This is a genomic window from Marinomonas polaris DSM 16579 (assembly GCF_900129155.1).
In the GTDB taxonomy this organism is placed as follows: domain Bacteria; phylum Pseudomonadota; class Gammaproteobacteria; order Pseudomonadales; family Marinomonadaceae; genus Marinomonas; species Marinomonas polaris.
In genome coordinates, this window is record NZ_FQVF01000011.1 from 115,343 (window position 1) to 173,013 (window position 57,671).

Annotated in this window: 55 protein-coding genes (2 of these 55 running past the window's edge); 25 read left to right on the top strand and 30 right to left on the bottom strand. The window is 43.1% G+C overall.

Going from position 1 to position 57,671, the window contains the following annotated elements; translation table 11 throughout:
• On the bottom strand, positions 1 to 210 hold the 5' portion of the coding sequence (locus tag BUA59_RS13075) for a Gfo/Idh/MocA family protein (RefSeq protein ID WP_072840145.1). It extends 846 nt beyond the left edge of the window; 210 of the gene's 1,056 nt are visible here — the first part of the coding sequence; the start codon lies at positions 208 to 210; its stop codon lies beyond the left edge, outside the window.
• Between the two features lie 128 nt (positions 211 to 338).
• Between BUA59_RS13075 and BUA59_RS13080 the strand changes: the two genes are divergently transcribed.
• Positions 339 to 1,265, top strand: a complete 927-nt coding sequence (locus BUA59_RS13080; protein ID WP_072840146.1) for a LysR substrate-binding domain-containing protein — start codon at positions 339 to 341, stop codon at positions 1,263 to 1,265.
• A 64-nt stretch (positions 1,266 to 1,329) separates the two neighbouring features.
• Here the strand turns inward: BUA59_RS13080 and BUA59_RS13085 are convergent, their stop codons facing one another.
• The 4 genes from BUA59_RS13085 to BUA59_RS13100 are packed head-to-tail and all read right to left on the bottom strand — an operon-like array spanning position 1,330 to position 5,350.
• Entirely contained in the window at positions 1,330 to 2,142 is an 813-nt protein-coding gene (locus tag BUA59_RS13085; RefSeq protein WP_072840147.1) for a sugar phosphate isomerase/epimerase family protein, read from the bottom strand.
• A gap of 10 nt (positions 2,143 to 2,152) precedes the next feature.
• Positions 2,153 to 2,770: an NIPSNAP family protein gene (locus BUA59_RS13090; RefSeq protein ID WP_072840148.1), complete on the bottom strand. Its 618-nt coding sequence runs from the start codon at positions 2,768 to 2,770 to the stop codon at positions 2,153 to 2,155.
• Positions 2,771 to 2,825: 55 nt separating this feature from the next.
• The gene (locus tag BUA59_RS13095) at positions 2,826 to 4,532 is read right to left on the bottom strand and encodes an FAD-dependent oxidoreductase (RefSeq protein ID WP_072840149.1); all 1,707 of its coding nucleotides are present in this window, start codon (positions 4,530 to 4,532) and stop codon (positions 2,826 to 2,828) included.
• Between the two features lie 26 nt (positions 4,533 to 4,558).
• Positions 4,559 to 5,350 (bottom strand): IclR family transcriptional regulator, encoded by a 792-nt coding sequence (locus BUA59_RS13100; RefSeq protein ID WP_072840150.1) that lies wholly within the window; start codon positions 5,348 to 5,350, stop codon positions 4,559 to 4,561.
• A gap of 190 nt (positions 5,351 to 5,540) precedes the next feature.
• Between BUA59_RS13100 and BUA59_RS13105 the strand changes: the two genes are divergently transcribed.
• The 5 genes from BUA59_RS13105 to BUA59_RS13125 all read left to right on the top strand — a co-directional run bounded on the left by BUA59_RS13105 (position 5,541) and on the right by BUA59_RS13125 (position 11,361).
• Positions 5,541 to 7,316 (top strand): FAD-dependent oxidoreductase, encoded by a 1,776-nt coding sequence (locus BUA59_RS13105; RefSeq protein ID WP_072840151.1) that lies wholly within the window; start codon positions 5,541 to 5,543, stop codon positions 7,314 to 7,316.
• A gap of 17 nt (positions 7,317 to 7,333) precedes the next feature.
• Complete coding sequence (locus BUA59_RS13110; RefSeq protein WP_072840152.1) at positions 7,334 to 8,140, top strand: shikimate dehydrogenase family protein; 807 nt, start codon at positions 7,334 to 7,336, stop codon at positions 8,138 to 8,140.
• A gap of 75 nt (positions 8,141 to 8,215) precedes the next feature.
• Positions 8,216 to 9,205 (top strand): Bug family tripartite tricarboxylate transporter substrate binding protein, encoded by a 990-nt coding sequence (locus BUA59_RS13115; RefSeq protein WP_072840153.1) that lies wholly within the window; start codon positions 8,216 to 8,218, stop codon positions 9,203 to 9,205.
• A 131-nt stretch (positions 9,206 to 9,336) separates the two neighbouring features.
• The gene (locus BUA59_RS13120; RefSeq protein ID WP_072840154.1) at positions 9,337 to 9,849 is read left to right on the top strand and encodes a tripartite tricarboxylate transporter TctB family protein; all 513 of its coding nucleotides are present in this window, start codon (positions 9,337 to 9,339) and stop codon (positions 9,847 to 9,849) included.
• A gap of 9 nt (positions 9,850 to 9,858) precedes the next feature.
• Entirely contained in the window at positions 9,859 to 11,361 is a 1,503-nt protein-coding gene (locus tag BUA59_RS13125; protein ID WP_072840155.1) for a tripartite tricarboxylate transporter permease, read from the top strand.
• Between the two features lie 103 nt (positions 11,362 to 11,464).
• Here the strand turns inward: BUA59_RS13125 and aroQ are convergent, their stop codons facing one another.
• The 6 genes from aroQ to BUA59_RS13155 all read right to left on the bottom strand — a co-directional run bounded on the left by aroQ (position 11,465) and on the right by BUA59_RS13155 (position 16,185).
• Complete coding sequence (aroQ, locus tag BUA59_RS13130) at positions 11,465 to 11,917, bottom strand: type II 3-dehydroquinate dehydratase (RefSeq protein ID WP_072840156.1); 453 nt, start codon at positions 11,915 to 11,917, stop codon at positions 11,465 to 11,467.
• Positions 11,918 to 11,972: 55 nt separating this feature from the next.
• A complete protein-coding gene (locus BUA59_RS13135; protein WP_072840157.1) occupies positions 11,973 to 12,905 on the bottom strand; it encodes an AEC family transporter in 933 nt (310 codons plus the stop codon).
• 89 nt (positions 12,906 to 12,994) lie between these two features.
• The gene (locus BUA59_RS13140) at positions 12,995 to 13,702 is read right to left on the bottom strand and encodes a GntR family transcriptional regulator (protein WP_072840158.1); all 708 of its coding nucleotides are present in this window, start codon (positions 13,700 to 13,702) and stop codon (positions 12,995 to 12,997) included.
• Between the two features lie 164 nt (positions 13,703 to 13,866).
• The gene (locus BUA59_RS13145; RefSeq protein WP_072840159.1) at positions 13,867 to 14,721 is read right to left on the bottom strand and encodes a shikimate dehydrogenase family protein; all 855 of its coding nucleotides are present in this window, start codon (positions 14,719 to 14,721) and stop codon (positions 13,867 to 13,869) included.
• Positions 14,722 to 14,980: 259 nt separating this feature from the next.
• Entirely contained in the window at positions 14,981 to 15,838 is an 858-nt protein-coding gene (locus tag BUA59_RS13150) for a class III extradiol dioxygenase family protein (RefSeq protein ID WP_072840160.1), read from the bottom strand.
• Positions 15,838 to 16,185, bottom strand: coding sequence for a protocatechuate 4,5-dioxygenase subunit alpha (locus tag BUA59_RS13155; RefSeq protein WP_072840161.1), 348 nt, complete (start codon positions 16,183 to 16,185; stop codon positions 15,838 to 15,840). The genes BUA59_RS13150 and BUA59_RS13155 overlap by 1 nt, the downstream gene beginning before the upstream one ends.
• Before the next feature lie 256 nt (positions 16,186 to 16,441).
• Here BUA59_RS13155 and BUA59_RS13160 point away from each other — a divergent pair, with 256 nt between their 5' ends.
• The 5 genes from BUA59_RS13160 (at position 16,442) to BUA59_RS13180 (ending at position 21,636) form a co-directional block, all read left to right on the top strand.
• Positions 16,442 to 17,656, top strand: coding sequence for a LysR family transcriptional regulator (locus BUA59_RS13160; protein WP_072840162.1), 1,215 nt, complete (start codon positions 16,442 to 16,444; stop codon positions 17,654 to 17,656).
• Positions 17,657 to 17,807: 151 nt separating this feature from the next.
• The gene (locus BUA59_RS13165) at positions 17,808 to 18,755 is read left to right on the top strand and encodes a Gfo/Idh/MocA family oxidoreductase (protein ID WP_072840163.1); all 948 of its coding nucleotides are present in this window, start codon (positions 17,808 to 17,810) and stop codon (positions 18,753 to 18,755) included.
• 127 nt (positions 18,756 to 18,882) lie between these two features.
• A complete protein-coding gene (locus BUA59_RS13170) occupies positions 18,883 to 19,866 on the top strand; it encodes an aldo/keto reductase (RefSeq protein ID WP_072840164.1) in 984 nt (327 codons plus the stop codon).
• A 194-nt stretch (positions 19,867 to 20,060) separates the two neighbouring features.
• Positions 20,061 to 20,813 (top strand): hypothetical protein, encoded by a 753-nt coding sequence (locus BUA59_RS13175; protein ID WP_072840165.1) that lies wholly within the window; start codon positions 20,061 to 20,063, stop codon positions 20,811 to 20,813.
• Between the two features lies 1 nt (position 20,814).
• The gene (locus BUA59_RS13180; protein WP_072840166.1) at positions 20,815 to 21,636 is read left to right on the top strand and encodes a sugar phosphate isomerase/epimerase family protein; all 822 of its coding nucleotides are present in this window, start codon (positions 20,815 to 20,817) and stop codon (positions 21,634 to 21,636) included.
• Between the two features lie 105 nt (positions 21,637 to 21,741).
• On the opposite strand, the gene oadA is transcribed toward BUA59_RS13180, so the two are convergent.
• Together oadA and BUA59_RS13190 are read right to left on the bottom strand one after the other, a co-directional pair.
• Entirely contained in the window at positions 21,742 to 23,550 is a 1,809-nt protein-coding gene (gene oadA / locus BUA59_RS13185) for a sodium-extruding oxaloacetate decarboxylase subunit alpha (RefSeq protein ID WP_072840167.1), read from the bottom strand.
• 17 nt (positions 23,551 to 23,567) lie between these two features.
• Positions 23,568 to 24,983, bottom strand: coding sequence for an acetyl-CoA carboxylase biotin carboxylase subunit (locus BUA59_RS13190; RefSeq protein WP_072840168.1), 1,416 nt, complete (start codon positions 24,981 to 24,983; stop codon positions 23,568 to 23,570).
• A gap of 148 nt (positions 24,984 to 25,131) precedes the next feature.
• Between BUA59_RS13190 and BUA59_RS13195 the strand changes: the two genes are divergently transcribed.
• The 3 genes from BUA59_RS13195 (at position 25,132) to BUA59_RS13205 (ending at position 29,107) form a co-directional block, all read left to right on the top strand.
• Positions 25,132 to 26,082, top strand: a complete 951-nt coding sequence (locus BUA59_RS13195; protein ID WP_072840169.1) for a LysR family transcriptional regulator — start codon at positions 25,132 to 25,134, stop codon at positions 26,080 to 26,082.
• A 277-nt stretch (positions 26,083 to 26,359) separates the two neighbouring features.
• The gene (locus tag BUA59_RS24275; protein ID WP_072840170.1) at positions 26,360 to 27,664 is read left to right on the top strand and encodes a methyl-accepting chemotaxis protein; all 1,305 of its coding nucleotides are present in this window, start codon (positions 26,360 to 26,362) and stop codon (positions 27,662 to 27,664) included.
• Between the two features lie 144 nt (positions 27,665 to 27,808).
• Positions 27,809 to 29,107: a methyl-accepting chemotaxis protein gene (locus BUA59_RS13205; protein ID WP_072840171.1), complete on the top strand. Its 1,299-nt coding sequence runs from the start codon at positions 27,809 to 27,811 to the stop codon at positions 29,105 to 29,107.
• A gap of 74 nt (positions 29,108 to 29,181) precedes the next feature.
• On the opposite strand, the gene BUA59_RS13210 is transcribed toward BUA59_RS13205, so the two are convergent.
• The 6 genes from BUA59_RS13210 to BUA59_RS13235 are packed head-to-tail and all read right to left on the bottom strand — an operon-like array spanning position 29,182 to position 34,146.
• Complete coding sequence (locus BUA59_RS13210; RefSeq protein WP_072840172.1) at positions 29,182 to 30,030, bottom strand: class III extradiol dioxygenase family protein; 849 nt, start codon at positions 30,028 to 30,030, stop codon at positions 29,182 to 29,184.
• Positions 30,030 to 30,392, bottom strand: coding sequence for a protocatechuate 4,5-dioxygenase subunit alpha (locus BUA59_RS13215; RefSeq protein ID WP_072840173.1), 363 nt, complete (start codon positions 30,390 to 30,392; stop codon positions 30,030 to 30,032). Before BUA59_RS13215 ends, BUA59_RS13210 begins: the two co-directional genes overlap by 1 nt.
• 41 nt (positions 30,393 to 30,433) lie before the next feature.
• Positions 30,434 to 31,306 (bottom strand): amidohydrolase family protein, encoded by an 873-nt coding sequence (locus tag BUA59_RS13220; RefSeq protein WP_084122436.1) that lies wholly within the window; start codon positions 31,304 to 31,306, stop codon positions 30,434 to 30,436.
• Between the two features lie 44 nt (positions 31,307 to 31,350).
• A complete protein-coding gene (locus BUA59_RS13225) occupies positions 31,351 to 32,439 on the bottom strand; it encodes a 4-oxalomesaconate tautomerase (RefSeq protein ID WP_072840174.1) in 1,089 nt (362 codons plus the stop codon).
• On the bottom strand, positions 32,432 to 33,109 hold the full coding sequence (locus tag BUA59_RS13230) for a 4-carboxy-4-hydroxy-2-oxoadipate aldolase/oxaloacetate decarboxylase (protein ID WP_072840175.1): 678 nt from the start codon (positions 33,107 to 33,109) through the stop codon (positions 32,432 to 32,434). The genes BUA59_RS13225 and BUA59_RS13230 overlap by 8 nt, the downstream gene beginning before the upstream one ends.
• Positions 33,110 to 33,138: 29 nt before the next feature.
• Positions 33,139 to 34,146, bottom strand: coding sequence for an amidohydrolase family protein (locus BUA59_RS13235; RefSeq protein WP_072840176.1), 1,008 nt, complete (start codon positions 34,144 to 34,146; stop codon positions 33,139 to 33,141).
• A gap of 680 nt (positions 34,147 to 34,826) precedes the next feature.
• Here BUA59_RS13235 and BUA59_RS13240 point away from each other — a divergent pair.
• From BUA59_RS13240 to BUA59_RS13250, 3 genes are all read left to right on the top strand, one after another.
• Entirely contained in the window at positions 34,827 to 35,840 is a 1,014-nt protein-coding gene (locus BUA59_RS13240; RefSeq protein ID WP_072840177.1) for a DctP family TRAP transporter solute-binding subunit, read from the top strand.
• Positions 35,841 to 35,925: 85 nt separating this feature from the next.
• A complete protein-coding gene (locus tag BUA59_RS13245; RefSeq protein ID WP_072840178.1) occupies positions 35,926 to 36,399 on the top strand; it encodes a TRAP transporter small permease in 474 nt (157 codons plus the stop codon).
• A gap of 2 nt (positions 36,400 to 36,401) precedes the next feature.
• On the top strand, positions 36,402 to 37,670 hold the full coding sequence (locus BUA59_RS13250) for a TRAP transporter large permease (protein WP_072840179.1): 1,269 nt from the start codon (positions 36,402 to 36,404) through the stop codon (positions 37,668 to 37,670).
• Positions 37,671 to 37,761: 91 nt separating this feature from the next.
• Here the strand turns inward: BUA59_RS13250 and BUA59_RS13255 are convergent, their stop codons facing one another.
• A complete protein-coding gene (locus BUA59_RS13255; RefSeq protein WP_072840180.1) occupies positions 37,762 to 38,241 on the bottom strand; it encodes a peroxiredoxin in 480 nt (159 codons plus the stop codon).
• Between the two features lie 62 nt (positions 38,242 to 38,303).
• Positions 38,304 to 40,280: a methyl-accepting chemotaxis protein gene (locus tag BUA59_RS13260; protein WP_072840181.1), complete on the bottom strand. Its 1,977-nt coding sequence runs from the start codon at positions 40,278 to 40,280 to the stop codon at positions 38,304 to 38,306.
• A 254-nt stretch (positions 40,281 to 40,534) separates the two neighbouring features.
• Here BUA59_RS13260 and BUA59_RS13265 point away from each other — a divergent pair, with 254 nt between their 5' ends.
• The 3 genes from BUA59_RS13265 to BUA59_RS13275 all read left to right on the top strand — a co-directional run bounded on the left by BUA59_RS13265 (position 40,535) and on the right by BUA59_RS13275 (position 43,123).
• A complete protein-coding gene (locus BUA59_RS13265; RefSeq protein WP_072840182.1) occupies positions 40,535 to 41,947 on the top strand; it encodes an aminotransferase-like domain-containing protein in 1,413 nt (470 codons plus the stop codon).
• A 212-nt stretch (positions 41,948 to 42,159) separates the two neighbouring features.
• On the top strand, positions 42,160 to 42,570 hold the full coding sequence (locus tag BUA59_RS13270) for an energy transducer TonB (RefSeq protein ID WP_072840183.1): 411 nt from the start codon (positions 42,160 to 42,162) through the stop codon (positions 42,568 to 42,570).
• A gap of 37 nt (positions 42,571 to 42,607) precedes the next feature.
• Positions 42,608 to 43,123, top strand: a complete 516-nt coding sequence (locus BUA59_RS13275) for a DUF501 domain-containing protein (RefSeq protein ID WP_072840184.1) — start codon at positions 42,608 to 42,610, stop codon at positions 43,121 to 43,123.
• A 90-nt stretch (positions 43,124 to 43,213) separates the two neighbouring features.
• Here BUA59_RS13275 and BUA59_RS13280 read toward each other — a convergent pair whose 3' ends face one another.
• Together BUA59_RS13280 and glpK are read right to left on the bottom strand one after the other, a co-directional pair.
• On the bottom strand, positions 43,214 to 43,504 hold the full coding sequence (locus tag BUA59_RS13280) for a hypothetical protein (RefSeq protein ID WP_072840185.1): 291 nt from the start codon (positions 43,502 to 43,504) through the stop codon (positions 43,214 to 43,216).
• Positions 43,505 to 43,595: 91 nt separating this feature from the next.
• A complete protein-coding gene (glpK, locus tag BUA59_RS13285) occupies positions 43,596 to 45,080 on the bottom strand; it encodes a glycerol kinase GlpK (RefSeq protein WP_072840186.1) in 1,485 nt (494 codons plus the stop codon).
• A 171-nt stretch (positions 45,081 to 45,251) separates the two neighbouring features.
• Here glpK and BUA59_RS13290 point away from each other — a divergent pair, with 171 nt between their 5' ends.
• The 3 genes from BUA59_RS13290 (at position 45,252) to BUA59_RS13300 (ending at position 48,598) form a co-directional block, all read left to right on the top strand.
• A complete protein-coding gene (locus BUA59_RS13290; protein WP_072840187.1) occupies positions 45,252 to 46,022 on the top strand; it encodes a DeoR/GlpR family transcriptional regulator in 771 nt (256 codons plus the stop codon).
• Between the two features lie 195 nt (positions 46,023 to 46,217).
• Positions 46,218 to 47,705 carry a glycerol-3-phosphate dehydrogenase gene (gene glpD, locus BUA59_RS13295; RefSeq protein ID WP_072840188.1) on the top strand — a complete coding sequence of 496 codons (1,488 nt, stop codon included), beginning with the start codon at positions 46,218 to 46,220 and terminating at the stop codon, positions 47,703 to 47,705.
• 122 nt (positions 47,706 to 47,827) lie between these two features.
• Entirely contained in the window at positions 47,828 to 48,598 is a 771-nt protein-coding gene (locus BUA59_RS13300; RefSeq protein ID WP_012071618.1) for a TSUP family transporter, read from the top strand.
• On the opposite strand, the gene gcvA is transcribed toward BUA59_RS13300, so the two are convergent.
• The 4 genes from gcvA to BUA59_RS13320 all read right to left on the bottom strand — a co-directional run bounded on the left by gcvA (position 48,599) and on the right by BUA59_RS13320 (position 52,650).
• Positions 48,599 to 49,543, bottom strand: a complete 945-nt coding sequence (gcvA, locus tag BUA59_RS13305; RefSeq protein ID WP_072840189.1) for a transcriptional regulator GcvA — start codon at positions 49,541 to 49,543, stop codon at positions 48,599 to 48,601.
• A gap of 540 nt (positions 49,544 to 50,083) precedes the next feature.
• Positions 50,084 to 51,463, bottom strand: coding sequence for a glyceraldehyde-3-phosphate dehydrogenase (locus BUA59_RS13310; protein WP_072840190.1), 1,380 nt, complete (start codon positions 51,461 to 51,463; stop codon positions 50,084 to 50,086).
• 262 nt (positions 51,464 to 51,725) lie between these two features.
• A complete protein-coding gene (locus BUA59_RS13315) occupies positions 51,726 to 52,055 on the bottom strand; it encodes a DUF3392 family protein (protein WP_072840191.1) in 330 nt (109 codons plus the stop codon).
• A 34-nt stretch (positions 52,056 to 52,089) separates the two neighbouring features.
• Positions 52,090 to 52,650 (bottom strand): uridine kinase, encoded by a 561-nt coding sequence (locus BUA59_RS13320; protein WP_072840192.1) that lies wholly within the window; start codon positions 52,648 to 52,650, stop codon positions 52,090 to 52,092.
• Positions 52,651 to 52,776: 126 nt separating this feature from the next.
• On the opposite strand from BUA59_RS13320, the gene BUA59_RS13325 reads away from it, so the two are divergent.
• Entirely contained in the window at positions 52,777 to 53,388 is a 612-nt protein-coding gene (locus BUA59_RS13325; RefSeq protein WP_072840193.1) for a uridine kinase family protein, read from the top strand.
• Between the two features lie 37 nt (positions 53,389 to 53,425).
• Here BUA59_RS13325 and dnaJ read toward each other — a convergent pair whose 3' ends face one another.
• The 3 genes from dnaJ to grpE form a co-directional block, all read right to left on the bottom strand.
• Entirely contained in the window at positions 53,426 to 54,553 is a 1,128-nt protein-coding gene (gene dnaJ, locus BUA59_RS13330) for a molecular chaperone DnaJ (protein ID WP_072840194.1), read from the bottom strand.
• A gap of 164 nt (positions 54,554 to 54,717) precedes the next feature.
• Positions 54,718 to 56,631, bottom strand: coding sequence for a molecular chaperone DnaK (gene dnaK, locus BUA59_RS13335; RefSeq protein WP_072840195.1), 1,914 nt, complete (start codon positions 56,629 to 56,631; stop codon positions 54,718 to 54,720).
• A 102-nt stretch (positions 56,632 to 56,733) separates the two neighbouring features.
• Positions 56,734 to 57,312, bottom strand: a complete 579-nt coding sequence (gene grpE, locus BUA59_RS13340; RefSeq protein ID WP_072840196.1) for a nucleotide exchange factor GrpE — start codon at positions 57,310 to 57,312, stop codon at positions 56,734 to 56,736.
• Between the two features lie 184 nt (positions 57,313 to 57,496).
• Between grpE and recN the strand changes: the two genes are divergently transcribed.
• A protein-coding gene (recN, locus tag BUA59_RS13345) for a DNA repair protein RecN (protein WP_072840197.1) crosses the window boundary here: on the top strand, positions 57,497 to 57,671 show its 5' portion. The gene runs 1,496 nt beyond the window's last position; 175 of the gene's 1,671 nt are visible here — the first part of the coding sequence; its start codon is at positions 57,497 to 57,499; the stop codon falls past the right edge of the window.

Here is a 57,671-nt window from a genome sequence, read left to right on the forward strand (position 1 = left end):
CGCCAAAATAATGCCATCAGGCTGAGCATTTTCAAACAGTTGCGCTAACGTAGTGAATAGAGGGACCTTGTATTGCTCTGCTATTGCCTTTGCATTCTCTGAAGGGTCTACAATGGCGCCGATTCGGCATTCTGGATGTTGGTAAATGCGTTCTAGGTGTGACAAACCAATCAATCCAGCGCCAACTACAGTAATATTTAACTGCTCCATTTTTTATCCTCTTATTATCTTTATTATTAATCAGGGCAGAAATCTTGCCTTTTCTATTTGTCCTTCTATGATAGTAATAAATCGGTTTTCACAAATAATTAACCAAAAAACTAATTCACTATTAAGATATGACGAATAATAAATGGAACTTAACGGACCTAAATGTCCTCTGTGCGGTCGTAAAAACTGGTAGCTTTGTTGGAGCGTCGGAGGAGCTTGGCATGGCACAAGCCTCTGTTAGTAAGCGCATCGCTGATCTAGAGAAGTCACTTGGCGTGCTGCTGTTTCGCCGCACCACTCGTTCTGTGCAAATCACCAGTGAAGGTATCTTGGCACACACACGCGCATTACAAGTATTAGATGCCGCCACTCGCCTACAGCAAGACGTATCAAGCGCACGCATTCGCCCTTCAGGAAAACTTCGCATCAGCACCAGTTTACGCTTAGGAAGAAACTACATTGCACCAATCTTATCGAAGCTAGCGAAAGAATATCCAGAGCTCGATATTTGGTTAGAGTTGGTCGACCGTCGTGTCGATATGCTCAATGAAGGCTATGACATCGACATTCGTGCAGGAGATGTAACCGAACCACACTTAATCAGTCATAAAGTAGTAAAAAGCCAACGAATGCTCTGTGCTTCTAAAGCTTATTTAGAACGTAAAGGAACACCTAAGACATTAGATGACTTGGCTTTGCACGATTGCTTATTATTCCGACAAAGAGATCAAATGCTAGGTGTATGGCGTTTGCAGAACAATAAAGAGGAATCTGCCGTTCGTATTACTGGCGGCATGGGATCAAACCACGCTGACGTGATCCACGAGTGGGCTGAACAAGGTTTAGGCATTGCGATGCTATCTGACTGGGATATTCACGATAAATTAGCCAAAGGAAAACTGGTACGCATCTTACCGGATTACACTCAACAAACCGATATTTGGGCAGTGACACCATCACGTCTCACCTATTCAGCAACACTAAAGTTATGTGTCGAGTATTTAATTGAGTCCTTACAAAGTGGCCCTCATGCGCTACCCGTTTCTTCAGACTGAACAGAGCCCCAAAAAACTCACAGTGAGACTGTTCGTTTTTTGGGGCTGTTACATATAAAAAATATTATGATTGTGCTTTTTCAATAATACTTTTCATTCCATCCAACGCTCGACTCGCGCGTTCGGTAGGTGATTGCTTTTTAGCGTAATCGAAGTTTGGCACTTCGATACTCAACACCATTTCGTCTGGTATTGCTTGTAGAAGCGATACCAAATCAATTTCACCTTCACCCGGGTTAAGGCGTGCTTGACGAGCGATATGAATCAAACCTTCTGTAGATGGATCAAACTCAGCCATCGCATCACAAAACTGAACGTAATGAAGCCACTTAGGATCAATCGTTTTTACATCCTGCGGCTTCATGCCCGCTCGATGATAATGCAATGCATCAATGAGTACGCCACCATTTGATTGATTCGCACCGTCAACGACCCGTAATGCCGATGCAATATTAGGCACTTTGGTCCATGGCATAAACTCCAAGTCTGCCGTCATACCATAATGATGAGCAGCTTCACAGAATTCACCATAGTTCTCAATCAAACGTGCCTCATCAGCATCATCGCCCGCTACCAGTACATTTTTCGCCCCTAAAACTGCCCCTCGCTCCAAGAAACGAAAAGTATCTTCCACGCGAAAAGCCTCTCCAAGACGTACAATTTCAATATCAGCTAATTTGATCCCTGTGTCTTGCATGGCTGCTCGCGTTTCTTTAAACACTTTATCATCCGTCATCAGAGGATAAAGTCCCTCCGATGCGGAGGGCAGAAGACGGAAACCGACATGGGAAAAACCCGTTTTAGCAGCGATCTCGACCGCTTCACTTGGCGAAACATCAAACAAGGTTAGGAAAGCAAGAGAAAACGAATAAGCCATGGCAAGTACCTTATTTAAGAGGAGAGAATGCCATCGGCATTGCCAAAGTTGATGTCATGTCTGGCGTTAACCAATCAGGGCCACCTTTTGGCGGCCAAACACCTTCAGCAACGGTTTTTGCACGTATTTCAGCACGTTCGTTAGCTGATTTATAAGGCCAAATTTGAGTAAAGCGAGGACCGCCATCTAGTGAATACATAGCTATTGTTAACGCAGAATACTCTGTACGAGGTGGCACAGCTTCACGCCATTTTTCAATCGTCGGAGCCAAGCCGTTCAATTTAGTATGATAGGTGCGAATTTCATAAACAGGACCAAACTCACCTGGCTCAACTGGAGGCATAAAGTCCAAAGGAATATAGCTATCCATATGTAAATCAACCAATAAGTCGCCGCAATTGAACGGATCATTTGAAAGACGAATACGCTTACGCTCTTCAATTAAATCTTGCTCGGTTTCATAGCCACGAAGAATATAAACTTCATTTAAGTGACCAACATCAGCAAACCAAGCACCTAATAATTTACCCTTAGCTTCCGGCGCTTCCAAAAATGCCTGAATGCCTGCCGCAGCTTTACCAGCACCAAAAATAACGGTTTTCAGTGTCGCAATATCATAATACTTCATGATTTTTTTCCTTTTTAAGAGTTGTTTTAAAAGATTTTTCAAAAGTGCAGAGACATCACTCTGCTAAATGGTTGGCGGCTCGATAACCAAATGTCATGGCTGGACCTAAAGTAATGCCGCCACTTGGATAGTGGCCACCAAAGATGCTCGACATATCATTACCAACAGCATATAAGCCTGAAATTACAGACTGATCGGGACGTAACACTTGCCCATGCTCATTAGTCTTCACACCAGAGAATGTGCCCAAACTCCCCGGTACAATCTTCACCGCATAAAAAGGCCCCTGCTCTAATGCTGCTAAAGAAGGATTAGGCGTTTGTTCTGGATCACCTTGAATATGGTTATAAGGCGATTCTCCACGCTGAAATTCACTGTCAAAACCGATCTTAGCGTCGCAATTAAAACGCGCTACAGTTTCGGTTAAAGCATCTACGGGAACGCCTAATTTAAGAGCAAGATCTGCAAGACTTTTACCTTTTATTAGATAGCCTGTACGCTCAAAGTAAGATGTTGGAAATGGAAAAGGTTTTGACCAACCCAGCCCCCAACGTCGTTGAGCTTTATGATCTGCTAACAACCAGCAATAAGGCTGGCTATCTGCTGGACTTGCATCAAACAAAGCGCGCATAAAATCATGATAAGAATTCGCTTCACTAGTGAAACGCTTTCCATTTGGTAGCACGGCAATAATGCCGGGTTTGGCACGTTCGATTAGATGTGGGAAATGAATTTGCTCTTTGCCATTTGGAACTAAAGAAACAGGACTCCAAGCGCCAGCGTTTGCTAGATCATCACATATTTTGGCGCCGATGGACTCCGCCATATTAATCCCATCACCTGTATTGCTTTTAGGGGCGGCAGAATAGTGACCAAACCCAGTATTACCTTTAAATTGTTCAGCCTGGCGTTTTGTGTCATGAGGGAAACCACCCGTAGCCATCACCACACCCTTGCTTGCAGAAATACTGTGTAGCTGGTCGTTGATGATCACTTCGACACCGGTAACACGACCTTGATCATCTTTAATAAGCGTGGAAACAGACGCATTGGTTTGCACCCTAACGTTTAAATCCAACGCACTTTTCAATAATGCACCTACCAAAGCGTTACCATTTACTAATTGGGTGCTGCGACCAAATCTCACCAAGTCCAAGGCGTGGCGAGTTAATCGTTTGGTAACGTACATCATGGAAGATAAACGGCGAGTAGCGTTAAAAAAGTGGCGCATATCCGCACCACTAGCAATCCCCATTCCCCAGAGTGAAATTACCGACAAAGGTGGACGAACATGATGTTTCCATTTACCTAGCTGACGACCGTCAAAAGGTGCTGCGGCAACAGAACGACTACCAAGAGCATGACCGTCTAATTCATGGAAATCAGGGATAGCATTGCCATCAACAAAATTAAGGGCTGTTTGAGTTTCAAAGAAATCGACCATTTCTGGTCCGCTTTCTAAAAATGCGTCCAAACGAGGATCGAGGCTATCGGTTTGCATTTCACTGCAAATATAACGTCGAGGTTCTTCTGCGTCTTCATGAATACCTGCTCTTATGGCAAGTGGATTACGTGGAATCCACAACCAGCCACCAGACCAAGCGCTTGTCCCACCCAGAGCATCAGTTTTTTCTAATAATAAAACCGAAAGCCCTAAGTGAGCTGCACGTACAGCGGTACTTAACCCGCCGCCTCCAGAGCCAACTACAATGACATCATATTGATTTGAAAGAGGTGTTGTTATTGGGAACTTTCTTGCCATTCTAGGGCCCTGTCTATCGTTGTTATTTACTCCCGCTTGGAGAAATACAACGAGGCTCTACTCGCGTCTCCTAGCGCTATTGCTGCCCGCCGCAATGGCTCTACATAAGTATCCATTACTTCAGGCGTAACTCTTACCGATGGCCCGGCAACACTGACTGCTCCGATGGGTTCTCCGCTATCCGGATTACGCACCACCATGGCAATAGCAGCCATGCCATCTAAATAGCTGTCATGATTCACGGCATAACCGCGCTCACGTACCGTTTTTAATACCGACAATAAATCCGCCACCGTAACTGGCGCGGAAACACCCGGCGCATTATCTTTGACTAAGCCTTGGCGCATGACCAAAGAGATAGCCTCTTCATCGCTCATGCCCGCTAACCAAGCTTGTCCACCAGCCGAAGAAGCGAGATGAACCACCTTGCCTTGGTCTTGCCCTGGTTGATAGCGCAATGCAGATGTTGAACCTTGCGATACGCCAACCCAAACCAAATCACCATTGTCAGCTAGGGACAAACGCACCAGTTCACGAGTCTGCTGAGCTAGTTCATCTAAAATAGGCTGGCTAATATTGCCAATGCCTGTCTGCCCAAGAAACGCTAAACCAAGCGAAGCCAACTTGATGGTTAACTCATAGTCCCCCATGCCTCGGACTTGCCGCACATAACCCAAACCTTCTAATTCTTTTAGCAATCGATGCACGCCACTGATTGGCATATCTAACGATTTGGCAATATCGCTCACGGCACTACCGATAGGCTGGTAAGCCAAAAACTCCATTACAGAGAGCGCTTTTGCTAACGCACTGCTCATATCACTGTCTCCCAAGTTTGTTTATGTGTCTTTTTAGACACTGCTTGGAAGTGATTCTATTCACACTAGCAAAAAAAAACCACATTGGAAACTATTTTAATTATTGAAACAGTTTCAGCTTTATGAAATAGTATAAAACATAAAGACAAAAACAAGCTCTTTTTAAGAGTAAATAGACAGGTAATAAGTGATGAGCCAACTAGACCCATATAAAGGTTTAAAACAATGCTTAGACCAGACTCAATACGACATCATCGTATTAGGTGCTGGCGCGGGAGGCATGGCAGCAGCGCTCTTTGGCGCAATTGAAGGTCAAAAAGTGTTACTGATTGAGCGTACCCATTATGTGGGAGGAACTACTGCATTATCTGGTGGTACCACTTGGGTTCCAATGACGCGATATCTCAAAGACACGCCAATGAATGACACCAAAGAGAAGGTGATGAACTTTCTTGATCATGCTGTGGGTGATCGAAGTGAACGTTCGCTGCGGGAAGCTTTTTTAGAGTCTGGTGCTGAAGCCATTCACACCTTAGTTGATAACACAGAAGTAAAATTTAGAGCTTGCGCTTATCATCCTGACTATTTGGCAGATCTTCCAGATGCCTCTTTAAATGGGCGAGCTTTAGAACCGCTCCCTTATGTAGCCAAACATTTAGGGTCTGCCTTAAATTTGCTGCGTCATCCCATTCCAGAATTTACGGTATTGGGTGGCATGATGGTAAATCGTGAAGATATTGGACACTTATTGGCTCGCTTTAAATCTTCTACGTCATTTTTGTATACCGCTAGAGTCGTCACCCAATATGCTATCGATAGGGCCTTGTATGGTCGTACTCGTCGTAGCGTGATGGGGCATGCCTTAGTAGCTCGAATGCTGCAATCCATGCTCGACCGCAACATAGACTTACTCGTAGACACTGAAACCCTTGCTATTAATAAAAACACAGCAGGAAAAGTAAGTAGATTAACGCTTAGCCAAAATGGTGAAGTTCGCCATTTGATTGCGAACAAAGCCATTATTTTGGCTTCTGGCGGTTTCGCTCGAAATCCTGAAAAACGCGCTAAGTTGTTACCAAAACAACTACCGGCAGATTCCCCATCGGCTGAAGGACACAGCAGCAATTTACACCACCAAGTCGAATTATTAGGCGCTCATTATGGACAAGGGCATGACCAAGCAGCATTTTGGGCGCCCGTTTCTACCCGACAACGCAAAAACGGTACGAAAGCCGTCTTTCCACATTTTGTTTTCGACCGTTCAAAACCAGGCACTTTATGTGTCGATAGCAATGGCCAACGCTTTGTAAATGAAACGGTCTCTTACCATGAATTTGGGAAAGCCATGTTAGAAGGCGGAAAAAATACAAAACACGCGTGGATCATCACCGATGCAAAAGGGCTCGCCAAATATGGATTAGGTATGGTGCGCTTGGGTGGCGACAATCCAGCACCTTATTTACAAGATGGCTACTTAAAAACAGGCAAAAGTATTAGCGAACTGGCTCAGCAATTACAAATTGATGAGACCCTACTATCAAGCAGTATTGCCAGTATTAATAGCGCAGCTAAGACGGGTGAAGACACCTTATTTGGACGTGGCAGTACGGCTTACCAAAAAGCCAATGGTGATCCAAACCAAAAGCCAAATCCAACCATAGGTGCACTTGATCAGCCGCCCTACTACGCAGTGAAACTTCAACCTGCCGACATCGGCGCCGCACAAGGCTTGGTCGGTAATAAGCACGCACAATTAATAACCATCAATAACGAACCGATTGACGGACTTTATGCCTGCGGTAATGACTTGCATTCGATTATGGGCGGAACCTATCCAGGTCCAGGCATCACTATTGGACCCGCTATTGTGTTTGCATACAAAGCAATACAGCACGCGATTAACCCTTTAAATACCAATCAAAAAAACACGATGTCGCAAACAAAAGCGACATGTGAAACACACTAATTCAGGAGTGTAGATCGATGACTATTATTACCGGTGAAACTCGTATTTTCCCTATCCTAGGCGACCCTATTGCCCAAGTACGTTCACCTCAATTTCTAACGCAAATCCTGCAACGTCGAGAAGAGAACGGCATAGTTCCGCCTATGCATGTAGCACCGGAACACTTTATAGACGTTATGCAGTCCTTACGCAAAACACAAAACGTTCATGGCATTGTTATTACGATTCCACACAAAATCCCAGCCCTAGACGCATGTGACCTAGTCTCTGAACGCGCCAAATTTGTTGGTTCTGTCAACATCATCCGTAAACAAAGTAATGGCCAATTATATGGCGACAATGTTGATGGTATTGGCTATGTAGATGGCGTCAAAAAGGAAGGTTTTGATGTTAAAGGTAAGCGAGCCCTACTAATCGGCGCAGGAGGAGCTGGGTCCGCGGTAGCATTTGAGATTCTACAACGAGAGGCAGAATACCTAGCCATTTATGACCTCGACCAAGATAGATTGAATTCACTTATCAAACGCTTAAATGAACGTTTTCCAAACCGTGCAGGAGTGGGAGATCAAGATCCAACAGGCTTTGATTTTATTGCCAATGTTACACCAGTCGGTATGCGCGCAGGCGACCCATATCCTGTCGATGTTAGCAAACTTAATAGCAAGCAATTTGTTGCAGACGCTATCACCAAACCGGAAGTGTCTCCTATGGTCGAGCATGCAAGAAGCCTCGGCTGTAACACGATGGTTGGAGCAGGCATGTTCAATGCGGAAGCTGAAATTTTAGTGGACTTCATGCTGCGAGATCACCCAATCAATAACTAAAAACACACTAATAGCGCAAAAGGCTTTCCCTTTTGCGCATTACGCCCAACTGGGCATAATTCTCTGGAGGTTATGATGAAAAAAACAATAATTGGCGCATTAACCGCACTAACATTATCCACAACAGCATTAGCTGCTTTTCCTGAAAAGGATATCCAAGGCATTATCCAATGGGGAGCTGGCGGCTCAACTGATACCGTAATGCGTTCTATCTCACCTCATGCTGAAAAGGCTCTCGGTGTCGACATTGTCTTGACCAATAAAACAGGTGGAGTTGGTGCCATCGCAATGAAATACGTCAACAGTAAAGATGATGATGGCTATACCTTATTGATGGGAGCGGAAAACCCACAAATGTATAAGGTATTAGGCTTAGGTGACATGGATTATAACGACATGATCACCATCAATATATTAGCTCGCGGTACGCCAGTTTTTGTTGCAAGAAATGATGCGCCTTACAACAACATGCAAGAATTTACTGATTTCGTAAAAGCTCATCCCGGTGAATTGAAAATTGGTTCAACGGGTAATGGTGGTTTAACCTCAATTGTAATGGCAATGCTGCAATCACAAATTTCATTGGACTACACCAGCATCCCTTACAATGGCGATGGTCCAGCATTAACCGCATTACAAGGCGGCGCAATTGATGTAATGCCAGCGGTGTTAGGTGCAACCATTGAACAGATTAAAGCTGGTCGTATGAAAGTAATCGGCCTTGTAGATAAAGAGGCCAATAAACTTTTGCCAGGTGTAGCACCTATCACTGACACTTTCCCAGGTTTAAAAAGCTACCTACCTTGGGGGCCATTCTTTGGAATATTCGTAAAACAAGGAACTCCCGATGATGTCGTCAAGAAGCTTCAAGGCGCATTCCAACAGGCTGCTTTTCACCCCGATTTTATTGATTTAATGCAAAAACGTGGCTTTACGATTCTGAATATTTCAGGAGAAGAAGCCAATTACTTTTTAAGTGGTTATCGCTCTACTTCTTCTTGGTTAGTTCATGAAGCAGGTTTTTCTAAGCGATCACCAGAAGAGTTCAATATTCCGCGTCCTTAACCTTAACAAGGCTATTTACTGAATTTTGATACATTAATTTGAATCACCCAAGAAGCTAATTTCCATTGCTTCGCTCTTAGCGGGGAGCGTCCTTCCCCGCCGTTTTTTTTCAGCATTGTCGGAGAGTCGTGATGAATCACCCCACTAGCCGTCGACCAGGTGAACTTCTGTTCAATCTGCTCGTTTTAATCGCCAGTTTGTTTCTGTTTTGGCAGGCATACGCCATTGCACAATTTTCTTCATTAAGCTCATCAGGAGCTCTGCCTCTTGCCGCTACGAGCATAATGGTAATAAGTGCCTGCTTGGTGCTTATTAAAACGATACGTCTTCCACTAGAACCACATGTACGTTTTATTCGGCATATATTCCCTCCGATTATCGGCATAGTTATGGCGTTAATTTTGATGTTCGCAGTTATGTTAGAGCCGATTGGCTTCATTCTATCTGCCGCTATTTTCTTATTTATTGCGATGACATTTTTACATCGTAAAGGATGGGTAGTCAGCCTTGGATTAACCCTTGTTTCTTTGGCCTTGGTGTATTGCGTATTCCGACTTATTTTTAAAGTTATTTTGCCTGAAGGCATTATTCCTGAACGCGAAATTATGGCAGTCATATCTCATTGGTTTAGTGCAAATTTTTAGGATAATACAATGGAAGCTCTTTCGTTTTTTGCTATTTCTTGGATTTCCCCTCAACTCCTTGCGCTTACCGCACTTGGTACATTTTTAGGGATTTATGTAGGTGCCATACCAGGCTTATCAGTCACCATGGCAGTCTCTATTCTCATCTCATTTACCTTTTCGTGGGAGGTAAATAACGCTTTATGTTTGATGGTTGGGGTATATATGGGTGGCGTTTATGGTGGCTCTCGAACCGCCATATTGCTAAATATTCCTGGGGCTCCTTCCGCCATTGCTACGGCGCTTGATGGTTATCCTCTCGCACAAAAAGGCTTAGCGGGTGAAGCCATTGGCTTATCAACAGTCATGTCTGTTATCGGAGGTTTTGTTGGCATTTTCGTATTAGCTGTCGCAGCACCATTTGTTAGCGATTTTGCCATCAGCTTTCAGCCAAGAGATTATATGCTGCTAGGTGTTCTAGGCATCATGCTGGTCGGTTCTTTATCTGGTAATAGTCTTGCAAAAGGTGTGTTAGCTGGATCGTTTGGCGTGTTAATTGGTACGGTAGGACTTGACCCCCTGACAGCAGAAGAGCGCTTTACATTTGGTGTCGTTGAACTCTGGAATGGCATTAATCCAGTTGCGGTTATGATTGGACTTTTTGGTATTTCCGAAGCCTTAACACAGCTACATTTCATGCATAAAGCCAGCGTCAAACAAGTCATCAATCGCATCATCCCTAAATGGAAAGATGTAAAACGCTACTTACCTTTAAGCTTACAATCTTCTTCGGTTGGCGTAATTGTCGGGGCATTACCAGGTACTGGTGGCGATATTGCCGCATTAATGGCCTATGACTATGCTAAACGTACGACTAAAAACCCAGAAGTTGAATTTGGCAAAGGAGCAAAAGAAGGATTAGTTGCGCCGGAGTCTGCAAATAATGCCGCTGTAGGTGGAGCTTATATTCCGATGCTGACCTTAGGTATTCCTGGGGACGCTGTAACCGCGGTATTCATTGGCGCTTTGTTTATCCACGGCTTAAACCCTGGCCCATTGCTGATGATAGAACAGCCCGAAATTTTTTGGTTTACTGTGGGTAACTTAACCCTCGCCAATATCTTCATATTGATTTTCGGTTTAACTGGTATTCGCTTATTCGCTAAGCTAGTTGAATGCCCAAAAGGGGTCTTAATCCCTATTATATTCTTGCTGTCTATCGTGGGCGCTTACTCTATCAACAATGCAATCACGGACGTTTGGTGGATGCTTGGGTTCGGCGTAATCGGTTACTTTATGAAACAGTACGGTTATCAGGTTGGCCCGGTTATTCTTGGGGTTATTTTATCTCGACTGATTGACGAGAACTGGCGACGAGCCATTCTGTCTGAACAAGGCAACATTGCAGGCTTTTTTGGTGAAGCTTTCACTAGTCCACTGTCTTGTGTACTACTGGCAACAATTGTATTTATTTTTATCTCACATACCCCTTTATGGACTCGTTGGAGAAAAAACAAATCATCCAAAAGCTAAGCATTTAACGTCATAATTAAGCTCAAAAAAATACCGAATGATCTCTTCAAAATAAGAAGCATCATTCGGTATTTTTATATTAGCCGTCGCTATTTTTTTAGTCTTAAGCTTTAAGCTTATGCACTAAGCCCTGAATGCCCAATACATACCCTTGTACGCCCATACCAACAACAATTCCTGCTGCTGCAGGCGATATGTAAGAATGATGACGGAAGGCTTCACGAGCGTGTACGTTAGAGATGTGAACTTCAATCACCGGTACATCAGCGCCTTTTATTGCATCGTGAAGAGCAACAGATGTGTGAGTATAAGCACCTGGATTGAATACTACGCCCAATACTTCGCCCGCTTTAATACGGCGACCTGCTTCATGAATTAGATCAATCAATACACCTTCATGGTTAGATTGATGGCATTCCACCTCATGGCCTAATGACAATGCCGCTTCGCGACACATAACTTCCACATCCGCTAGAGTCTCATAACCATAAGTTGCTGGCTCACGAGTACCCAGTAAATTTAAATTTGGGCCGTTCAATACCATGATGGTAGACATAATAATTTCTCCTATAAATCAGCGTAAATATTCAATCAATCACATTGCTATATTTTCATACAAAAAAACGCAGCAAGACACTCAAGGTAAAAAATGACAACACGGTAGTAATTAGCAAAGTACTAGCACAAAAACTGCGCGATCCATATTCCCCACATACAATGGGATAAGAACTGAACATAGATACCGAGGCAAAAATAACCACAGCAATTTTTAATTCGTTTGGCATGGTGGGTGTAAGTAACAAGAGCAAGGTGACAATCACCGGAAATAAGACCAGTTTGCCAATCGCCACCAGCAATATGGGAGCCCATTGACCTTTAATCGTCACACCCACCAAAGACCCGCCAATAACAATCAAGGCCACCGATGAGGCCGCTGCTGCCAGTAAATCAAACCCTTTACCTATAAAGCTCGGCAAGCTCAATTCAAACACAGAAAATACCAGCCCTGCGACCAAGGCAATTAATAACGGATTCGTTGAGATACGCTTCAGGACAACCATAAATAGGCTTTTCCCATTACTCTCGCTCTTACCCAACACAGTTTCGATAAAAATTAAGCAAACTGGCAATAAAATGATATTTTCGACCATCAATGACATCACAAAGGCCTGCGTCAAAGGGTAATCAAAAAACTGTAATAAGACAGGAAAGCCAATAAAAGCGCTGTTTGACATGGTCGCCCCAACGCCTCTCACGCCGGCATCTACCAAACCACTTTTAAGTAATCGCCAGCTCAGTAACACAGTAATAAAAAAGGTGGCTAAACCACTCGCGGCGTACACGGCAAGATAGTCAAAATGTAGGACTTCTTTTAGCTCCATGCTGGAAAGCTTTATAAAAATCAAAGCTGGCAAAGCTAGGTATAAAACAAAACGGCTTAACCCAGGTATCGCCGCTTGGGGAAGGAAAGAGTATCGAATGCTGAGAAAGCCAATTAGGATCAGAAAAAAGATCGGGGCTATGATGCTAATTACGGCTTCCATGTCATCATTTCCTCGTTGTTACATACATTAGATTGACTTTGAGTCTCTGTATTTTTCATTAGTTAGAATATCCTTACGAAGGATGAGTATTAGGCGATAGCTTTAGATTTTACTTTTAATGGTATTTTCTCAGCGTCCGGTAAAAACAAACCTTTTTGAATATGCGAATCTAAAATAGTTAATACAGACTCGGTTTCATCATCAAGAAGGTGTTTAAGCAATTTTTGATGCTCTTCTACGGATGCTTGCCCGCGAAATGGCCGACGATGCAACGCCAATACCTGATAACGCATGTAAAGTTCAATCACCGAAGCATGATAGCGAATAAGCTGCTGAGAACCACAATGAGACACCATGGTAACGTGAAAATCTCGGTCGGCTTTTTCCCACGCCTGAACATGGCTACCTTCATCTTCCATCATCAGCTTTTCAATACAATTCAAGCGAAAATGCGCGCTTATCAAAGCTGACTTCCACTCCATTTGACCAGCTTTATTTTCCATTGATTTACGCACGGCCGACAACTCTAACATCTGTCGAAGCTCTAATAATTCACGCAAATCTGCGGTAGAAACAGGTTTTACCGAAAAACCTTTTTGATCAACGAACAGCACAAAACCGTCTGATACTAAGCGCATCAAAGTTTCACGCAAGGTATTCACACTGGCACTGTAACGGATTCGTAGAGCGTTTAATTTAAGCTTTTCACCGGGTGAAAGCTTTCCTGTCACAATATCTGAACGCAGTTGTTCATAGACGGATTGCCCAACCAATTTACGGTCATCGGAGTTAATCATAAAAAATTCTAAAGGCCTTTTATTTTTTTTGTAAGACCTCTGCACTATATCATGAGCAAAGATATCTTAGTTGCTGAGCCCCATAGAATAAATGACAAAAAGACGCCATTTAGCGTCTTCTTTTCATTATTTATCCTATGAATTTATTTAGTTACCAACAATCTCTAGATCAACGAACTGACGACATTGTATTTTTCACGGAACTGGTCCCAAACAGGTTTCACATCCGTTATTTCCTGACCCGTGAAAATTTCGAAGGCATCGATACCTTGATAAAAGAACAAATCAAAGCCTGACACAATTTGCAGACCTTTTTTATTGGCTTCTATCAAAAACTCTGTATCCATTGGGGTGTAAACCGCATCAAATGCCCATTTTTGTCCTTGAATCAGCTCCGCAGCCAATGGCATGCCTGGACTTTTCAAATGACCTACAGGTGTACAGTTTACCAATCCATCTACTTCTGCGGCTGCTTCTGCAATGTCTTCTTTGGCAACAACACGCGCCTTGTAGCCGGCTTCATTAATAGCATCAACCAAAGACTGTGCGCTACGTTCGCTCAAATCGGTGACTAATACTTCTGTCGCCCCCACTTCAAACAAGGCAAATCCAATCGCTCGCCCCACACCACCAGCACCAATCATCAGCACTTTACCTGCTGGTAAATCCCCAACTCGACCTTTATAACCGCGAATAAAACCAGTGTAATCGGTATTAAAAGCACACACTTTACCGTCTTTTAGCAACAAAGTATTACTCGCACCAACTTTCTTCACCGCGTCGTTTACTTCGTCTGCGCTGTCGATGGCGATTTGTTTATAAGGAAAAGTAACATTAGTGCCGACAAAACCTAAGGCACGAATTTCAGCAAGCTTGGCGTTAAAGGATTCCGCCGTATCATCTTCTGGCACTTGCAACTGATAATCCACTGGCAACTGCTTTAGTTCACCCAACATCATGTGTAAAGAAGGAGATCGAGAAGCGGCAATAGCCTGACCAATTAGACCTATATGTAACATTGTAATTGCCTCCAACGTATTCCAAAAAAGAATGTCATAACGTTAATAATTGAGAATTAGAAGATAAAAAGCGCTGCTGCTAAAAGTGTGTCAATACTCTATTAAAAAGGCTTTCTTGAGTGAATACCCTTGTTCAGTCTTGCGTCAGCAGCAAAGGTCACTGATACAAAAACGCTTCTTTTATCAAAGATAGAAGAAGCGTATACCAAAACTCGCGTTTTGTTGTATGACAATTTGACATGTATTTTGAATGAAAAAATTATATCAGCATTGCAGCGTCGCTTGTCGCCAATAACTGCAACCCAGCACCCGTATTGGAAATCGGCAAATGATAACTACGATGCAGTTCGGTTAACGTCCCCTGTAATGCACCACGCATCGCTAACCACATATTCAACTCAACACCTTGAGAGCCTGCTTGTTCTACCAAGTCAAAATTAGTGAATTTGGTAAGCGCTTCCGGTTCATTCACAATTTTATCCATGCAATATAAATCGAATGGTTTATTAATGAAGCCCGCGCGCTGTCCATCTAGCTGATGAGATAAACCACCAGTTCCAAATATCACAACTTTCTGATTACCAGAGTAAGAACGAATAGCGTCACCAATCGCCTTGCCAAAATCAAAACAACGACTGGGTTTCGGCATAGGATGACGTTCACAGTTGATCGCAATTGGAATCACTTTAATATGACCGTATTTATGACCTGGCCACATGAGCGTAAGAGGCACTGTCAGTCCATGATCCACTTTCATTTCTTGGCAAACGGTTATATCAAACTCGTCCTCTATCAATTGATTAACAATATGCCAAGACAACTCAGTTTCCCCAGTTACTGGTGGAATTTCAGCAATCCCCCAACCTTCGTCGGCATTCTCATACTGAGCAGCAGCGCCAATAGCAAAAGTCGGTTTGCGATCATGAAAAAACTCTAATCCGTGATCATTATAAAAAATGACGGCGATGTCAGGTTCTTGCGCATACAGCCATTCACGTACAGGTGGATAGGCATCAAAGAAATCTTTCCAATAAGGTGTTTGCTCAAGACCTTTATCCATCGCTACACCAATGGCAGGAATATGTGATGTGGCGATACCGCCAAGTATTTTCGCCATTATTTATCTCCCTGCTGTACTAAAAATGCTTTAAATTCGTCTGTTGTCATACCCGTCTGTAAACCACCAACATCTTGTACATTTAATCCCAAGATCCCAGCAAATTTTGCCAGATAATAAATACTTCCACCGGCTTCTAACATGGCAATGACATCACGATTTTTTACAGCCTGTTTTTGCTCTACAGAAAGTCCAAACTTTTCACAATAATCGTCTTCATTAGCTAGGAATGCTTTTCGCCCATTTGCGTTATTAAAGGAATAACACATTTTATTTAAGGGGTAGCCCTTCGTTGCCATCGGCCCATCAAACATAATATTGCCCGGAATATGACTCACCTGACTCATTCTGTTACCTCGCTATAAGATTGTTTTATTCAATGGCGTAAACGCCCATTAGTAGCGAGTATAAGAACAAACGAGCTGTACAAACCTTGATCTACATCTATTTTTTACTATTTAAAAAATAGAACGCATTATTTTTAGATTTTTTTAATGAGAGTTCCATTTTGGCTATATATAGGAAAAAATACGTAATTAATCCTTCAATTTGATTTCTTTGATATTCATTTTTGATATAGTTTATAAAAAATAAGGAGGTCTTATGGAGATAGCAATTCCCAACTTACGGCATTTGCGCGTATTTCTCGCGGTCGCAGAGCTAAAAAGCATCACCCGAGCTTCTGAAAATATCTTTTTATCTCAGCCAGCCATCACCCAAGCGATCGCCAAGCTAGAAGGATTATTGGGCGCGTCGCTTTTTGAGCGCCATTCAGATGGTATGTATCCCACTCCATCAGGTGAGGTGTGGCAAAAACGCGTCAACCGCGCCATCGATCATATTCAAACAGCCACACAAGAAATCGTGAAAGACACGACTCAAAAAGAACGCACGCCTAAAAATCTCATCGCCTTAATTAGCACCACTCAATTAAGAGCTTTAATCGCGGTGAGCGAAGCGCAAAACTTCAGCATTGCGAGCCGAAATTTGGCCGTGTCGCAGTCTTCCGTACACCGAGCCGCGCGAGATTTAGAACGCCTGCTCGGCGTTGTATTATTCGAAAAAAACAGCCTTGGAACCAGCGCAACCAAAGCAGCACAAACCTTGGCAAAAGCCACCAAACTAGCTTTCAGTGAATTACGCCAAGGCATATACGAGATCAACGCTTTACAGTTTAAAGATGTCAGTACCATCACCATAGGCAGCATGCCTTTGGCACGTATGACCATTTTGCCAAAATCAATTTTGCAGTTCAACGAACGCCATCCTGATGTGAATATCAATGTAACCGAAGGCCCGTATGCCGATTTACTTCATCACCTTCGCCAAGGCGACATCGATATTATTTTAGGTGCATTACGTCACCCAACACCGGCTGACGATGTGGTGCAGGAAGAATTATGGGCGCCGCCATTGTCAGTAGTGGCTCGTAAAGGTCATCCTTTAATGAGCAAAAGCACTATCAGCGCACAAGATCTCGCCGAATTTGCTTGGGTCGTTCCAGCCAAAGGTACACCAACTAGACAAGCTTTCGAAGACATTTTCAAAGACGCTGGTATCGCCTTACCAACACGATTGGTTGAATCCAGTTCACAGATACTTATTCGTGAGCTGTTAATCGAAAGCGATCGATTGACACTCATCTCGGCACACCAAGTGGAGCGAGAAATTAATATTGAATTGCTCAATGTTATAGACTTTCCGTTGGACCATACTCGCCGCCCAATTGGGCTTTGTGTGCGAAAAAGCTGGCTTCCAACCGTCACTCAATCCCACTTTCTTAGCTTATTACGAGATATCTCAGAACGTTTTCGATGAAAACTACAAAAGCCTCATTGCAAAAAATGAATAGCTTATGCGGTTTATGGATTATCCCCATTAGGTGTCGGATGCTAGATTTGTTATCAATATAAGACTCGGGCAATGTTATGCCCTTACAATAAACACTCGCACTTTTAGGAGTAGACTAATGAGAATTTGTATCGCTGGCGCATCTGGCGCTTTCGGCATGAAACACATGGACGCCATCGCGGCGATCGAAGGTGCAGAAGTCGTTTCTGTGGTTGGCACAAAAATCGATGCGATTAAAGCCTTCGCTGAAGAACGCGGTGTTCCTCACTACACAACAGATCTAGCAGAAAGCCTAGCTCGTGATGACGTTGATGCGGTAATCCTAGCTACCCCGACTCAAATGCACGCTGCGCAAACTATCCAATGCCTTGAAGCTGGCAAACATGTTATGTCTGAAATTCCAATGGCAGACAACATTGAAGACGCTCGCAAAGTGGTTGAAGTACAAAAGAAAACTGGCCTAGTTGCCATGGCGGGACACACTCGTCGTTTCAATCCTTCGCACCAGTGGATTCATAACAAGATAATGGCTGGCGAATTAAACGTTCAACAAATGGACGTGCAAACCTACTTTTTCCGCCGTTCAAACAAAAACGCCCTTGGCCAAGCACGTTCTTGGACTGACCATCTACTATGGCACCATGCTTGCCACACTGTGGATTTGTTCCAGTACCAAACTGGCGAAACAGCAAGCAAGGTTCAAGCACTTCAAGGTCCGATCCATCCTGAACTTGGCATCGCCATGGACATGAGCATTGGTATGAAAGTGCCTAACGGTGCAATATGTACGCTATCTTTGTCATTCAATAACGACGGTCCATTCGGTACCTTCTTCCGTTATATTTGCGACAACGGTACTTATATCGCACGTTACGACGATCTATTTGACGGCAGCGAAAACAAGATTGACCTATCTGGCGTAGCGGTTTCAAATAACGGCATCGAACTACAAGACAGAGAATTCATTGCAGCGATTCAAGAAGGTCGTGCGCCAAACTCTTGTGTGACCCAGGCCATTGAAGCGATGGAAACCTTGCATCGCTTAGAAGAATGCCTAGAAGCATAGGAACAGTGCAAAGTTCATTAAAGTAAGACACAAACAGGGAGCCTAGGCTCCCTGTTTTCGTTACACTGTTTTGCAATAGTAGTCGCGCAGTAAAACATAGCAAAGCAAACTAACAAGGACCCTTTTTATGTCAAAACATCCGCATTTAGCCAATCCAAACATCGGCCTAGGCTGCATGAATTTATCCCATGCTTATGGTTCGCCTGTTGCTGAAGAGCAAGCCATCAAGGCACTTCATCAAGCCTTTGAAATGGGTTATCGCCATTTTGATACCGCGACTTTATATGGCGGTGGTAACAATGAGCTTTTAGTCGGTAAAGCACTAAAAGATCGCCGTGATGAATTTTTCCTTGCCAGCAAATGCGGTATGGCCATGGTTGATGGCAAAAAAGAGATTAACGGCAGACCTGAAAATATTCGCAAGCAGTGCGAAGACAGCCTAAAACGCCTACAAACAGACCATATCGATTTGTATTATTTGCATCGCTTGGACTTCAATGTACCAATCGAAGAAAGCGCAGGCGCTCTAGGCGATCTGGTAAAAGAAGGCAAAATTGGTGCGGTGGGTTTATCAGAAGTGTCTGCCGAAACGCTAACTCGTGCTCACAACGAGTTCCCAATTACTGCGATTCAGTCCGAATATTCTTTATGGACACGCAATCCAGAAATTGCCGTTTTAGAAGCCTGCAGGAAACTAGGCGTTACCTTTGTTGCTTTCAGTCCATTAGCACGCGGATTCTTAACGGGCACATTAAAAGACGTTGCGGATCTAGAAGCCAAAGACATTCGTAACAACATGCCACGCTTTAACGCCGAGCATTATCCTAACAATCTAGCCTTGTTAAACGACTACTTTGCCCTTGCGAAAGACATCGGCTGCACACCATCGCAACTAGCTTTGGCTTGGCTCACCGCAAAAGATAAAAATATTGTCCCTATTCCTGGCACTCGCTCGGTTAATCATATGAGAGACAATTTTGAATCAGCGCAATTAAAGCTGGATGCCAAACAAGTCAGCCTGCTAGACGAGATGATTAATCAAAATAACGTACATGGCACGCGCTATACCGCCGCACAACAAGCTGAAATAGACACCGAAGAGTTCGCATAACCATCTACAGCTTATCTATCATCCAATCGAATCTATAATATTTTTGAGATTCGGTTGGATCATTTCTTCATAGCTAAATATCACTTTTTGTTTGCGTACCTGCGATCCTGCTTATATGTTAAAAGGGTTATACGTTAGCTTGTCCATAAGACGACCTAACCATTACTAATGTATTGACCTCTTTGGACCGTATTATGGATCAAAACGACATCACACCTTTGTCTACTGCGAATTTACTGGGTATCGAGTTTATCGAGATAGTCGCGCCCTCTTTAGAAAGCGTAACTCCCCTAATGACTGAGCTAGGTTTTAGCCTTTACGCAAAACATCGACGTAAAAATGTATTCTTATTTCAACAAAATCAGTTAAAAATAATTATCAATTGTTCGCAAGATCCAACATTGGAAGCTTATGTTGGCGAAATGGGCATCGCTCTTTTTGCTATCGCCTTTAAATGTGACGACGCTTCTATCGCTCATGCTGAGCTAATAAAACGAGGGGCTTGGGATTCATCCAATCATTCAGGCCCGATGGAAGTCAATATTCCAGGCATTGAGGGAATGGGCGGCACCTTAATCTATTTAGTTGATCAAGTGCGTGACGATTTAAGCGTATATGAGATTGATTTTAAAACCATCCCCAGCGTAGCTGAAAAATTAAATGGCTCACTGTCTCACTTCCATGAATTTACTATACAAGTAGATCCTGACCGTACTCAGACTTGCTTAACCTTTTTTGAACGTCTTTTTGGTTTTCAAGCCAAAGAAGAGGCCAGCTTACAGCTCCCTGGAAAACACGCCATCAGCCTACGTTTTGTCGAAGCTTCAGACGAACAACACAATACTGAATTTTTTAGCAAAATCACTTTCAAAGCGAATGAGAACAGTCCACTTCGTCATCAAATTTTCGCAGGTAATGATCGCGCCTTTGCTATAGAGGTAATCTAATATGCTGTCTATTGCGGCAAACCTTTTTCATAGTACGCTCGAAGATAAATTCGCCGCGTTGGCCCAAGCAGGCTTTCTAAACATTGACCTAACACACTCTGATTTTGGCGCTGATAAGCGTGATATCGAACACATTGCCGAACTCGCCAAACGCAATGGCATTGAAATCAGCAGTGCGTCGAGTTTGCGAGAGTTTGGTGGAAATACAAATCATATCCATGAGTACGATATGGATTTGGCGCGCAATTACTTAAAAACCTTAGCGCAACTGAATTGCCGCTTACTGGTTGTTATGCCACCAACCATTCGCTCTAAGAACATAGACACCAATCAAATTTTGGCCGATCTTCGTGCTTTGGCTAATTTAGCCATTCCTTATCGCATTAAGATTGCTTTAAAAGCATTGCCTTGGTCACCTTACATTGGCAGTTATCAAGCCGCTGCCTCGCTTTGCCGAGACGTAAACAGCCCAAATTTTGGCTTAGTAATTGATACGTTTCATTTTCTGAGTGAATCAGAAGCAATTGATGTTCTTGAAGAAATTCCGACGTCAGATATTTTTTTAGTACAATGCTCGGACTTCAACAGCAGCATGACCTATTCGCTTGAAGATCAAATAGAAACCTATCATCACAAGCGTTTGATTCCGGGAGATGGCTATTATGAAAGTAGCATTGTCACCTTAATAGAACACCTGCATCAACAAGGTTATCGTGGTCACTATTCTATTTTAGCCAATAATGCCATCTACAAGACCCAACAAACCGATGAGCTTATCTCTCGTATAAATTCCTTCCAAGAAGCTTGCCAAGCGTTTCTGTAATGACAAAATTGATGTGAAAAAGGCCGTCTTTCTAATGAAGAAAAACGGCCTTTTTAACGTCTATTTCATTAGCTTCCTAATGAAATCATCTTTCTCAATAATGGACTAAACGATCTCAATCAGCATTTCACCCGGTGTGACTCGGTCGCCTTTTTTAACGAAAACGCCTTTTACCGTACCCGCCACGTTGGAATGTACTTCGGTTTCCATCTTCATGGCTTCCGTGACGAGTACAGCTTGACCCGCGGTAACCGTGTCGCCTTCTTCAACCAAGACATCAATGATATTACCCGGCATCGCCGCACTAACATGACCAGGTTCAGTCGCGCGAGATCGCCCTGCACCACCTTCAGCAACATATTCATTCAGCGATTCAAACACCACTTCTTCTGGCATACCGTCCAAAGACAAGTACAACTTGCGTTTACCAACCCCAAAGTCACCTACACCAGTGATTTCAACATTGTAGACTTCACCATGCACATCAATCTTGAACTCAGTAGCCAAGCCACCTGCGGCTGCACCTTGACCCGCTTGTTCTGGCGGTAACAAGACTTCTGGAACCAAGGTTCCGTCAGCACGTTGCTGTAAAAATTCACGGCCTAGTTCAGGGAACATAGCAAAGGTCAGTACATCTTCTTCTGATTTCGCTAATTCACCAATTTCATTGCGTAATTTATAAAGCTCTGGAGACAACGAATCTGCAGGACGAGCATCGTTTACCGATTCATTACCTACGGCTTTTTTCTGCACGTCTGGATTTACTGCCGCTGGCGGTTGGCCGTATCCACCCAATAAGTAACGTTTCACTTCATTGGTGATGGTTTTATAGCGCTGACCTGCCAATACGTTATAAACCGCCTGCGTACCAACGATTTGCGAGGTAGGCGTTACCAAAGGCGGATAGCCTAAGTCAGCACGAACACGAGGAATCTCGGCAAACACCTCACGGATCTTATCTAACGCATTTTGCTCTTTTAACTGATTCGCCAAGTTAGACATCATGCCGCCCGGCACTTGGTTAACCTGCACAGACACATCTTCGCGAGTAAATTCACTTTCAAATTGATGATACTTTTTACGAACATCACGGAAGTAATCGGCAATTTCCGACAACAAGGCTAAATCTAAACCCGTGTCGTAATCGGTATCTTTCAAAGCGGCCACTTGAGTCTCAGTCGCTGGGTGACTGGTGCCACTGGCAAAGGACGAAATCGCGGTATCAATGCGGTCAGCACCTGCTTCGATGGCTTTAAGCTGACACAAAGGCGCTAAACCTGAGGTTGAATGACTGTGTACTACTAAAGGCAAATCGACGGCTTCTTTGATGGCTTTCACCAGATCATAAGTCGCATAAGGCGTTAACAACCCCGCCATGTCTTTAATGGCAATAGAATCTGCACCCATGGCTTGCATGGCTTTGGCTTGCTCGACAAACAAGGCTGGCGTATGCACTGGGCTGGTCGTATAACAAATCGTACCTTGCGCATGTTTACCGGCTTTTTTCACCGCTTTCATGGCAGTTTCGATATTGCGCAGATCGTTTAGTGCATCGAACACACGAAAAACATCAATGCCGTTATCCGCCGCCTTTTGTACAAACGCTTCTACAACATCATCGGCATAATGGCGATAACCCAACAGGTTTTGACCACGCAACAACATTTGCAAACGGGTATTTGGCAAAGCCGCACGAAGCTGACGCAATCGCTCCCAAGGGTCTTCTTTCAAAAAACGTACGCAAGCATCAAAGGTCGCGCCGCCCCACACTTCTAAAGACCAAAAACCGACTTGATCGAGTTTTTCACAGATCGGCAACATATCTTCCGTACGCATACGAGTGGCAATCAGCGATTGGTGAGCATCACGCAAGGTGACATCTGTCACTTCTATTTTTTGTTTAACTTGACTCATTTTCTTCCTCCTGCGGATTATCGACCAACATGCGCTGCAATAGCGGCTGCCAACACCAAAGCGATATCACTTGGATGGCGTCTAACGGAATAATTTAATAATTCAGGGTGAGCTGGAACGAATCCAGTATTGAATTTCCCTTTGATGAAATCTGGGTGTTTCAGAATTTGCTGATAATAATTGGCGGTAGTTTTGATACCATGCAAACGCATATCGTCAATGGCACGGCGACCGCGCGCGACCATCTCATCCCAAGTCAACGCCCAAACCACCAGCTTCAAACACATGGAATCAAAGTAAGGCGGAATCTCGTAACCAGTATAAATTGCCGTATCCACACGAACGCCCGGACCACCCGGTGCGTAGTAGTGAGTAATACGCCCAAAGCTGGGTAAGAAATCGTTCTTTGGATCTTCTGCGTTAATACGGAACTGCATCGCATAACCACGATAACTTATGTCTTCTTGACGGAAGCTAAGCGGCGAACCAGCCGCGATACGAAGCTGTTCACGCACAATATCGACACCAGTGATTTGCTCGGTAATCGTGTGCTCAACCTGTACTCGTGTATTCATTTCCATGAAATAGACTTCGTTGCCAGACAACAAAAACTCTACCGTACCTGCGTTAACGTAATCCACCGCTTTGGCTGCTCGCACCGCGAGATCACAAATATACTGGCGTTGCTCTGGGGTAAGTTGCGGGCTTGGCGCAATTTCGATCAACTTTTGATTACGACGCTGAATCGAACAATCACGCTCATACAAATGAATCGCATTACCTTGGGAATCCGCCAATATTTGAACTTCAATATGACAAGGATCAACGATGCATTTTTCTAAAAACACTTCGGCTGAACCAAAAGCTTTAGTCGCTTCGGAGATAACACGAGGATATTGGGAGGTTAGTTCTTCTGGTGTGTCACAACGTCGAATGCCTCGACCGCCACCACCAGAGGTTGCCTTGATCATCACCGGATAACCAACTTTCCCAGCTAGGGCAAGCGCTTCTTCAAGGTTCGCTAAATTCCCCTCTGAGCCAGGTGTGATTGGAATACCTGCAGCACGCATACTGTCGCGTGCTTGAGTTTTATCGCCCATTTTATGAATGACGGAAGAATGAGGCCCGATAAAGGTAACGCCTTTTTGCTCACACAATTCGGCAAAATGCGCATTTTCAGACAAAAAACCATAACCGGGGTGAATCGCATCACAACCTGTTTCTATGGCTAAGTTCACTAGACGCAAAGGGTCTAGATAACCGGCAAGTGGATCATCGCCTAACGAGTAAGACTCGTCTGCACGTTTGACATGCAACGCATATCGATCCGGTTCCGTAAATATCGCGACAGAGCGAATCCCAGCCTCTGAACAAGCGCGAATGATACGAACCGCAATTTCACCTCGGTTAGCGATCAACACTTTTTTTAACATGAGTCACTCCTTTCTTGTTGAACATTTAGCCTACTCAAAGATCAACCAAAGTAAAAATTGATATTACGACATTTATGTATAAGCTATTCGTGATAGATAAAAGCTGATAGATAAGATCCGATGGATAAACCAAGAGGAAACAAAAACAATGCCTCAAAGCGTACAAAGTTTAGTGAACCGACTCACGTTTAGACAATTACAAGTGTTTAAGAGCGTTTATGAATTGAGTAGCTACAGTCGAGCTGGCGATATGCTGGGGTTAAGTCAGCCTGCCGTTAGCAACCAAATACGACAACTTGAACAAGCACTGGAACAACCGCTGTTTGAATACGTCGGTCGTCAGCTTTACAGTACAGCGACGGCCAAGCGTTTGGCTCAATGCATTCATGCGATGTTTGATGAAATACAACGCTTTCAAGACGACTTATCAGAGGAAACTGGCCTAATATCTGGTGAGTTAACTTTGGTGGCTGTGAGTACAGCGCAATATGTGGTGCCTTACTTACTTCGGGCTTATACCAGCTTGCATCCAAACGTCACGATAAACGTGAAAGTCATGAACCGCGCGGCGGCCATTAAACGACTCAATGAAAATCATGATGAATTAGCAATCATGGGCATGGTACAGAATGATAAACCTATGTTTAGCATACCCTTTTTGAATAATGAGCTGATTGCTGTCGTGCCACAAAACCATCCTCTTCTCTCTCTAGAAGACATCTCATTAAGCACCTTTTTAGAACACAACTTACTACTTCGAGAAGCAGGGTCAGGCAGTCGGTTAGCACTAGAACTGCATTGTCAAAAACAACGTATTCGCCTGCACGCAGAAATGGAAATTGGCTCCAATGACGCGATCAAACACGCCGTTATTGCGGGACTAGGTGTGGCCGTGTTACCCAAACTAGGCATTCTCTCCGAGCTTACTCTTGGCACCTTAATCGAAGTTCCAATCAAAGATTTCCCCCTTCGCCGATCATGGTGTTTGATCCACCCTCAAGGTCGTCATCCAACTCCGACAATGCGCTCCTTTATTGACTACATTCAACAAAATATTGGTCAGTTTGAAACCATGTTCTCTCGAATGACTGAAAAATAATCTACTCAATTCTATTATCGTTAGACAAGGGTAATGCCTTATTTAGCCAATTCAATTCCCCCATCATTTTTTCCTGCAAAAAAGCAAACAACCACTCACAAAGAGTTACTCAAAATAAGTAAACCATTAACAAACATCACACGTATATGACACTTAACAAACATTAAATCAAAGCATTACAGTGTAAAATTCGACCAGTTTTGTAGGAAAACACCTACACAAAACAATGGGGAATGCGACTGTCATACTGACAAATCACCCCTAGCGAGGAACTGTCATGTTTTTTACCAAACAAAAGAAAGCCATCGAAAAAACTCTACCTCAAAGCGAAGACTCTGCTTTCATTACGGCTATGAAGAAATTTTGTGCATCCATTAGCTTTTTACCAGATGGCACAGTATTAGATGCCAATGCACTATTCCTCGATACAGTGGGCTACTCATTAGAAGAAATCCAAGGACAAAAACATGCTCTATTTTGCCCTACTAAAGTCACCTCTAGTCTCGATTACAAACACTTTTGGTCGGATTTAGCGGCTGGACAAAGCAAACAAGGTACGTTTTTACGCAAAAACAAAAACGGCTCGGATATTTGGCTTGAAGCCACTTACTTTCCAGTTGAGGTAGATGGGAAAATCGTCAAAGTCATAAAAATTGCTTCCGATGTCACTCGAAACAAAATAATGGCAGACAGTCAAAGTGCAGTCTACAACGCTATAGACAGATCTTCAGCAACCATAGAATTTATGCCTGACGGTACCATTATCACGGCTAATGATAACTTCATTACAACTATGGGATATCGATCTCAAAAAGACATCATAGGCCAACATCATCGTCAATTTTGCACTCCAGAATTTTACCAAGAAAACCCTAATTTCTGGGCAGAGCTGGCCCATGGTGACTTCAAAACTGGACAGTTCAGACGTATAAATAAACAAGGTAAAACGATCTGGCTAGAAGCAAGCTACAACCCAATTTTTGATCAATTTGGCAAAGTAATTAAGATACTCAAGGTCGCGTCAGATATTACCGAACGAGTCAACACGCAGCTAGCCATTCAAAATGCGGCCGAAGTGGCACATTCAACATCTGTAGAAACCGCTAAAGTTTCAGAAAATGGTGCAGATATCTTACGTCGCACCGTTGAGACATCTGACAAAATCGTCGCAGATATTGAAGTATCTACAGATCTTATTGAGCAGTTAAATCATCAGTCGCAAAACATAGCTAAGATTGTTACCTCTATTGGATCAATTGCCGATCAAACCAACTTGTTAGCACTAAATGCAGCGATAGAAGCCGCTCGTGCAGGAGAAAATGGCCGAGGCTTTGCCGTTGTCGCAGATGAAGTTCGCACGCTCGCCGCCAGAACAAGCAAGTCAACGGTCGAAATTGAAGACATGGTAAAACAAAATAGCAATTTAACCCTGCAAGCAAAAAACAGTATGAGCAAGGTAAGTGAACGCTCAAGCGAGAACGCGCAACTGATTAATGAAGCATCAGGCATCATAGATGAAATTCAAAAAGGTGCTAAACACGTATCAAACACAGTGAGCAAATTGCTGCATACAGAAAAGTAACTGCCTTTTCTTATCAAAAAGATAACTAACCGTTACATTTTAGGACACTTTCACTACAGCTATAGAAATAAACACCATTTATAGTCTGATTACTAACACAGCAATAAACACTAAAAAGTACGCAAGGCTAGGGAGGAGAAGCAAATGTTTTTCAATAAGAAGCAGACTGAAAAAAAACCAGCTCAATCTATAGATAACGCTGCTATAGAAGCGATGAACAAGTTCTGCGCAACAATTAGCTTCTCACCCGATGGCACTGTTCTAGAAGCAAATTCACTGTTTCTTAATGCGATTGGTTATTCTCTTAAAGAAGTACAGGGACAAAAGCATGCGTTGTTTTGTCCAAATCAAATAACCTCTAGCCCTGAATACAAAAGTTTCTGGCCGGATCTAGCATCAGGAAAAAGCAAAGAAGGTACGTTTTTGCGTAAACACAAAGACGGCTCGGATATTTGGCTTGAAGCCACTTATTTCCCTGTTGAAATAGATGGCATAGTAGTAAAAGTAATAAAAATTGCTTCCGATGTAACCAAAGCTAAACTTATGGCTGACAGTCAGCTAGCTGTTTACAATGCTATTGACCGCTCCTCTGCCACTATTGAGTTTACACCAGACGGCACCGTAATTACCGCAAATGACAACTTCCTAATGGCACTAGGCTACAAATCAAAAAAAGAAATTGTTGGCCAAAATCACCATAAATTTTGTACTGATAAATTTTATCAAGATAACCCAAGATTTTGGACAGAACTGGCTAATGGTGACTTCAAAACAGGTCAATTTGAGCGTGTAGGTAAACAAGGCCAAACTGTATGGTTAGAGGCCAGTTATAATCCAATTTTCGACCAATTTGGTAAAGTGGTTAAAGTACTTAAAGTCGCTTCTGATATTACCGATAGAGTTAATACTCAACTAGCTATTCAACATGCTGCTGAAGTGGCTCATTCAACTTCGGTAGAAACCGCACAAGTGTCAGAAAATGGTGCACAGATCTTACGTCGGACCGTCGAAACCTCAGACAAAATTGTTGCTGATGTTGAAGTATCTACAGACCTAATAGAACAACTTAATCACCAGTCTGAAAGTATCGCGAAAATTGTGACAACCATTGGCTCTATTGCTGACCAAACTAACTTATTAGCACTCAACGCCGCCATTGAAGCCGCTCGTGCAGGCGAACATGGCCGTGGTTTTGCTGTAGTAGCGGATGAAGTGAGAACACTAGCCTCTCGCACCAGTAAATCTACTATTGAAATTGAAGATATGGTGGCACAGAACAGCAACCTAACCCGCCAAGCCAAAACCAGCATGAGCAAAGTAAGCGAACGTTCTAAAGAGAACGCACAATTGATAGATGAAGCCTCTGGCATCATAGATGAGATTCTAAAAGGCGCGATACACGTTTCTAATACTGTTAATAACCTTTTGAATATCGAAAAATAAAAAAATCCGCTATCTATTTTTGTAGATAGCGGATTTATTGATCTTAACAACGCCCCTCTAATAAAGAAGATTTGTTATTTCGGCATCTCATGTTCTAACAACATCAACCCAGAGCCAGTGTTTGAAATCGGCGCATGGTAGTTACGGTGTAATTCCGTCACTTTACCTAACAAGGTACCACGCATGGCGATGTGCATATTCAGCTCAACAGCCTGAGCGCCACCTTGTTCAACAAGATCAAGATTAGTGTATTTTGTCAGCGCTTCAGGATCGCTGACGAGTTTGTCTAAGCAGTCGATATCAAAAGCACGATTGATAAAGCCAGCACGCTCACCATCAAGCTGGTGCGACATACCACCTGTACCAAACACAACAACATTGATGTCTTCTTCGTAAGACGCCACAGCACGGCCAATAGCTCTACCCAATTCAAATGTACGCCAAGGCTGAGCCATTGGGTATTGTTCGCAGTTAATACACACTGGGATGACTTTCACATGACCATATTGATGCCCAGGCCACATAAGGTTCAGTGGAACCGTTAGGCCATGATCAACGCGCATTTCTTGACAGATAGTCATGTCGAAACCTTCGTCGACAATACTATTAGCAATATGCCAAGATAATTCTGACTCACCAGTCACTGGCGGAATGGTCGGAATGCCCCAACCTTCGTCAGAGTTATGATATTCATCAGCAACACCTATCGCGAACGTCGGTTTTTTATCAATGAAAAATTCTAAACCATGGTCATTATAAAAAAGGATAATAACGTCTGGTTTTTTCTCATTTAGCCAGTCACGTACAGGTGGATAAGCATCAAAAAAAGGCTTCCAGTACGGTGTTTGCTCTAATCCGTTTGCCATAGCATTAGCGATAGCTGGGATATGAGATGTCGTTATCGCACCAATAATGTTCGCCATTAGACTTCTCCTCGCCCATTTTTCTCAAGCATTGCTTTAAATTCATCGGTGCTCATGCCAGTTTGCAGGCCACCAATGTCTTGCATGTTTAGCTTTAGTAAGCCGGTAAACTTTGCCAAATAATAGATACTACCGCCTTCACGCAGAAGCCCGATTACATCTCTATTACGAATCGCTTCTTTTTGCGCTTCTGTAAGTTTGAACTTTTCACAGTACGCTTCTGGATCCGCATTAAATTCATCACGCGCTACTTGATCATTAAATGAGTAACACATTTTATTTAAGCCATAGCCTTTTTTGGCCATTTGACCATCAAAAAGGTACGTGCCTTGGAGTTGTCGATCTGTATAGTTACTAGCCATTTCGGTAACCTCTATTCATTTACTTTGCTGCGAAGCTTGGATTATTTCCAGTAAAGACGCATAGGATTATCCACCAACAAAGCTTGTTGTAGCTCTGGTGTTGGGGCGATATGAGGAATCACATCCACAAGATGACCGTCATTTGGCGCTTCAACTTTCATGTTCGGATGTGGCCAATCCGTTCCCCACAAAACACGATCAGAGAACTTCTCAACTAGCGTGCGGGCAAAAGGATAAACATCAGAATAATCAGGCGCATGTTGAGTCAAACGCTCTGGGCAGCTAACCTTGCACCACACGTTGTCATTATCAGCCATGAAGTTAACAAAACGTTGGAAGTCTGGATGATCCACGCCATTGGCAACATTTGGTGTTCCCATATGATCAACAACAATCGTGGTATTCAATTCTTTCAAAAAAGGAATCAAGTCTTCTAGATCTGCCGCTTCAAAGTACACCACAATGTGCCAACCGAAAGGACGAATCTTGTCAGCAATCGAGAAAAACACTTCTCTTGGCGTGCTATCAACAAGGCGTTTCACAAAGTTAAAGCGCACACCACGAATGCCCACAGCATGCATTTTTTCAATTTCTTCGTGAGTGATAGAGTCATCAACAAATGCCACACCGCGAGCCAAATCCCCCGCAGTTTCTAACGCATCGATCAAAGCCGAGTTGTCGGTACTATGACAAGATGCTTGAACAATCACATTACGAGAAAAACCTAGATGATCACGTAAGGCAAACAACTGTTCTTTTGACGCATCGCAAGGCGTGTATTTGCGTTTTGGATGGTACGGGAATTTATCCGCTGGACCAAAAACGTGACAATGCGCATCAACTGCACCCGCTGGTGCTTTAAAAGCGGGTTTGCTTGGAGCAGGATGAAATGGAATATAATCTTTGTCCATCATGTTCAAATACCTTTAAAAAATTCGTTATGCTAAAAATCAGCGAATTAAAGACCGTTACCATGAGCAAATACCTGCCCATCAAATAACTTTCTCGCGGTACGTAAAATCGCCGCAGAACCTAGGTCGCCGTTTTCTTGTTGATCTAAAATCACGGTCATCGCGCCAATTGGATGCTCAACATCCAACGTCATACGAGCGCTTGACTGATAACTTGCTACTTCATTAGCAGGCGACCCTTTCAGCACCGCAGCTGTCGCCACACTCACCGCACCCAATACGCCAATCGATGCATGACAACGATGGGGAATAAAAGTACGTGTGGAGATAGCACCGCCGTTCGTCGCTGCACTCACCATGGTCATTTTAGGAACGGATTTTTCTTTCACGTCACCCAAATTCATCATAGGGCCAACTTGCAAGCGAATAGATTCTAGCTTCGCACGCAGTTCGTCATTGGCCTCAAGTTCTTCGCGAGATTCTGTACCCGTAATACCCATATCAACAGCACGCATGATAACCACAGGCATACCATTATCGATGCAAGTTACTTCAATGCCATCAATCACATCGACTACATTACCCGTTGGCAACAAAGCACCACAGCTTGATCCAGCGGTGTCTTGGAAAACGATCGGTACTGCAGCCGAAAAACCAGGCACGCCATCAATACGAGCGTCGCCTTCGTATTGCACTTCGCCGTCTTTTATAGCAACACGCGCCACCGCGATTTGACCGGTATTCTCCATAAAAATACGTACAGAGGTTTCGCCTTCTTTGGCCTCAACCAAGCCACGTTCAATCGCAAACGGTGCAATGCCGGCTAAAATGTTGCCGCAGTTCTGCGCATCAGTAACAATGGCCTGATCAACAAACACCTGCAAGAACAAATAGTCTACATCGGCATCGTCACGTTCCGACTTTTTCACCACGGCGACTTTTGATGCTAATGGGTCTGCACCACCGATGCCGTCGATCTGACGTTCATCTGGCGAGCCCATCACGCGTAATAAAAACTGCGTACGAGCATCGACATCAATCGGTAAATCTGCGGCTAAGAAGTAAGCACCTTTTGACGTGCCGCCACGCATCCACATACAAGGCGCACTCTTTATAACGCCTGAATGTTTAGACATACTTTAAGCCTTTCTCTTTTAGACGTGGGCGCATTTCATAAATGTCTAAGCCCAATTCGCCATTCGCCATACGTACGCGTTTTGATTCTTCATTCGCCATACGCTTACGAGACAATTCCAATACTTCAGCAGCATTCTCACGACGCACTACAACCACACCGTCATCGTCAGCCACAATCACATCACCAGGATTAACCAAGGCATCAGCGCAAACCATAGGTACGTTAACAGAACCAACGGTTTCTTTAATCGTACCTTCGGCAAACACGGCTTTTGACCAAACAGGGAAGTTCATTTGACGAAGGTCGCGAGTATCACGAACACCACCTTCGATAATCAAACCAACTACGCCACGAGATTGCGCTGATGTTGCTAACAAATCACCAAAAAAGCCGTGATTCGAAGGAGACGTTGGAGCAAATACCATCACGTCACCCGCTTTGCACTGCTCAATCGCCACGTGCATCATCCAGTTATCGCCAGCGGCACCTGAAATAGTGATCGCGGATCCGGCAATGGTCTTGTCCATTTGAATTGGGCGCATGTAATGAGCCAATAGACCAACACGACCTTGAGACTCATGAATCGTCGCTACGCCGCACTCTGCCAAACCATCGATTACAGCTTGGTCAGCACGTTCAATATTTTGTACTACTACATTATTTCGCATTATATGTTCCTTCCCTTAAATCGAGAGCCTTACGCTTTTAGTCTTGAAAAGACGCGACGAGCATTGCCTTCAAAGATGGCTTGTTTCTGCTCAGCGGATAACACAGTGTTGTTATCGATATAGCGTTTCGTATCGTCAAAATAATGACCTGTTTCTGGATCAACACCACGTACCGCACCAATCATTTCAGACGCAAACAAGATGTTCTTCGTTGGAATAATGTCTAAAAGAAGATCAATACCGCGCTGATGGTAAACACAAGTATCAAAATAGATGTTGTTCAAAACGCGCTCAGCTAGATCAAAACCTTGGTCTAATGCCATACCGCGGAAACGTCCCCAGTGATAAGGCACTGCGCCACCACCATGAGGAATAATGATTTTTAATTCAGGGAAATCTTTAAATACATCCGACATCATTAATTGCTGGAAGCCAGTGGTATCCGCACCTAAGTAGTGTGAGCCAGTCGTGTGGAAACAATCGTTACATGCCGCGCTCACATGGATCATCGCAGGAATGTCGTATTCACACATTTTTTCATAGATAGGATAGAAAGAACGGTCCGCCAAAGACTTATCTTGCCAGTAACCGCCACTTGGATCTGGATTCAAGTTGATACCGATGAAACCCATTTCTTCAACAGTACGAACGATCTCAGCAACCGATTTGCCAGGATCAACACCTGGCGATTGTGGTAACTGCGCTACAGGAGCAAAGTTTTCAGGGAAAAGATCACAAACACGGCGAATCAAATCGTTTTGATGTTCTGTCCAATATTGGCTGGTGTATTCATTACCAATATGGTGTCCCATCCAGCTAGCACGAGGAGAGAAGATGGTTAAATCGGTGCCACGCTCTTGCTGTAAACGCAGCTGATTATTGATAATGCTGTCACGAATTTCATCATCCGAAACAATAACCTTACCTTTTTCACCAACAAAAGCAGGGTCTTTAGCGACCTGTGCTTTTTGTTTATCGCGGTACTCACCAACGCCTGCTGGCGTAGTCGTATAATGTCCGTGGCAATCTATAATCATGTTACTACTCTCTATTCTTATTTAAGGCGCTGTTTTTATTTAAGGCAATTGCTGTGGAATAGAAGATTAGACGTCTATTTTTATGCCTCTCACCTTCTTTATTTACACAGCCATTCAATCACAATCTGTTCAGAGTATTCTTGTGTATAGGCTATTTGGCTATTTCAATTTGACCGAAAGGGTATTGCATTTTGAGATAGCTGTTTTTTAGCACAACGAGAACATCTACTCATTTTAGATATTTATTTTGGAAAATCTCACTTTTACACCAGCTAAAGGTTCCTTTAAAATAATACTATCACTATGATATATATGATTTTTTTCAAAAAAAACGAACATGATGATGTTTTTGTATTCCTTTTTCGATATATAAGAGACATTAAAAATTCATTTCTAAAAATACAAGATTTACGACATTTTGGTCATGTTGCTTAGCAAAGCAGATCAAAAAGTAGGTATTGAGTGAAACACAAAGACCAAATGTAGAAATAGTTCACATTCGTGTCATTGTGAGCCTTTAAGAAAAAATATAGGGTATTTTTAAAATGATCCTATATTATTTATAGGCTTAAAAATGCTAGTTTCGAATACAGGACAGCCTGTCTTACTACAAAGTAGGATAGAAAATACAAAAATAAAACAACCGGGACACATAAGATCCCGTGCTTGGAGACGTAAAAATGAATCTAACAAAAAAAATCACACTTGGTTTAATTGCTGCCGGTGCTGTAAGCAGCGTTAGCGCAGCCGATCTTACTCTTACTATTGGTCACGTAGATCCCCAAGATTGGACAACCTCTAAAAAAGGTGCCGCGACAGAAGTTTTCAAAAACTTAGTGGAAGCTGAGTCTGGTGGCCGCATTGAAGTTAATGTCTACCCTTCCGGCCAGCTTGGTGGCGAAACAGATCTTGTTCAGTCTACTCAAGAAGGCACGCTTAGCATGACGATGGTGTCTGGTGCCTTTGCAAAAGTTTGTAAAGAAGCATCGGTTCTAGAAATTCCTTACCTATTCCCATCAGCTCCTGTTGCTTGGGAAGTATTAGACGGCGAATTCGGCAAAGCACTGTCTGAGCATTGCTTGAAAGAAAGCGGATTACGCACTCTTGCCTATGGCGAAACAGGCTTCCGTAACTTCACTAACTCAAAACGCCCTGTTGCAGAACCAAAAGATTTAAACGGTTTAAAAATCCGCGTTCAAACCCTGCCACTATATGTTGAAATGGTAAAAGCAATGGGCGCAGAGCCTACGCCAATTGCGTGGCCTGAAGTACCATCTGCATTAACAACTGGCGTTGTTGACGGGCAAGAAAACCCAGTTAGTGTTATCGAAGCGAACAAATTCTATGAGTTCCAAAAATATCTAACACTAGACGGTCACGTTTACGGCACAGATTTCTTACTAATCAACGAAGACCTTTATCAATCATTGAGCGATGAAGATCGCGCAATTATTGACCGTGCAGCAAAAGTTGCAGGAACTGTAGGTCGTGCAGTGCAGCAATTTAACTCTGCAAAAGGCTTAAAATCTCTTGCAGCTAATGGCATGCAAATCACCACTCCAACACCAGCACAAATGGCTAAGTTCCGTGATATCGCGCAACCAGCTGTTATCAACTGGTTAAAAGGTGAAGTACAGCCAGAGTGGATCGAACGCGCTCAAATGTCTGTAAAAGTCGTTAGCAACTCGAAATAAACTCAGTACTTGAAATCAAGCAACCGAGAGCTTTCTTTAATGGCTTTCGGTTGCTTTTCCTTTGTCACAACCCGGAAAGCTCAACATGAAGCGCCTCTATAAAAATACTCTTTCGATTTTAACCGGCACCTCCCTATTCGTTATCTTTGGCGTTGTTTTAGTAAGTAGCTTGAGCCGTTACTTATTTAACTCACCGATCCAATGGAGCGAGGAAGTCGCAAAATACGCCATGATCTACGGCACCATGTTTGGTATGGCATTGTGTTATTTAGAGGGCATTCATATTCGTTTTACTTTTTTAGAAGATATGGTCTCCGCTAAGATTCGCCATGCTCTGCATTTTATATCTGACGTTATTGCGCTAGTAAGCGGCTGTGTGCTGACCTATTCCGGTTACATTTTCATGATGAAGCGAGGAGCAATACAAGCTCCCGGCACAGGCATTCAAATGTATTATTTTCAAGTGGCTATGGTCATAGGTGGTGCGTGTCTTGTGATCGCAGCACTCATACGACTCATCGACTATTTTCAATCTACAACGTTAGAGAAAGGACAGTAATTATGCTAGGTCTTGGGATTCTTATTGTTCTTTTGGTTATTGGCAGCCCTATTGCGTTTGCCATTTTATTAGGCGTTGTTGGTCATGTTTACACGTTACCTTTCAATGTCAGTCTCGTCGCTCAACGTATTTTCAGCGGTTTAGATTCATTCTCTATCTTGGCGATTCCACTTTTTGTTCTAGCTGGTGAGCTGATGAATGAGAGTGGCATCACAAGTAGAATTATCAACTTTGCTAATGCGTTAGTTGGTCATATGAAAGCAGGCCTTGCCCATGTAAACATCTGGGCGTCGGTTATTTTTGCCGGACTGTCAGGTTCTGCTGTTGCCGATACCTCGGCACTTGGACGCGTATTTATTCCGACAATGGAAAAAGAAGGTTACCCACGAGCTTTTGCTGCGGCACTAACCGCCGCATCGTCTGTTATTGGACCGATGATTCCGCCAAGTATTCCAGTGATTATTTATGCGTTGATTACTACCGGTGTTTCTGTACCAGCGCTATTCCTTGCGGGCGTAACACCTGGACTATTTCTAGCTATTGGCTTGTCGATCTATGTTTACTTTTTTGCGGGTCATTACGCACCGTTAAAAGCGAAACTGTCCATGAAAGAGCGTTGGAAGGCTTTTGTTGATGCGTGGATTCCGCTGTTCATGCCGATATTCATTGTGGGCTCAATCCTGACTGGTATTGTTACACCAACGGAAGCCGCTGCCTTTGCCGCCGCTTATGCTCTGTTAGCAGGTGTATTCATTCTGAAAAGCTTGAAAATATCGAGTTTGCCACGCATCTTTATTCGAGCAATGCGCGACTCGTCTGTGATTCTGATCGTGATTGGCGTAGTAGCGGCCGCGAACTGGTTGCTAACTTTTTCAAGAGTGCCACAAACGGTTAGCCAAATGGTACTAGAACAAGTTTCTAGCCCTTGGATGTTCCTAATCCTAGTCAACGTGATTTTGCTGGTTGTTGGTCTATTCCTAGAAGGGATCGCAGCGATGCTGATATTGCTACCGATTCTGCATCCTATCGCGATGAGCCTTGGTATCGATCCAGTACACTTCGGTATTGTGGTGATTTTCAACCTGATGATCGGCCTTGTCACACCACCGATGGGGATTTGTCTATTCGTTTCTAACTCGATTGCGAACGTAGGTATTGCTGCTATATCTAGGCAAATCATGCCACTCTTCTTAGTGGAATTGGCAGTCTTGATCTTGATTACCTTTGTGCCAAGCACGGTAACCTTTTTACCAACCTTATTTGGCTATTAGCTGGTAATGAACGAAGCATTAATATGAGACATAAAAAAACGACGCCATGTGCGTCGTTTTTTTGCCTGACTAAAAAAGCTAAACAAAAAGCTTATAACTGAGACAAAACATATTCCGCAGAACTGACTTTGTATTCGCCTGGCTCATCCAACCATAACTGCTGAACAATGCCGTTAGTCACTAACATGGCGTATCGACGGCTACGAATGCCCATTTTAGCAGCTGAAATATCCAGTTCTAATCCCATAGAGCAAGTAAACTCAGCCAAGCCATCTGCTGCCATTATCAGATTTTCAGCGTTATTCGCTTTACCCCAAGCATTCATAACAAAAACGTCATTCACAGAAAGACACACTATGTCGTCTATTCCTTTTTCTTTTAAAGCATCAAAGTGCACTACAAAACCAGGTAAGTGACTAGCACTACAAGTTGGAGTAAAAGCACCCGGTACGGCAAACATCAATACAGTTTTGCCTGAGAAGAATTCTGTGACATCTACTGTCTCAGGACCTTCTTCTCCCATTACCTGAAACGTACCATGAGGCAACATATCACCCATAAGAATCGACATGAACTTTATCTCCAGAGAATTAAGTTGCCCCAATATTAACGCAACCTATCTTAGAAAAACCATCAAACAATCTTAAATTGACTAAGTAGATGCTTCTGATGAGACGCCAGTTTAGACAATCCTTCACTGTCTTTCTCACTCTGATCTGAACCCAATGCCGCCTGTTCAGACATCTCAGATATTTCTAATACATTTTGCTTAATTTCTTGCGCTACAGCAGATTGCTCTTCAGCGGCGGTAGCAATTTGAATACTTAAGTCCCGAATTTCAGCCATACTGCCTTGCAATTCAATTAGTGACAATCCAACTGTGCGTGCTTCCTCAACACTAGAAGTAGCACTTTTTCGGCTCTCTTCCATGCTGCCAACGGTTTTTGTCACACCTTGCTGTAATTGCGCGATAACATGCTGAATCTCTTCAGTGGAGCTATGAGTTCGAGTAGCTAAAATACGAACCTCATCTGCCACTACGGCAAAACCTCGACCTTGCTCGCCAGCACGCGCAGCTTCAATCGCAGCGTTTAGTGCCAATAAGTTCGTCTGCTCCGCAATACTTTGAATCACCTCTAAAATACGATCTATGCTCTTCGAATGCTCATCAAGTTCATTCACAACTGTCGTCGATTCTTCTATTTGCTCGAGAAGGTGTTCGATTTTATGAATATTGGTATCCATTTGTTCGCGATTTTGATGAGCTCTTTGATCAACCGATTGGATCTGATGCAAAATAACTTCTGAGCTTTTTGCCACCTGATCGACCGTAGACACCATTTCCGACATAGACGAAGCAACCTCAGAGGTTCTTTCATTCTGTGCGCTCATCAAGCGTTTAGAATCACCAGCTAAGCGAACATTGCTGCCAGCAGACTCAGCAACTTCATTAGACGCCTGATCAATCTCAGACATGACCTTTTGTAACTTCGCCACCAGCCCATTTACCCAAGCAGATAACTCACCAAACTCGTCCTTGGTTTTTACTTTACTGCGTTGAGTGAAGTCACCATCCGAAATCTTGCCCAGTACAGTCATCACTTCTTTCAACGGAAGGCGAATGCTTCGACTTACCCATAATGCCACCAGCACTGCAATTACTATAGAAACAACCAATACAACCTCAATAATAAGCGTTGATAATTTCGCAGCATCTGTTGCTTCTGTTTTAGCGTTTAACCCCATCAAAGCGGCTTTAGATAATAGCTGCTGCACGGACGTATTAACCACTTCCATGCTGCCTGACAGCTGTTTCGCCAGCACTTCTGACTCTTGTACTAGACGAGCATTCTCGTAAAATTTCGCCACCACACCATCGCTAGACATCACACTGGCTTCTATTTCACTCACCAGACCATTGATGTTGTCATCGTTCAAATAGGATTGTTTGTCTTTCAGGCTAGAAATAATAGATGCCATAGCATCACGTAATTCCTGCATTTTATCTAGACTACGCACATCAAAGTAATCATTAACCGTCACTTGAAGGCTTTCTATTTGACTATGCATGTAAGAAGCCGCAAATTGGATTTCGGATGTATCGCCATCTGTTACCAACATACCTAAATCTTCTGTAGCAAAAGCAATTGCATCTTTAAGATCAAGTTTTTCATCTGGCACTACAGCCTGAAGTTCTAACATGGTTTTATGATTAGAAAAGGCGACATCGGTATAACCATAAAAACGCTCCACTTCAGCGTTAATGCTTTCAAGCGCCTGACTCATCTCTGGCAAACCTTGAAGTTGAGCAGACAATTGCTCTGAAACATCGCTAAACTCCTGTTTATGTTTCAGAAAACGTGCGGATAAGTCTTCCAATGAATCGGGAGTTTTACTAAGTAAATATTGTAAAACAGCCGCATTAGCAAAGCTGACATCTTCTTTTAGCGCATTACTGGTAGATGAGATATTGGCCACTTTCCCTGTAACTACGTTTAATCTATCTTCTATTTTGTTGATGCCTACAAATCCAGATGCGGCAATCATCAGCAAAAGTAGCAGTAAAATACTAAAGCCAAATAAAATCCTTTGAATAACGGATAACGACATAATCGACCTCTAAATTAAAATCTGCTCTAAATTTTTAGTTTTCTTACCCGGCAGCTAAACATTTAAGCTGATATAAACCTGACCAAGTATACAGGAACACCATAACACTTTATTTACAATGAGCGCCTATCCCAGAGCGTCAAAAAATACCACTTAACACACAGACCTTTGCGCCGTAAAATCGGCATAGATTTCTTTCAATCCACCAATCTGGTAGATTAAACATCTCTCATTTTGAATTCGACCTGCGCTTTATGGATTGCCCCTTATACGAAAAAATTGCTAACCAAATTGAACACCAAGTTCATGAAGGTATTTTCTTACCAGGCGCAAAGATCCCATCGGTTCGTAAATCCAGCAAACAAATGGAAGTCAGTGTTGCGACTGTGCTGCAAGCCTACAGTTTGCTAGAAGACAGAGGCGTCATAAAAGCACGCCCTCAAAAAGGCTATTTCGTTCAAGAAACTCAGCTCCAGCCAACAGAACCCGCAAAAATTGAACCTACTAAGAATGATGGCACCATACATGCTTTACTACGGCGCTTACTTCATGCCTCTCAAGACGGCAATATCATGCAATTTGGTGCAGCTATTCCTAAAAGCCAGTTCCTACCGATACGACAGCTACAGCGCTCTGTAGGGCGCCTGATGCGCTTAGAGCCAGAAATATGTGCAGCTTATGAATTCACCCCAGGATCACTCAGCTTACGCCGTCAGATAGCCATCCGCATGCTAGACAGCGGATGCCAGCTGCAACCCGATGACATTACTATTACATTGGGCTGCCAAAACGCCTTGATGCTCTCATTACAAGCTGTCGCAAAAGCGGGCGATACCGTTGCTATCGAAAGCCCGGCTTATCATGGAGTATTACAAATCATTGAAGTGTTGAACCTAAAGGCGGTTGAAATCCCTTGTTCAGTGGAAACAGGGATCGACTTAGATATTCTGGAAAATGCGGCAAAAGAATGGGATATCAAGGCATGCGTGGTGACACCAAACAACCAAAACCCGATTGGCGCCACGCTCAACCACTTGGCAAGACAACGCATCCTCAATCAATCTGTTCAACACGGCTTCACTCTGATTGAAGACGATGTATACGGAGAGTTGAGTTATAAAGACAAACGCGAGCGATCTTTAAAAGCTGACGACAAACAAAATACCGTTATTTACTGCAGCTCTTTTTCTAAAAGTATCGCGCCAGGGTTTCGCATTGGTTGGATTGTTGGCGGCCCTTTTCAAACTCAGATTGAACATTACGCTTATGTTCAATCCCTTGCGATTCCCACATTAACGCAAACAGCTATCGCCAATTTTCTAGAAAACGGCGCGTATGATCGTCATTTACGAAAAACCCGACAATCTTATCAAGACAACTTAGCTCGCTGTCAGGCGCTCATTCAGGATCACTTTCCAGCAGGTACTCAAACCTCTACCCCAAAAGGTGGTTTTTTATTATGGGTCACTTTACCAGACACGGTAAACGCCATGACACTTCATTCCCAAGCCTTAGAAATTGGCATTGGCTTGCTGCCAGGGTTAGCATTCAGTTTAACAGCGCAATTCAACCATCATTTTCGATTAAACTACGCACTAAATTGGGATAATAAAACCGACGCTGCACTAAAAGAACTCGGTAAGCTTTGCCACCTTCAGATCCCCTAAGCTAGGCTAATACAGCTATCTGAGCAGTTCAAAATGCAAAGCACCACATTGAGCATTTTCACATATAAGTAGAAGTTATGATTTTAGCCTCAGACATCCTAAAATTCGTCTGTACAGACAGGGCAAAAAGCGTACAATTCGCATTCTTTTTTAAACACTCTGCCTTCTTGGCCGATAACATGAATATCTGAAATAGTAGCTGGCTTGTTGCGATGGAATTTGTTGCACATCCGAGAGACCTTCCGTTAGACATTACGCTAATAGAAGATCAGCCCTTTCCTCAAATTACTGAAGATAGAGCTGGGTTTGTCGGTATCACATATGTCACCCTTCGTCCTTTTGACAATGGACGCTCGGTAAGAATTACATTGGAAGAGATTGACCCAAACTTTTGCGTGTCTGGCCGTATAGCTTGGTGCACTAAAGAAACGGACGGCTACCACATCGCCATTGAGTTCCCTACCAAAGAAGAGTGTTACTGTGTTCGCATGATCGAGCAGCTATCTCAGATAGAACATTACCGACGCCAAGCAAAAATCGAAGGCCGACGACTCAACTACAATGAAGCCGCCGCTGAATGGATACAAAAATTCGCCGCCAGTTTCCCTGCGTTCACAATTTAATTCTTCTCTTTTAGAAGACACTATTCAATAAGACATTATGACAACAACACTTTCTCAGCGTGATATTGATATCATCACAGCACAACTCGGACGTACCCCAAGCGGCATTAGTGCCATTGCTCATTATTCACCTAGCGGCATACCTCAAGTATTAGAGATGGAGACTTGGGTTTTCGAGCAGCCATTCCCAACTCTATATTGGCTTTCTAGCAAAGCCATCGACAAAGCTTTGGCAAAAATAGAAAGTCATGGTGTTGTAAAAGAGCTTGAGCAGCGCATCAAAGACGACGAAACATTGCGAGAAGCACATCATGCTTCTCACCGCGATTACATCGCAAGGCGTTGGGAAGTAATGAGCGCTGAGCACAAAGCCATTATTGAAGAAAAAGGCTTCAAGCCTTTGTTTGATAAGCTTGGAATTGGCGGCATTGCGAATTGGGATCAAGTACGATGCTTACACATGCAATATGCACATCACCTTGCCGGTAACAATGTTATCGGGCGTATTCTAGACGAAGAATACGGCATGAAAGCCATCGCTGACGCAGAATAAAACCAGCCAAAAGACAGATATAAAAAAGGGGAAAGACCTATCATGCCATTCCCCTTTTTACTTTTTAAACCTTGAGTTTGAAATAACTACTTATTTCAAACTTTTAAGAATGGCTCTCAATTCATCAGCGGTAGTTGCCTTTGGCAAAACTTCACGGATACGATTAAAAGCGGCCTGAGCAACAGCTGCACGCTGAGCATAAGTAGTCAATGCGCCACCAGTCCAACCTGCTAATTTCACCATTTCATTCTTGAAGTTATTACCACCAACACCATGTCCGCCTAGCGACATCAATGCATCTTCGATTTCTAAATAGCTTGGACGCTCACCACCAAACTTCATAAAATCATCTTGCTGTACTTCGGCAAACTGTTTCGACATTCTCTAAACCCTTTGTGAATAAACATCCATTGTTAAAGTTAGCCATATTTGCCTTATCACACAAGACAAAGCATGTATCAAATCGTAAAAATTAGTCTCGTGTACGCACACGATCCACTGCTTTTTGCCAACCTTGATACAATTTATCGCCTGTGCCTTTTGCCATTGTGGGCTCAAAACATTTATCTGCTTTCCACAAGACTTCAATCTCATCCAAAGACTGATAAAGGCCAACCTGCAGACCCGCTAAAAATGCAGCGCCCAATGCAGTGGTTTCAGTCACACAAGGACGCTCTACCGTGATTTCTAACAAATCACTTAAGAACTGCACCATCACATCATTTATAACCATTCCACCATCGACACGTAAAGAGCTAAATGTTGCGCCATCTTGCGCCATGGCACCAACTAAGTCTTTTGTCTGATAACACACAGAACGCAAACCAGCACTAACGATATCAGCGACACTAGTATCACGCGTTAACCCAATCATGGCGCCACGAGCATCAGGGTCCCAATATGGTGCACCTAACCCTGTAAAAGCTGGTACTAAATAAACAGAATCATCATTCAATGCTTGCTTAGCCAGACTTTGTGTCTCTTTAGCATCAGCAAATAGCTTCAAGCCATCTCGTAACCATTGAATCGCGGCGCCAGCCACAAAAATACTACCTTCTAATGCATAAGTGACTTTGCCATTTAGGCGATAACCTACGGTAGTGAGCAACTTATGTTCAGATCGAATCGCTTTATCACCGGTATTCAAAATCATGAAACAACCAGTACCGTAAGTACTCTTCACCATACCGGGCGTAAAGCAAGCTTGCCCAATTAAAGCGGCTTGTTGGTCACCTGCGACACCATTAACTGGAATTTTAGCCCCCAACCAAGCAGCATCAATGACTCCAAAATCAGCACTACAATCCATGACTTCAGGGAACAATACATCGCCGATTCCTAACAGCTCGATCAGCTCGTCATCCCATTCTTGAGTATGAATGTTGAACGCCATAGTACGAGCCGCATTTGTTGCATCGGTTTTATGGGACTTGCCATTGGTTAATCGCCATAATAAAAAGCTGTCGACCGTACCAAAAGCCAAACGACCTGCCTGAGCTTTTTCACGTGCACCATCGACGTTATCTAAGATCCAACGAATCTTGGTTGCAGAGAAGTACGGATCGATTAACAGCCCAGTTTTTTCTTGAACTTTTTCACCTAATCCTTGATCACTCAAAGACTGACAAAACCCGCTGGTACGTCGATCTTGCCAAACAATAGCATTATAAACTGGCTTCCCAGTATCGATATCCCATAAAATCGTTGTTTCGCGCTGATTGGTGATACCTATGGTTGCTATCGCTTGCGCGTCGATCCCTGTATCCTTGAGAACTGAGCGACACACAGATAAAGTAGATGACCAAATATCTTCAGGATCATGCTCAACCCAACCATCATCAGGGAAAATTTGTGGGAATTCTTGCTGAGATTGGCCAACACGAGAGCCTTTTTCATCAAATAAAATAGCCCGAGAACTGGTGGTGCCTTGATCAATAGCCAGAATATAATGCGTCATGGTGAATTCTCTTTGAAATCACAGCCACTCAAAAAGTAAGCGACTTAATTGTTGTTTTGTTTTTTGAACATGAATATTCAAATACGAATATTCCCTATTAAAAACCAATGCGCACTCGTTTAGCAAGCCTCGTTTAATAAGTAATGTCTTTTATCAGGAGAAGAAAACAATATGGGTCAACTCTCTCGCCAAGACAATATTGTCGCCATAGTGAAAGAAAAGGGTTACGTGACAATCGATGAATTGGCCAGCCAATTTGCTGTCACACCGCAGACCATTCGCCGTGATATTAATGAGTTGGCAAAAGCTGATCAAATACGCAGACATCATGGTGGCGCGAGTTACGACTCCAGCACCACCAACGTGGCTTATGCAACCCGACAAATTTTGCAACTGCCAGCGAAAGAGCAAATAGCCAAACGAATCGCCGCCGAAATTCCAAATCATGCCTCTTTATTTATTAATATTGGCACCACAACTGAAACCGTTGCAAGGGAACTATTGAATCACCAAGGTTTGCAAGTTATCACCAACAACCTTAACGTTGCTGCAATTTTAAGCGGAAAAGAAGACTTTACGGTGATTATTGCGGGCGGTACGGTTCGTTCACGAGACGGCGGCGTTATGGGTGAAGCCACTATCGACTTCATCAATCAATTCCGTGTCGACTTTGGCATCATCGGTATTAGTGGTATTGACCCTAACGATGGCTCACTATTGGATTACGACTACCAAGAAGTTCGAGTAGCGCAAAGTATCATCAATAATTCACGCACTGTTTTTCTCGCTGCTGACAGCGCTAAATTTGGCCGCAATGCAGTTGTTCGTTTAGGTAACATAACCCAAGTAGATAGACTGTTTACTGATGAGCAACCGCCAAAAGCCATCATCAAACTAATGAAAGAGCACAAAGTTCGATTGGAAATCTGCACGCCCAAGTAACCCTTGGGCCCTGCACCATCACAGTAATTCACTCAGTTGACTTCAATTTTCACCCTTCTTCAAACCTAAAAAAGATCAAATGTTCACCAAAACTTCACAAAGCGTTATTGTCATAATCGCTTTAGAGGTTTAATATCGAACACAAATGTTCACTTTCGAACATAAACATTCGCATTTTAAATCGTGAGGCTTTGTATGAATCACTCCCATTTTGACCTATTTATTGTTGGCGGCGGCATTAACGGCACAGGAATAGCCGCTGATGCAGCAGGACGAGGCCTAAATGTGGGTCTTTGCGAAATGGGAGATTTGGCTCATGCTACGTCATCGTCGAGTAGTAAACTAATCCACGGCGGTTTGCGCTATCTTGAGCATTACGAGTTTCGTCTTGTAAAAGAAGCCCTAACAGAACGTGAAGTATTACTAAAAGTTGCTCCTCATCTTGTTACGCCGATGCGCTTTCAAATGCCTCACAGACCACACCTACGTCCAGCTTGGCTAATTCGCATTGGCTTATTCCTTTATGACAACCTAGGTAAGCGCGAGACACTTTTAGGCTCAAAAGGCGTCAAGTACGGTGCAGATAGCCCATTAAAAGACGATATTACGCAAGGTTTCGAATACTCAGACTGCTGGGTTGATGATGCTCGCTTAGTGGTAACCAATGCGCTTAGTGCTCAGCAAAATGGAGCGTCTATTTTTGCTCGCACTCGTTGCACTTCTGCCAAACGTATCGACAACCAATGGCACATCAGCCTAGAGGATCAAATAACCAAAGAAACTCATGAGATAACAGCCAAAGCCTTAGTAAACGCTGCAGGCCCTTGGGTATCGTCGTTTATCGAAACTAAACTAGAACAAAAAGCCCCTTACGGCATTCGCATGATCAAAGGCAGCCACATTGTTGTGCCGAAGCTTTATCAGCATTCAAACGCTTTCATTATGCAAAATACCGACAAACGTATCGTTTTCGCGATTCCTTACCGTGAACACTACACATTGTTAGGCACAACCGATGTTGAGTACAAAGGCAATCCAAACGATGTAGCGATTTCAGAAAATGAAACTCAATACATATTGAAAGTGGCGAACGATCATTTCAAAAAAACACTCACACCAGCGGATGTTGTCTGGAGCTATTCAGGCGTAAGACCTCTATTGGAAGATGAGTCGTCTGATCCTTCGGCCGTCACTCGCGATTACACATTGCACCTTGACGACAAAAATCATCAAGCACCATTGCTAAGTATTTTTGGCGGAAAAATCACTACCTACCGCAAACTAGCCTTATCTGCGATGAAAAAGCTTACACCCTACTTTGATAACCTTGGAAGCGAATGGACTCACAGCAAACCACTACCTGGCGGTGACTTAGGTATGTCTCTTGATGGTTTTGCGATGAAATTACAACAAGATTATCCTTTTATCGGTGCACACCTTGCCCATCGATTCGCCAATAGCTACGGTACACTAACTCATGCATTACTAAATAAAGCGAATTCAGAAAGCGACCTTGGCCAGCACTTTGGCAATCAGCTTTATCAAGTGGAAGTGGATTATTTGATCAAGCATGAATGGGCGCATTCAGCAGAAGATATTCTATGGCGTAGAACTAAGCTTGGCCTTGAATTTACTCCGAATCAAGAAAGCACTCTCGAAAGCTACATCCAAACAAAAATTTAATTTAGTTCGATAAAATACTCTACTATTACTACTCATTAGCCCGCCTAAACGATTGTCTAGGTGGGCTTTTTTTGCTCTACTAAAAAGCATCGTACATCTATCCCTACAGGAATAAACACTCAATGGACTTTGTTTTTTTCGATATCTCTATTTGGATCTATCTTGCACTCTTTGCTGCCGCTTTTTTTGCAGGCGTCATTGATGCCATTGCAGGCGGTGGTGGCTTAATTACTGTGCCGGTTCTATTAGCAGCAGGACTGTCACCAGCCGAAGCGCTAGCAACCAATAAGTTACAAGGTTGCGCGGGGACAGTATCGGCGTCTTACCACTTTATAAAAAAAGGACAAGTAAAGCTGTCTGATATGTGGCTCCCCATTTTGATGACAGCCATCGGCGCTATCTGCGGCACACTATTAGTCTCTTATTTAGACAGTAGCCTACTGCTAAAAGCCGTTCCAATTATCTTAATCGCGGTAGCCATTTTCTTTTTCTTCTTACCCAAGGTTCAGCCTTACATTGCCAGTAAATTTTCCCTTACTCACATACAGTTTGCGGTAATTATCGGTACCAGCATTGGCTTTTATGATGGATTGATTGGACCAGGAACTGGCGCTTTCTTTTCTACTGCTTATTTGTGTTTGATGGGGCTCACTGTCGTTTCAGCAACGGCTCATACAAAAGTACTCAACGCGACCAGTAACCTAGCCTCTTTGGCCATGTTTGCCTTTAGCGGTCACCTTATTTGGGCATTGGGTATCGTAATGGGAATTGGACAATGGTTTGGTGCGCAAATTGGCTCACGCCTCGTTATCACCAAAGGTGCGAAGCTTATTCGCCCCATGGTGATTATTATGTGTTTGGCGATTTCAGTTAAATTACTATTAGATAACTAATTATAACGAAATCAGACCATCGGGTGTCGTCAAAGCATCCTCTGGTGAATATTCGTAGCATTGCGCGACTAACCAACTGAGTAACTGCTGAACCGGCTCTCGCTGACGCTGCATTTCGGGACAAACAAATAGATAGGCATGACCTTCATCTAATGTTTCTGAAAACGGCCTCATCAATCTTCCCTGCTGAATATCATCCATCACCAAAGGCGTTCTCCCTAAAGCAACGCCTTGTCCAGCAACAGCTGCTTGCACAGCAAGATCACCACGATTAAAACTGATGCCGCGCGAAGGCTTAATGCCTTTTGCATTAGCCAATAACAGCCACTTCTCCCACTCCGCATATGGACTAGAAAAACGCCACTCAGAGTCATCATTTAATAAAGGCACTTGCGCTAACTGGCTTGCTTCAGTCAAAACTCGCTGCTCTGCAAATGCAGGACTGCAAACGGGAAAAACCTTATCTTTCATTAAGGGAACAATATGCCCTTTTGAGCTATGCACATGGCTATGCACTATCGCTACATCAATTCTGTCGCGCTGGAAATTCACCTCTCTATCGTTGGCCTGAATGCGAAGCTGTAAATCAGGATAGGCTTCTTGCAAACTACCCAGTCGAGGAATCAACCACTTAGTTGCAAAGGACGGCATAACAGAAACCGTCAAAATATTAGACGTTTCTTCTTCCTGCAACTCTAAAACCAAATCATTAATTTCAGTAAAGCTATGATTCAATTGCACAGCCAAACGCACACCGGCCACGGTCAGCTCTAGACGTCGATGATAACGAACAAACAAAGTAAGTTTTAAACGCTCTTCTAACTGACGAATTTGCTGGCTCACGGCCCCCTGTGTAAGGTGCAGTTCTTGCGCGGCTTTAGTGAAACTCAAATGACGAGCCGCGATAGCAAATGTACCCAGCCCAACTAAAGGAACAGACTTCATAAAAAAACCACCATAAGACGATCTCAGCTACTGCAAAATTAGACATACACTGAATTAAAAAACCAATAAAAATAAAGCTAAAATTGCAAAGAACACATCATAAATATGAAATAAATTTTTAATAAACAAACACTTAACAAAAAAAATATCACATAATAAAAAATCAAAATCATTGATTTAAAAATACATCCTATATTTTGCATTAATTCAGCTAATCCAACAAATCAATTTATATCGTTTGTAACACCGACCCAAAAAGATAGAATTAGTTAATCTCTTAGGTTGAACAGCGACCTAATATTTACTGATACAGCCCTAACTGTATTACTTCTAAAACCTGTCCCACAGTCATGTTTTAGATGAATATCACCATTCCCCACAGGATGATGTTATTCGCAACTGCTAGTTACTTTTGTTGAAGCCGGATTTTATCCGGCTTTTTTTTGCCTCGAAATTACGTCCTTAAATTTGAGGCAAAAAAAAACGGCGACCCCAAGGGCCGCCGTTAAATAACACACGTTAAATGTGTCCGGTCATATCTTAAGCTGCTTTTGCTTTGTCTTCGAGCAATTCAGCCTTAGTAAAATTTGCCTGTGCAAGCTTCTCCATCAAACGCACAACCTGACAGCTGTAGCCATACTCGTTATCGTACCAAACATATAAAGTTGCTTGATTACCACGAACTTTCGTCGACAAAGAATCCAAAATACCCGCTTGCTGAGAACCGATAAAGTCAGAGCTTACCGCATCACGTTCTTCGCTGTAGCCGATCTGACCTGTCAATTCAGCGCTATTTGATGCAGCTTTCAACAACTGATTAATCGCTTCAACCGACGTCGCAGACTTCAAGTTCAAACTTAATACCGCAATCGAAACGTTGATAACAGGAACTCGGATCGCACTACCGCTCAACTTACCTTCTAGAGAAGGAATCGCTTTTGATACCGCTTTAGCCGCACCAGTTTCAGTCATCACCATGTTCATGCCTGCAGCACGACCACGGCGATCACCTTTATGGATATTATCGATTAGGTTTTGGTCATTCGTATAAGCATGAACAGTTTCTACGTGACCAGATTCGATGCCGTATGTTTTCTCTAGTACAGACAAGATAGGCGTAATAGCGTTTGTCGTACAAGATGCAGCAGAAACAATACGGTCAGCGTCTGTTACATCGCTATCGTTTACACCGAAAACTATGTTTTTCATTTCCTTACCAGGTGCAGTCAGTACAACACGCTCAATACCTGGACGATTTAAGTGAACACTCAAACCGTCATGATCACGCCAGCGACCTGTGTTATCAACAAGCAAAGCATTATTAATACCATGGGCTTGGTAATCAACTTCAGCAGGATCAGAAGCATAAATAACTTTTACTGGCGAACCATTGATGATCAGAGCTTGATTCTCTTCATCAACTTTTACTAAACCGTCGTATATACCATGAACAGAATCGTATTTAAGCAAACTAGCGCGTTTAGAAAGATCATCATCACATGCTTTACGCACAACAATCGCAGCTAATGCCATACCTGGAGTTGTATGGCCAAGCGTACACATACGACGTGCAAGTAAACGACCTATACGGCCGAATCCATACAAAACAACAGGAGTTTCTGTGCCATCGTTTGGCTGAGCCGCTAGTACAGACTCAACATCCGCTTCCGCAATCAAAGATTCTAGTTCTACAACGGTATGAGCGGTGTTACTTGCTAACACTTGCTCCAACACTTGATAAACTTGGACAAGGTCTAATTCAGGATGCTGATCAAACGCAGCCATCAGACCAGTCACAGAATCCGCCATTAAGGTGTTTCCTGCCAACTGAACTTTTACCGCTTTTTCGCGACCAAGTTTACCTAAAAGAGGAATCATAGATTCTGCTTGTGAAAGTGCTTGTAACCAAGTGCTTGTCATTTTCTGCCCCCGAAAAAAGACTCTGTTATATCAATATGGGCGCAGTCTAACGGCAGATTAGGACAAAAACAAATTGTAAGAAGACTACAAAAAACCTTTAAAATCGGGCATTTAGCGTGTTTTTTTATAGAAATAACGAAATAACAAAGAAGGTCTAGAAACTTTACTACATAATCACGCAATTACATGGCTGATCCATAGTAATGGTGCGATTATGTTGTAATTTGGCAACGAAAACTGACAGGAAATTTCATGAATTATTTTACAAATGACGCTTTCTTTCAGCCAAAACACCCAAAAGACAAAAACAAAATAGGATTAAGACCGGTCGATACACCAAATCAACTCGTGTAATTCCCCAATATATTAATGGCTGACTCCATAATGTCAGAAGCCCATAACCAAAAGTACACATCAAAATAAACGCCATCACTCGAGCGAGAAACACCCAAGAAGACACCAAGCTTTTAAGAAAACCATTCACCTTATCCCCGTAAACCACCAAACAGGTTGCTACCAAAGCTAAAGAAATATCCTGAAGATAAGGTTGAAGAAAATGTGCAAAACGAAGATTGAGATCAAGAATAAACATAGATAATTAACTACACGATAAACAAACTATAAGATTATTGCTTTTTACGAGACAGGGCTTCAACATCAATTTGCCCAGATCGAGTGGCCACCTTTGGACTTTCATCAACGTATATGAGAGAAACATCATAAGTCGTGTTATGAAATTCTATCATGGTGCCATCTTTAAACAGCCATTTCGAACGCCCAATACCATTACTAAGAAAACCTTCACTAGGTTTACCGTATTTTCGCGCAAGCAACTCACCTAGCGCTTTACGTTTTTCACTGCTTTCCACAACACCGGATAACAGCGCCTGACGAACATAACCCGATCCATTTGAATAAATAGTCGCGTTTGTGACTCCTAAAATACCTTCAGGCCCTAAGCTGTAGCTTATAACACCATCTTTATAAGACGGATAGCTATGCAACCCCATACTATTAAGCTGATTTTCTAATTGAGATACACTCAGATCATTTAATGGTAAACCAAACAACTCAGCCACATTAGAGGATCGAGAAACATCATTTGCTTCCGCCTTAACTAATGTTGCAGTCCCCATAGAAAGAGCAAAAATAAACAGAGCAAACATTGGGGCAACTTTCGTACGCATTAATCCTTCCTTTGAGATGTCATGCTTCAGTTTGACAGGCAAAAATGATCAAACCTGATATATAATACAACATTATAAACTCCTTAAACTCAAGGAGTACCGAAACTTTATTTTCTGAGGTAATACATGGCTCTTGTTATTGGCATCACCGGCGTATCCGGCAGCGGAAAAAGCCGACTTTGTTCTTTATTAGCGGAAGGCCAAGGTGACAAAATCACCACCCTATGCCAAGACAGTTTTTACAATGGATGCGGCAGTATTGATCCAGACGTTTACAACTTTGACGACTTAAGCTCGTTAGACCTTGAAAGCCTAACTCTGGCTATTCATAACTGTAAAAACCGTCAGCAACCAAATGAAATTCCGGTTTACGATCACTCACAACACAGACGTACAGGTTATCGCAATCTAGATCCAACACATGTTGTTCTCGTGGAAGGTCATATGATGTTCCAAGACGCAGGTATTCGTGATGCCGTTGATTACCTTCTGTACGTCGATACAGATATGGATATCGCCGTAGTACGACGTTTAAAGCGTGACATTGCAGAACGTGGACGCGACGTCAATGAGGTTACCAGCCGCTATATGCGCCATGTACGTCAAGCATCACTAAAAACCATCGACATTCGCAACAAAGCGGACTTCATTATTCCGAATAATAAAAGCTTCACCAACGCAGCGAGCTTATTACGCAACCACATTGATTACTTACTAAAAGAGAAAGGCGCCAAATAGGCGCCTTTCTCTTTTATATTGCCGAAGCAATAAAGTTTTATTTCTTAATATCGTCAAAGAAACGTTTCACACCATCAAACCAGCTTTTCTGTTTAGGTGAATGATCTGTCCCCTCACCCATACTTTCAGCCAATTCCGTGAATAGCTCTTTTTGACGAGACGTTAGATTTACTGGCGTCTCAACAACGACCTTACAAATCAAATCACCAACTGGACCACCACGAACAGGTTTCACGCCTTTATTACGCAAGCGGAACAACTTGCCAGACTGACATTCAGCAGTCACTTTCAAACGCACACGACCATCTAGCGTCGGTACATCAATTTCGCCACCTAATGCCGCTGTTGTAAAGCTAATTGGCACTTCGCAATATAGGTTCGCACCATCACGCTCAAAAATGCTATGCGGTTTAACAGAGACTTGAACAAACAAATCACCTGCAGGACCACCATGAGTTCCTGCTTCGCCTTCACCAGACAAACGAATACGATCGCCTGTGTCTACGCCAGCAGGAATTTTTACATTAAGCGTTTTGTATTCTTGTACACGGCCTTGACCATGACAATCTCTACAAGGATCACTGATCACTTGACCAGCACCATGACATTCTGGACAAGCCTGTTGAACAGAGAAAAAGCCTTGTGACATACGTACTTGGCCAGCACCGCCACAGGTTCCACATGTCTTAGGCGTTGAACCCTTCTTAGCACCAGAGCCATCACAGGTATTACAGTTCACCAAGGTTGGTATACGGATTTTTTCTTCGCATCCCCAAACCGCTTGTTCAAGGTCAAGCTCTAAAGTGTAACGTAAATCGGAACCGCGACGAGTTCGGCTTTGACCGCCACCACCACCGCCAAAAATATCACCGAATACATCACCAAAAATATCACTAAAACCACCAGCTCCAGCACCGCCGCCATAGCCACCAGCTTGACCATTTACGCCGTCATGACCAAATCGATCATAGGCTGCGCGCTTGTCATCAGAAGACAGTATTTCATAAGCTTCAGCCAGCTCTTTGAATTTATCGAGTGCTTCTGGGTTGTCTGGGTTCTTATCTGGGTGGTACTTATTCGCCAAAGAACGATAAGCTTTTTTAATGTCTTTCTTATCCGCGTCTTTGGCCACCCCAAGAACGTCGTAATAGTCTCTTTTGCTCATCGCAAGCATTCCTGAATTGAAAAGTCTGAATTAAAAAGTCTAAATCTAAAAAAACTGAATTTTAAAAATCGTCAATCTCATATTTTGCAAATAGCAAAGCACGGTCTAAAACCGTGCTCGCTATAAACAACCCCATTATTAATGGGCAAATAAGTGCTTAGCGCTTATTTTTTATCTTCTTTCACTTCCTCGAATTCTGCATCAACAGCATCATCCTGAGACTTAGCTTGCTCGCCTTCAGCTGGTTGTGCACCAGCTTCAGCTTCTGCATACATCTTCTGAGCCAAAGTACCAGATGCTTGAGTCAACGCATTGGTTTTCTCTTCGATCTTCTCTTTGTCGTTAGACGTTAGCGCTTCTTCAAGTTCAGTGATTGCAGTTTCAATCGCTTCTTTCTCTTCCGCTGTTGCTTTATCGCCAGCATCAACCAACGTTTTACGAGTTGCGTGAATCATGCCATCAGCTGTGTTACGAACTTGTACAAGCTCTTCGAACTTACGGTCTTCTTCAGCATTCGCTTCAGCGTCTTGAACCATTTTTTCAACTTCTTCATCGCTCAAACCAGAAGAAGATTTGATAACGATAGACTGCTCTTTACCAGTCGCTTTATCTTTCGCAGAAACACTCAAGATACCGTTGGCATCTATATCGAAGCTTACTTCGATTTGTGGCACACCACGTGGAGCAGGTGGAATATCAGCCAAGTCGAAACGACCTAGAGATTTGTTCTGAGACGCCTGTTTACGCTCACCCTGCAATGCGTGGATAGTTACCGCATTTTGATTGTCTTCTGCTGTAGAGAAAGTCTGAGATTTCTTAGTAGGAATCGTCGTGTTTTTCTCGATCAATGCTGTCATAACACCACCCATTGTCTCGATACCTAGAGACAGTGGAGTAACGTCTAGAAGAAGAACGTCTTTCACATCACCAGAAAGTACCGCACCTTGGATAGACGCACCGATTGCAACCGCTTCATCTGGGTTAACGTCTTTACGTGGCTCTTTACCGAAGAACTCAGTTACTTTCGCTTGCACTAGTGGCATACGAGTCTGACCACCAACCAAGATAACTTCATCGATATCAGAAGCAGTCAAATCAGCATCTTTCAATGCTTGACGGCAAGGCTCAAGAGATTTCAATACTAACTCTTCAACCAAAGACTCCAACTTAGAACGAGTCAATTTCACGTTCAAGTGTTTAGGGCCAGTTGCATCTGCAGTGATGTAAGGCAAGTTAACTTCTGTTTGAGAAGAAGAAGACAACTCAACTTTCGCTTTCTCGCCCGCTTCTTTCAAACGTTGAAGAGCTAATGGATCGTTGTGTAGATCGATACCAGACTGTTTTTTGAATTCAGCTGCCAAGTATTCGATAACACGCATATCGAAATCTTCACCACCTAGGAAAGTATCACCATTTGTAGACAACACTTCGAATTGTTTCTCGCCATCTACGTCAGCGATTTCGATGATAGAGATATCGAATGTACCACCACCAAGGTCATAAACCGCGATAGTAGAGTCGCCAGAGCTCTTGTCTAGGCCGTAAGCCAAGGCAGCCGCTGTTGGCTCGTTAATAATACGTTTTACTTCTAGACCAGCGATTTTACCAGCGTCTTTTGTTGCTTGACGCTGAGAGTCGTTGAAGTAAGCAGGAACAGTGATAACCGCTTCTGTTACTTTCTCGCCTAGGTAGTCTTCTGCTGTTTTCTTCATTTTCTTAAGAACTTCAGCAGAGATTTGTGGTGGAGCTTTCTTATCGCCTTTTACTTCTACCCACGCATCGCCGTTATCTGCAGCAATAATTTTGTAAGGCACCATAGAGATGTCTTTTTGAACCACGTCATCTTTAAATTTGCGGCCGATCAAACGCTTAACCGCATACAAAGTATTTGTTGGGTTTGTTACCGCTTGACGTTTTGCAGATTGACCCACCAAGACTTCGCCGTCTTCGGTGAAGGCAACAATAGAAGGTGTGGTGCGGTCGCCTTCAGCGTTTTCAATAACGCGAGCCTTTTCGCCATCCAAGACGGCAACACAAGAGTTTGTTGTACCTAAGTCAATACCAATGATTCTACCCATGGTTTGTATCTCCAATAAATTCGTTTATGACGATGATAATTCTGTATTTGGGTACGCTTAAAAGTATTTCAAGCGTCCAGTGTCAAAAAAATGACAGTATTTTTAGGCTGCGCTTGAAACCACTACCATTGCAGGACGTAATAAGCGGCCATTAATTGTGTAACCCTTCTGCACTACATCCATAACGGTGTTCGCTTCTAACTCAGGGTTTGGCACCATTGTGATGGCTTGATGCAACTCAGGGTTGAACGGTTCACCATGTGGATCAACCACTTTCACTTCAAAACGAGCCAAAGTCTCAAGCAAATCTTTTAACGTTAGCTCTACACCTTCACGAACAGGGTCAGATTCACCTGTATCTGGTGCAGAAGCTAAAGCACGCTCTAGATTATCCGCCACGTTCACAATCGATTTAGCAAACTTTTCTAAACCAAACTTGTGCGCTTTCTCGACATCTTGTTCTGCACGACGACGTACGTTTTGTGCATCCGCATGAGCGCGAAGTGCCGCTTCTTTATACTGAGCGACTTCTTCTAATGCTTTTGCAAGCTCATCATTTTCAGTAACTTCTTCTAAAGTCTCTACTTCAGGCTCTAAAAGTTCTTCTACTGTTTCGTTTTGCGTTTCGCTTTTCAAATCATGCTCCGCGTCTAGATTAGGATTTTTTTGCTGCTCACTCATTTTCAACTCCAAATAACAGAAACAATGCTTCCTATGTGCAGGGTATATGGGGTCAGCTTTTAACCTTTCAACACTAAAGCCGTATTAATTTCATGGGAATTAAATTTGCGATCAAGACTTGTCAAAAAACAACCAAGTACTGTATAAATAACCATATAAATATATTCTCTCTTTGGAGCCCTCTATGCTGACCAGCATCGCTATTTCCAACTTCGCCATTGTTGAATCCCTAGAATTGGAGTTCAAGAAAGGTATGACCGTGATTTCAGGTGAAACAGGGGCAGGTAAATCCATCATGGTGGATGCCTTGTCACTTTGTTTAGGTGATCGTACCGATGCTGCTGTCGTAAGACATGGGC

What these genes read in the sequence shown, in the direction of transcription:
- BUA59_RS13275 (WP_072840184.1), top strand. Translation starts at nt 42,608, where the DNA reads ATGACAACAACACTTTCTCAGCGTGATATTGATATCATCACAGCACAA.
- BUA59_RS13225 (WP_072840174.1), bottom strand. Translation starts at nt 32,439, where the DNA reads ATGTCTAAACATTCAGGCGTTATAAAGAGTGCGCCTTGTATGTGGATG.
- BUA59_RS13190 (WP_072840168.1), bottom strand. Translation starts at nt 24,983, where the DNA reads ATGTTAAAAAAAGTGTTGATCGCTAACCGAGGTGAAATTGCGGTTCGT.
- BUA59_RS24275 (WP_072840170.1), top strand. Translation starts at nt 26,360, where the DNA reads ATGTTTTTTACCAAACAAAAGAAAGCCATCGAAAAAACTCTACCTCAA.
- BUA59_RS13105 (WP_072840151.1), top strand. Translation starts at nt 5,541, where the DNA reads ATGAGCCAACTAGACCCATATAAAGGTTTAAAACAATGCTTAGACCAG.
- BUA59_RS13115 (WP_072840153.1), top strand. Translation starts at nt 8,216, where the DNA reads ATGAAAAAAACAATAATTGGCGCATTAACCGCACTAACATTATCCACA.
- BUA59_RS13280 (WP_072840185.1), bottom strand. Translation starts at nt 43,504, where the DNA reads ATGTCGAAACAGTTTGCCGAAGTACAGCAAGATGATTTTATGAAGTTT.
- BUA59_RS13180 (WP_072840166.1), top strand. Translation starts at nt 20,815, where the DNA reads ATGCTGTCTATTGCGGCAAACCTTTTTCATAGTACGCTCGAAGATAAA.
- BUA59_RS13265 (WP_072840182.1), top strand. Translation starts at nt 40,535, where the DNA reads ATGGATTGCCCCTTATACGAAAAAATTGCTAACCAAATTGAACACCAA.
- BUA59_RS13310 (WP_072840190.1), bottom strand. Translation starts at nt 51,463, where the DNA reads ATGACAAGCACTTGGTTACAAGCACTTTCACAAGCAGAATCTATGATT.
- BUA59_RS13235 (WP_072840176.1), bottom strand. Translation starts at nt 34,146, where the DNA reads ATGATTATAGATTGCCACGGACATTATACGACTACGCCAGCAGGCGTT.
- BUA59_RS13245 (WP_072840178.1), top strand. Translation starts at nt 35,926, where the DNA reads ATGAAGCGCCTCTATAAAAATACTCTTTCGATTTTAACCGGCACCTCC.
- BUA59_RS13085 (WP_072840147.1), bottom strand. Translation starts at nt 2,142, where the DNA reads ATGGCTTATTCGTTTTCTCTTGCTTTCCTAACCTTGTTTGATGTTTCG.
- BUA59_RS13160 (WP_072840162.1), top strand. Translation starts at nt 16,442, where the DNA reads ATGGAGATAGCAATTCCCAACTTACGGCATTTGCGCGTATTTCTCGCG.
- BUA59_RS13135 (WP_072840157.1), bottom strand. Translation starts at nt 12,905, where the DNA reads ATGGAAGCCGTAATTAGCATCATAGCCCCGATCTTTTTTCTGATCCTA.
- aroQ (WP_072840156.1), bottom strand. Translation starts at nt 11,917, where the DNA reads ATGTCTACCATCATGGTATTGAACGGCCCAAATTTAAATTTACTGGGT.
- BUA59_RS13100 (WP_072840150.1), bottom strand. Translation starts at nt 5,350, where the DNA reads ATGAGCAGTGCGTTAGCAAAAGCGCTCTCTGTAATGGAGTTTTTGGCT.
- BUA59_RS13215 (WP_072840173.1), bottom strand. Translation starts at nt 30,392, where the DNA reads ATGGCTAGTAACTATACAGATCGACAACTCCAAGGCACGTACCTTTTT.
- BUA59_RS13175 (WP_072840165.1), top strand. Translation starts at nt 20,061, where the DNA reads ATGGATCAAAACGACATCACACCTTTGTCTACTGCGAATTTACTGGGT.
- BUA59_RS13145 (WP_072840159.1), bottom strand. Translation starts at nt 14,721, where the DNA reads ATGTTACATATAGGTCTAATTGGTCAGGCTATTGCCGCTTCTCGATCT.
- BUA59_RS13090 (WP_072840148.1), bottom strand. Translation starts at nt 2,770, where the DNA reads ATGAAGTATTATGATATTGCGACACTGAAAACCGTTATTTTTGGTGCT.
- BUA59_RS13240 (WP_072840177.1), top strand. Translation starts at nt 34,827, where the DNA reads ATGAATCTAACAAAAAAAATCACACTTGGTTTAATTGCTGCCGGTGCT.
- BUA59_RS13150 (WP_072840160.1), bottom strand. Translation starts at nt 15,838, where the DNA reads ATGGCGAAAATACTTGGCGGTATCGCCACATCACATATTCCTGCCATT.
- BUA59_RS13125 (WP_072840155.1), top strand. Translation starts at nt 9,859, where the DNA reads ATGGAAGCTCTTTCGTTTTTTGCTATTTCTTGGATTTCCCCTCAACTC.
- BUA59_RS13140 (WP_072840158.1), bottom strand. Translation starts at nt 13,702, where the DNA reads ATGATTAACTCCGATGACCGTAAATTGGTTGGGCAATCCGTCTATGAA.
- BUA59_RS13315 (WP_072840191.1), bottom strand. Translation starts at nt 52,055, where the DNA reads ATGTTTATTCTTGATCTCAATCTTCGTTTTGCACATTTTCTTCAACCT.
- dnaK (WP_072840195.1), bottom strand. Translation starts at nt 56,631, where the DNA reads ATGGGTAGAATCATTGGTATTGACTTAGGTACAACAAACTCTTGTGTT.
- BUA59_RS13195 (WP_072840169.1), top strand. Translation starts at nt 25,132, where the DNA reads ATGCCTCAAAGCGTACAAAGTTTAGTGAACCGACTCACGTTTAGACAA.
- BUA59_RS13170 (WP_072840164.1), top strand. Translation starts at nt 18,883, where the DNA reads ATGTCAAAACATCCGCATTTAGCCAATCCAAACATCGGCCTAGGCTGC.
- BUA59_RS13270 (WP_072840183.1), top strand. Translation starts at nt 42,160, where the DNA reads ATGGAATTTGTTGCACATCCGAGAGACCTTCCGTTAGACATTACGCTA.
- BUA59_RS13210 (WP_072840172.1), bottom strand. Translation starts at nt 30,030, where the DNA reads ATGGCGAACATTATTGGTGCGATAACGACATCTCATATCCCAGCTATC.
- BUA59_RS13080 (WP_072840146.1), top strand. Translation starts at nt 339, where the DNA reads ATGACGAATAATAAATGGAACTTAACGGACCTAAATGTCCTCTGTGCG.
- BUA59_RS13220 (WP_084122436.1), bottom strand. Translation starts at nt 31,306, where the DNA reads ATGATGGACAAAGATTATATTCCATTTCATCCTGCTCCAAGCAAACCC.
- BUA59_RS13320 (WP_072840192.1), bottom strand. Translation starts at nt 52,650, where the DNA reads ATGCGTACGAAAGTTGCCCCAATGTTTGCTCTGTTTATTTTTGCTCTT.
- BUA59_RS13325 (WP_072840193.1), top strand. Translation starts at nt 52,777, where the DNA reads ATGGCTCTTGTTATTGGCATCACCGGCGTATCCGGCAGCGGAAAAAGC.
- BUA59_RS13290 (WP_072840187.1), top strand. Translation starts at nt 45,252, where the DNA reads ATGGGTCAACTCTCTCGCCAAGACAATATTGTCGCCATAGTGAAAGAA.
- BUA59_RS13110 (WP_072840152.1), top strand. Translation starts at nt 7,334, where the DNA reads ATGACTATTATTACCGGTGAAACTCGTATTTTCCCTATCCTAGGCGAC.
- BUA59_RS13230 (WP_072840175.1), bottom strand. Translation starts at nt 33,109, where the DNA reads ATGCGAAATAATGTAGTAGTACAAAATATTGAACGTGCTGACCAAGCT.
- dnaJ (WP_072840194.1), bottom strand. Translation starts at nt 54,553, where the DNA reads ATGAGCAAAAGAGACTATTACGACGTTCTTGGGGTGGCCAAAGACGCG.
- BUA59_RS13165 (WP_072840163.1), top strand. Translation starts at nt 17,808, where the DNA reads ATGAGAATTTGTATCGCTGGCGCATCTGGCGCTTTCGGCATGAAACAC.
- BUA59_RS13155 (WP_072840161.1), bottom strand. Translation starts at nt 16,185, where the DNA reads ATGAGTCAGGTGAGTCATATTCCGGGCAATATTATGTTTGATGGGCCG.
- BUA59_RS13260 (WP_072840181.1), bottom strand. Translation starts at nt 40,280, where the DNA reads ATGTCGTTATCCGTTATTCAAAGGATTTTATTTGGCTTTAGTATTTTA.
- oadA (WP_072840167.1), bottom strand. Translation starts at nt 23,550, where the DNA reads ATGAGTCAAGTTAAACAAAAAATAGAAGTGACAGATGTCACCTTGCGT.
- BUA59_RS13095 (WP_072840149.1), bottom strand. Translation starts at nt 4,532, where the DNA reads ATGGCAAGAAAGTTCCCAATAACAACACCTCTTTCAAATCAATATGAT.
- grpE (WP_072840196.1), bottom strand. Translation starts at nt 57,312, where the DNA reads ATGAGTGAGCAGCAAAAAAATCCTAATCTAGACGCGGAGCATGATTTG.
- BUA59_RS13255 (WP_072840180.1), bottom strand. Translation starts at nt 38,241, where the DNA reads ATGTCGATTCTTATGGGTGATATGTTGCCTCATGGTACGTTTCAGGTA.
- glpD (WP_072840188.1), top strand. Translation starts at nt 46,218, where the DNA reads ATGAATCACTCCCATTTTGACCTATTTATTGTTGGCGGCGGCATTAAC.
- BUA59_RS13250 (WP_072840179.1), top strand. Translation starts at nt 36,402, where the DNA reads ATGCTAGGTCTTGGGATTCTTATTGTTCTTTTGGTTATTGGCAGCCCT.
- glpK (WP_072840186.1), bottom strand. Translation starts at nt 45,080, where the DNA reads ATGACGCATTATATTCTGGCTATTGATCAAGGCACCACCAGTTCTCGG.
- gcvA (WP_072840189.1), bottom strand. Translation starts at nt 49,543, where the DNA reads ATGAAGTCTGTTCCTTTAGTTGGGCTGGGTACATTTGCTATCGCGGCT.
- BUA59_RS13120 (WP_072840154.1), top strand. Translation starts at nt 9,337, where the DNA reads ATGAATCACCCCACTAGCCGTCGACCAGGTGAACTTCTGTTCAATCTG.
- BUA59_RS13300 (WP_012071618.1), top strand. Translation starts at nt 47,828, where the DNA reads ATGGACTTTGTTTTTTTCGATATCTCTATTTGGATCTATCTTGCACTC.
- BUA59_RS13205 (WP_072840171.1), top strand. Translation starts at nt 27,809, where the DNA reads ATGTTTTTCAATAAGAAGCAGACTGAAAAAAAACCAGCTCAATCTATA.